The 57,671-nt window shown below is 57.2% G+C and carries 51 protein-coding genes (2 of these 51 only partly in view); 23 read left to right on the top strand and 28 right to left on the bottom strand.

From position 1 onward, the window contains the following. The 6 genes from L1065_RS05335 to urtA all read right to left on the bottom strand — a co-directional run. Positions 1-201: the 5' portion of an urease accessory protein UreD gene (locus L1065_RS05335; protein ID WP_237094395.1), read on the bottom strand. 585 nt of this gene lie to the left of the window's left edge; the window shows 201 of its 786 coding nt (coding positions 1-201); its start codon is at positions 199-201; its stop codon lies off the left edge, out of view. Between the two features lie 221 nt (positions 202-422). Next, positions 423-1,112 carry an urea ABC transporter ATP-binding subunit UrtE gene (gene urtE / locus L1065_RS05330; protein ID WP_237094394.1) on the bottom strand — a complete coding sequence of 230 codons (690 nt, stop codon included), beginning with the start codon at positions 1,110-1,112 and terminating at the stop codon, positions 423-425. Beyond that, positions 1,105-1,860, bottom strand: coding sequence for an urea ABC transporter ATP-binding protein UrtD (gene urtD, locus L1065_RS05325; RefSeq protein WP_237094393.1), 756 nt, complete (start codon positions 1,858-1,860; stop codon positions 1,105-1,107). The genes urtE and urtD overlap by 8 nt, the downstream gene beginning before the upstream one ends. After that, complete coding sequence (gene urtC, locus L1065_RS05320) at positions 1,857-3,068, bottom strand: urea ABC transporter permease subunit UrtC (RefSeq protein ID WP_237094392.1); 1,212 nt, start codon at positions 3,066-3,068, stop codon at positions 1,857-1,859. Before urtC ends, urtD begins: the two co-directional genes overlap by 4 nt. Next, positions 3,065-5,002, bottom strand: coding sequence for an urea ABC transporter permease subunit UrtB (urtB, locus tag L1065_RS05315; protein WP_237094391.1), 1,938 nt, complete (start codon positions 5,000-5,002; stop codon positions 3,065-3,067). The genes urtC and urtB overlap by 4 nt, the downstream gene beginning before the upstream one ends. 77 nt (positions 5,003-5,079) lie before the next feature. Beyond that, the gene (gene urtA / locus L1065_RS05310; protein ID WP_237094390.1) at positions 5,080-6,354 is read right to left on the bottom strand and encodes an urea ABC transporter substrate-binding protein; all 1,275 of its coding nucleotides are present in this window, start codon (positions 6,352-6,354) and stop codon (positions 5,080-5,082) included. Positions 6,355-6,688: 334 nt separating this feature from the next. Here urtA and L1065_RS05305 point away from each other — a divergent pair, with 334 nt between their 5' ends. Together L1065_RS05305 and L1065_RS05300 are read left to right on the top strand one after the other, a co-directional pair. Then, positions 6,689-7,354, top strand: a complete 666-nt coding sequence (locus L1065_RS05305) for an SDR family NAD(P)-dependent oxidoreductase (RefSeq protein WP_237094389.1) — start codon at positions 6,689-6,691, stop codon at positions 7,352-7,354. After that, positions 7,348-8,877 carry a cryptochrome/photolyase family protein gene (locus L1065_RS05300; RefSeq protein WP_370641140.1) on the top strand — a complete coding sequence of 510 codons (1,530 nt, stop codon included), beginning with the start codon at positions 7,348-7,350 and terminating at the stop codon, positions 8,875-8,877. The genes L1065_RS05305 and L1065_RS05300 overlap by 7 nt, the downstream gene beginning before the upstream one ends. Here L1065_RS05300 and L1065_RS05295 read toward each other — a convergent pair. After that, on the bottom strand, positions 8,874-9,320 hold the full coding sequence (locus tag L1065_RS05295; RefSeq protein ID WP_237094550.1) for an SH3 domain-containing protein: 447 nt from the start codon (positions 9,318-9,320) through the stop codon (positions 8,874-8,876). The genes L1065_RS05300 and L1065_RS05295 overlap by 4 nt on opposite strands. A gap of 158 nt (positions 9,321-9,478) precedes the next feature. Between L1065_RS05295 and L1065_RS05290 the strand changes: the two genes are divergently transcribed. Further along, positions 9,479-10,465: a D-glycerate dehydrogenase gene (locus L1065_RS05290; RefSeq protein ID WP_237094387.1), complete on the top strand. Its 987-nt coding sequence runs from the start codon at positions 9,479-9,481 to the stop codon at positions 10,463-10,465. On the opposite strand, the gene L1065_RS05285 is transcribed toward L1065_RS05290, so the two are convergent. From L1065_RS05285 to panC, 3 genes are all read right to left on the bottom strand, one after another. Continuing rightward, a complete protein-coding gene (locus tag L1065_RS05285; RefSeq protein ID WP_237094386.1) occupies positions 10,462-11,121 on the bottom strand; it encodes a hypothetical protein in 660 nt (219 codons plus the stop codon). The genes L1065_RS05290 and L1065_RS05285 overlap by 4 nt on opposite strands. A 77-nt stretch (positions 11,122-11,198) precedes the next feature. Further along, the gene (panB, locus tag L1065_RS05280; protein WP_237094385.1) at positions 11,199-12,011 is read right to left on the bottom strand and encodes a 3-methyl-2-oxobutanoate hydroxymethyltransferase; all 813 of its coding nucleotides are present in this window, start codon (positions 12,009-12,011) and stop codon (positions 11,199-11,201) included. 188 nt (positions 12,012-12,199) lie between these two features. Continuing rightward, positions 12,200-13,093, bottom strand: a complete 894-nt coding sequence (gene panC, locus L1065_RS05275; protein WP_370641139.1) for a pantoate--beta-alanine ligase — start codon at positions 13,091-13,093, stop codon at positions 12,200-12,202. A gap of 58 nt (positions 13,094-13,151) precedes the next feature. Here panC and L1065_RS05270 point away from each other — a divergent pair, with 58 nt between their 5' ends. From L1065_RS05270 to L1065_RS05260, 3 genes are all read left to right on the top strand, one after another. Next, on the top strand, positions 13,152-13,457 hold the full coding sequence (locus L1065_RS05270; RefSeq protein WP_237094384.1) for a hypothetical protein: 306 nt from the start codon (positions 13,152-13,154) through the stop codon (positions 13,455-13,457). Between the two features lie 116 nt (positions 13,458-13,573). Continuing rightward, entirely contained in the window at positions 13,574-16,060 is a 2,487-nt protein-coding gene (locus L1065_RS05265; RefSeq protein WP_237094383.1) for an FAD-dependent oxidoreductase, read from the top strand. 90 nt (positions 16,061-16,150) lie between these two features. Next, on the top strand, positions 16,151-17,224 hold the full coding sequence (locus L1065_RS05260; RefSeq protein ID WP_237094382.1) for a Hint domain-containing protein: 1,074 nt from the start codon (positions 16,151-16,153) through the stop codon (positions 17,222-17,224). Here the strand turns inward: L1065_RS05260 and L1065_RS05255 are convergent. The 12 genes from L1065_RS05255 to L1065_RS05200 all read right to left on the bottom strand — a co-directional run bounded on the left by L1065_RS05255 (position 17,221) and on the right by L1065_RS05200 (position 30,332). Then, complete coding sequence (locus L1065_RS05255) at positions 17,221-18,291, bottom strand: FAD-binding oxidoreductase (RefSeq protein WP_237094381.1); 1,071 nt, start codon at positions 18,289-18,291, stop codon at positions 17,221-17,223. The genes L1065_RS05260 and L1065_RS05255 overlap by 4 nt on opposite strands. A gap of 38 nt (positions 18,292-18,329) precedes the next feature. Next, positions 18,330-19,496 (bottom strand): MFS transporter, encoded by a 1,167-nt coding sequence (locus L1065_RS05250; RefSeq protein WP_237094380.1) that lies wholly within the window; start codon positions 19,494-19,496, stop codon positions 18,330-18,332. Continuing rightward, on the bottom strand, positions 19,480-20,271 hold the full coding sequence (locus tag L1065_RS05245; RefSeq protein WP_237094379.1) for a DUF6065 family protein: 792 nt from the start codon (positions 20,269-20,271) through the stop codon (positions 19,480-19,482). Before L1065_RS05245 ends, L1065_RS05250 begins: the two co-directional genes overlap by 17 nt. 9 nt (positions 20,272-20,280) lie before the next feature. Continuing rightward, complete coding sequence (locus tag L1065_RS05240; protein WP_237094378.1) at positions 20,281-20,607, bottom strand: hypothetical protein; 327 nt, start codon at positions 20,605-20,607, stop codon at positions 20,281-20,283. A gap of 327 nt (positions 20,608-20,934) precedes the next feature. Beyond that, complete coding sequence (locus tag L1065_RS05235; RefSeq protein WP_237094548.1) at positions 20,935-22,008, bottom strand: BMP family ABC transporter substrate-binding protein; 1,074 nt, start codon at positions 22,006-22,008, stop codon at positions 20,935-20,937. A gap of 36 nt (positions 22,009-22,044) precedes the next feature. Beyond that, complete coding sequence (locus tag L1065_RS05230; protein ID WP_237094377.1) at positions 22,045-22,977, bottom strand: ABC transporter permease; 933 nt, start codon at positions 22,975-22,977, stop codon at positions 22,045-22,047. After that, positions 22,977-24,062: an ABC transporter permease gene (locus tag L1065_RS05225; protein ID WP_237094376.1), complete on the bottom strand. Its 1,086-nt coding sequence runs from the start codon at positions 24,060-24,062 to the stop codon at positions 22,977-22,979. Before L1065_RS05225 ends, L1065_RS05230 begins: the two co-directional genes overlap by 1 nt. Next, positions 24,055-25,572: an ABC transporter ATP-binding protein gene (locus tag L1065_RS05220; protein WP_237094375.1), complete on the bottom strand. Its 1,518-nt coding sequence runs from the start codon at positions 25,570-25,572 to the stop codon at positions 24,055-24,057. The genes L1065_RS05225 and L1065_RS05220 overlap by 8 nt, the downstream gene beginning before the upstream one ends. Beyond that, positions 25,569-26,321: a xanthine dehydrogenase accessory protein XdhC gene (xdhC, locus tag L1065_RS05215; RefSeq protein WP_237094374.1), complete on the bottom strand. Its 753-nt coding sequence runs from the start codon at positions 26,319-26,321 to the stop codon at positions 25,569-25,571. The genes L1065_RS05220 and xdhC overlap by 4 nt, the downstream gene beginning before the upstream one ends. Beyond that, entirely contained in the window at positions 26,318-28,591 is a 2,274-nt protein-coding gene (gene xdhB / locus L1065_RS05210; RefSeq protein WP_237094373.1) for a xanthine dehydrogenase molybdopterin binding subunit, read from the bottom strand. The genes xdhC and xdhB overlap by 4 nt, the downstream gene beginning before the upstream one ends. Next, positions 28,588-29,916 (bottom strand): xanthine dehydrogenase small subunit, encoded by a 1,329-nt coding sequence (gene xdhA, locus L1065_RS05205; RefSeq protein WP_237094372.1) that lies wholly within the window; start codon positions 29,914-29,916, stop codon positions 28,588-28,590. The genes xdhB and xdhA overlap by 4 nt, the downstream gene beginning before the upstream one ends. A 128-nt stretch (positions 29,917-30,044) precedes the next feature. After that, entirely contained in the window at positions 30,045-30,332 is a 288-nt protein-coding gene (locus tag L1065_RS05200) for an ArsR/SmtB family transcription factor (protein WP_370641138.1), read from the bottom strand. A gap of 103 nt (positions 30,333-30,435) precedes the next feature. On the opposite strand from L1065_RS05200, the gene dnaE reads away from it, so the two are divergent. Both dnaE and L1065_RS05190 read left to right on the top strand, forming a co-directional pair. Then, positions 30,436-33,945: a DNA polymerase III subunit alpha gene (gene dnaE, locus L1065_RS05195; protein WP_237094370.1), complete on the top strand. Its 3,510-nt coding sequence runs from the start codon at positions 30,436-30,438 to the stop codon at positions 33,943-33,945. An 86-nt stretch (positions 33,946-34,031) separates the two neighbouring features. After that, positions 34,032-35,183, top strand: coding sequence for a hypothetical protein (locus tag L1065_RS05190; protein WP_237094369.1), 1,152 nt, complete (start codon positions 34,032-34,034; stop codon positions 35,181-35,183). 4 nt (positions 35,184-35,187) lie between these two features. Here L1065_RS05190 and L1065_RS05185 read toward each other — a convergent pair whose 3' ends face one another. Continuing rightward, positions 35,188-35,394, bottom strand: a complete 207-nt coding sequence (locus L1065_RS05185; RefSeq protein WP_237094547.1) for a SlyX family protein — start codon at positions 35,392-35,394, stop codon at positions 35,188-35,190. A 96-nt stretch (positions 35,395-35,490) separates the two neighbouring features. On the opposite strand from L1065_RS05185, the gene hisS reads away from it, so the two are divergent. From hisS to hisG, 3 genes are read left to right on the top strand one after another with little or no spacing between them, the layout of a single operon-like run. Further along, on the top strand, positions 35,491-36,981 hold the full coding sequence (hisS, locus tag L1065_RS05180; protein ID WP_237094368.1) for a histidine--tRNA ligase: 1,491 nt from the start codon (positions 35,491-35,493) through the stop codon (positions 36,979-36,981). Continuing rightward, positions 36,978-38,072, top strand: a complete 1,095-nt coding sequence (locus tag L1065_RS05175) for an ATP phosphoribosyltransferase regulatory subunit (RefSeq protein WP_237094367.1) — start codon at positions 36,978-36,980, stop codon at positions 38,070-38,072. Before hisS ends, L1065_RS05175 begins: the two co-directional genes overlap by 4 nt. Beyond that, complete coding sequence (hisG, locus tag L1065_RS05170) at positions 38,069-38,761, top strand: ATP phosphoribosyltransferase (RefSeq protein WP_237094366.1); 693 nt, start codon at positions 38,069-38,071, stop codon at positions 38,759-38,761. Before L1065_RS05175 ends, hisG begins: the two co-directional genes overlap by 4 nt. A gap of 10 nt (positions 38,762-38,771) precedes the next feature. On the opposite strand, the gene L1065_RS05165 is transcribed toward hisG, so the two are convergent. Continuing rightward, positions 38,772-41,033, bottom strand: coding sequence for an adenosylcobalamin-dependent ribonucleoside-diphosphate reductase (locus L1065_RS05165; RefSeq protein WP_237094365.1), 2,262 nt, complete (start codon positions 41,031-41,033; stop codon positions 38,772-38,774). 134 nt (positions 41,034-41,167) lie between these two features. On the opposite strand from L1065_RS05165, the gene L1065_RS05160 reads away from it, so the two are divergent. The 8 genes from L1065_RS05160 (at position 41,168) to L1065_RS05125 (ending at position 48,453) form a co-directional block, all read left to right on the top strand. Continuing rightward, a complete protein-coding gene (locus L1065_RS05160) occupies positions 41,168-41,599 on the top strand; it encodes a DUF1489 family protein (protein ID WP_237094364.1) in 432 nt (143 codons plus the stop codon). Between the two features lie 324 nt (positions 41,600-41,923). Next, positions 41,924-42,862, top strand: a complete 939-nt coding sequence (locus L1065_RS05155; protein WP_237094363.1) for a Hint domain-containing protein — start codon at positions 41,924-41,926, stop codon at positions 42,860-42,862. Beyond that, positions 42,841-43,770 carry a lipid A-modifier LpxR family protein gene (locus L1065_RS05150; protein ID WP_237094362.1) on the top strand — a complete coding sequence of 310 codons (930 nt, stop codon included), beginning with the start codon at positions 42,841-42,843 and terminating at the stop codon, positions 43,768-43,770. Before L1065_RS05155 ends, L1065_RS05150 begins: the two co-directional genes overlap by 22 nt. A gap of 173 nt (positions 43,771-43,943) precedes the next feature. Then, positions 43,944-44,966, top strand: a complete 1,023-nt coding sequence (locus L1065_RS05145) for a Hint domain-containing protein (protein WP_370641137.1) — start codon at positions 43,944-43,946, stop codon at positions 44,964-44,966. Positions 44,967-45,098: 132 nt separating this feature from the next. Beyond that, entirely contained in the window at positions 45,099-45,719 is a 621-nt protein-coding gene (gene rpsD / locus L1065_RS05140; RefSeq protein ID WP_237094360.1) for a 30S ribosomal protein S4, read from the top strand. A gap of 123 nt (positions 45,720-45,842) precedes the next feature. After that, the gene (hisC, locus tag L1065_RS05135; protein ID WP_237094359.1) at positions 45,843-46,928 is read left to right on the top strand and encodes a histidinol-phosphate transaminase; all 1,086 of its coding nucleotides are present in this window, start codon (positions 45,843-45,845) and stop codon (positions 46,926-46,928) included. Continuing rightward, positions 46,925-47,839, top strand: a complete 915-nt coding sequence (locus tag L1065_RS05130) for a prephenate/arogenate dehydrogenase family protein (RefSeq protein WP_237094358.1) — start codon at positions 46,925-46,927, stop codon at positions 47,837-47,839. The genes hisC and L1065_RS05130 overlap by 4 nt, the downstream gene beginning before the upstream one ends. Then, the gene (locus L1065_RS05125) at positions 47,836-48,453 is read left to right on the top strand and encodes an extensin family protein (RefSeq protein ID WP_237094357.1); all 618 of its coding nucleotides are present in this window, start codon (positions 47,836-47,838) and stop codon (positions 48,451-48,453) included. The genes L1065_RS05130 and L1065_RS05125 overlap by 4 nt, the downstream gene beginning before the upstream one ends. Here the strand turns inward: L1065_RS05125 and L1065_RS05120 are convergent. Beyond that, the gene (locus L1065_RS05120; RefSeq protein ID WP_237094356.1) at positions 48,450-49,451 is read right to left on the bottom strand and encodes a DUF2125 domain-containing protein; all 1,002 of its coding nucleotides are present in this window, start codon (positions 49,449-49,451) and stop codon (positions 48,450-48,452) included. The genes L1065_RS05125 and L1065_RS05120 overlap by 4 nt on opposite strands. A 69-nt stretch (positions 49,452-49,520) precedes the next feature. On the opposite strand from L1065_RS05120, the gene L1065_RS05115 reads away from it, so the two are divergent. From L1065_RS05115 to L1065_RS05105, 3 genes are all read left to right on the top strand, one after another. Beyond that, complete coding sequence (locus L1065_RS05115; protein WP_237094355.1) at positions 49,521-50,054, top strand: gamma-glutamylcyclotransferase; 534 nt, start codon at positions 49,521-49,523, stop codon at positions 50,052-50,054. A 73-nt stretch (positions 50,055-50,127) separates the two neighbouring features. Further along, positions 50,128-51,312 carry a biopolymer transporter ExbB gene (locus L1065_RS05110; protein ID WP_237094354.1) on the top strand — a complete coding sequence of 395 codons (1,185 nt, stop codon included), beginning with the start codon at positions 50,128-50,130 and terminating at the stop codon, positions 51,310-51,312. A 3-nt stretch (positions 51,313-51,315) separates the two neighbouring features. Beyond that, entirely contained in the window at positions 51,316-52,968 is a 1,653-nt protein-coding gene (locus L1065_RS05105) for a peptidoglycan -binding protein (protein WP_237094353.1), read from the top strand. On the opposite strand, the gene L1065_RS05100 is transcribed toward L1065_RS05105, so the two are convergent. From L1065_RS05100 to gloB, 3 genes are all read right to left on the bottom strand, one after another. Next, on the bottom strand, positions 52,969-53,949 hold the full coding sequence (locus L1065_RS05100; protein ID WP_237094352.1) for a M23 family metallopeptidase: 981 nt from the start codon (positions 53,947-53,949) through the stop codon (positions 52,969-52,971). Then, on the bottom strand, positions 53,949-56,270 hold the full coding sequence (gene clpA, locus L1065_RS05095) for an ATP-dependent Clp protease ATP-binding subunit ClpA (protein ID WP_237094351.1): 2,322 nt from the start codon (positions 56,268-56,270) through the stop codon (positions 53,949-53,951). The genes L1065_RS05100 and clpA overlap by 1 nt, the downstream gene beginning before the upstream one ends. 225 nt (positions 56,271-56,495) lie before the next feature. Continuing rightward, positions 56,496-57,308: a hydroxyacylglutathione hydrolase gene (gene gloB / locus L1065_RS05090; RefSeq protein WP_237094350.1), complete on the bottom strand. Its 813-nt coding sequence runs from the start codon at positions 57,306-57,308 to the stop codon at positions 56,496-56,498. Positions 57,309-57,363: 55 nt separating this feature from the next. Here gloB and L1065_RS05085 point away from each other — a divergent pair, with 55 nt between their 5' ends. After that, positions 57,364-57,671, top strand: the beginning of a protein-coding gene (locus L1065_RS05085; RefSeq protein ID WP_237094349.1) for a class I SAM-dependent methyltransferase. 460 nt of this gene lie beyond the right edge of the window; the window shows 308 of its 768 coding nt (coding positions 1-308); the start codon lies at positions 57,364-57,366; its stop codon lies beyond the right edge, outside the window.

Here is a 57,671-nt window from a genome sequence, read left to right as displayed (position 1 = left end):
TTCGGCACCTGTTTGCACAGTCGCGTCCAATTCAAACCGGTCGCCGCCTGTGACGCCACCAGCGGTATTGATCAGGATGGCTTCGATATCTTTGGCGGTTTGTCGGGGGAAGACGAGCTTTGTGGCACCCGATTGTCGCAACGTGCCTAAACGCGTGCGCCCATCATCATCAGCCGTAACACGAACGATCCCGCCCCCCAAAGCGCGTGGTTGGCGGGCATTGCCCTGTTTGGGGGTGATATGGGTCTGGATGGTGATGGCGGCTCACGAAAAATGACTGGCTGTGTCCTGCTTCAATCACGGTGCTCGGGGGTTCAACAGCCTTGGCTGGCGACGAGGGCGGCTATGGTAGACGGGCTTGCAGGGCTTGCATAATTGTAAGGCGTGATGCGTAAAAAACAGGCAACTGCGAATCCGGTGGTTTACACGGATACCAAAGATAGCACTTTTGCCCGATCCGATGCGGCGCGTGTGTCGTTGTGGATGATTTCGCCCCTTTGCATAGCCACGATGCGGTCAGCCAGTTTCCATGCAAAATCGAACCTCTGTTCAACCAGTACAATCGCCATATCACCTGCCTCGCGCAGCCCTGTAATTACCCGACCGATATCTGCGATGATCGACGGCTGGATCCCTTCGGTCGGTTCATCCAGCAGCAACACCCGCGGGCGGGTGATCAAGGCACGTGCGATAGCGAGCTGTTGTTGTTGGCCCCCTGAAAGGTCGCCGCCACGTCTTGCGCGCATCTCTCGAAGGATGGGAAACAGCTCATAAATATGATCTGGGATTTCGCGCTCTGCACGGGGAAGGCAGGCAAAACCCGTTTCAAGGTTTTCTTGCACCGTCAAAAGTGGAAAGACCTCGCGCCCTTGGGGGACATAGGCGATGCCTGCGCGTGATCTGGCGCGCGCGCCTGTGGCCAGTGGCACATCATTGAGCCGCACTTCGCCGCCTGACGGATGGCGCCCTGCAAGGGCGGACAAAAGCGAGGTTTTCCCAACACCATTCAGCCCCATCACGGCGGTAACTTCGCCCACACGCGCCTCAAAATCCAGGCCCGGTAAAATGACAGACCCACCGTAGGCCAGCGTCAGGTGTCGTGCTTCAAGCATTGCTGTCCCCTTCGTCGCGTCCCAGATAGACATCGATCACTTGCGGGTTGGCTGTTACGTGATCCAGCGAGCCTTCGGCCAACACCCGACCCTCATGCAAAACCGTCACGCGACAATTCAGGCGCCTTACGAATTCCATGTCATGTTCGACCACGACAACAGCCCGCGTTTTCGCGGCTTCAACCAACATCGCGGTGGTCTTTTCGCGTTCGGCTGTGGTCATCCCTGCTGCGGGCTCGTCGACCAGCAAAAGGCGGGGTTCCTGCGCCAGCAACATCCCGATTTCCAACCACTGTTTTTGTCCATGCGAAAGCGCACCTGACTTGATGTTCAGCGCATCAGACAGGCCCACCTGGTCGGCCAATGCCGCGATCTGATCTGCACGTGCGCGGCGTTTGAACAGCACAGGCACAGGTCCACGTGCCCCTTTAAGGGCGAGACGCAGATTTTCGCGCACCGTCTGATCTTCAAATACGGTGGGTTTTTGGAACTTCCGTCCCAGTCCAAGCCGCGCGATGCGTGCTTCGGACAATCGGGTCAGATCGGTTGATGTCTCGCCCCAACGCACAGTGCCAGTATCAGGCCGTGTCTTGCCCGTGACGATATCCATGAAGGTGGTTTTGCCCGCGCCGTTCGGCCCGATCACTGCACGCATTTCAGGCTCTGAGATCGAGAACGACAGATTGTCGATGGCGCGGAACCCGTCAAAGGTTTTTGTCACGCCTGACACTTCCAGTAGAGCACTCATACCTTTTCCCCCCGTGCTTCTTCTTGCCGCAAAGCGCCTGCGTCTGGCCCCAGATCACCGACCCGTTTTGGCCGCGCAATACGGTCAAACAAGCCGCCGATGCCTTCGGGAGCAAAAAGTGTGACGGCAACAAAACCAAACCCGAGCAGAACCAGCCACCAGTCGGTCCAAAGAACGGTATAAATGCCCAGATCAATGTCTGGCGCCCCGCCGCCTGTAAACCAAGACGACAGCAACGACACGGCAGCAGCCCCAAGGATCGCGCCATAAAGGCGACCACGCCCGCCGATCGCCACCCAAACGGCAAGGTAAATAGATGCGATTGGTGCGATTTCGGCAGGGTTAATGATGCCCGCCTGCGGATAGTATAGCGCACCTGCAATGCCCGCCAGCATTGCGGTGCCTGTGAAGACCGCTAGCTTATAGGCCTCAACATTATAGCCAAGAAAACGCACACGTGTTTCATCGTCGCGGATTGCCCGCAGAACCGATCCGAAGCGGTCAGTCACGACCCAAGCCGCAAGCACATAGGTCAGCCCCAGTGCCACGGCAGAGGCCCAAAGAAACCACAGCGAAACTGTGCTTTGGGGCACCCCTTCGGCGCCCGGGATGTTCTGAAGGCCCGACAGCCCATTGTTGCCGCGCAGGCCGCTGTCATTTTGAAAAAGCCAAAGCGATAGCGCAAGCGTGCCAGCTTGGGTCAGGATTGACAGATACACCCCCGTCACACGGCTGCGAAAGGCAAGCCAGCCGAACACAAGTGCCAGCAACCCCGGAACCGCGACGACCGCCAGAAGTTGAACGAACAGCACATCCGAAAACGCCCACATCCAAGGAAATTCATCCGATCCGACAACCCCAAAAATCTGTAGTGCAGCGGCTTGGTCAATTTCCGCAGGCGTTGGCGGCAGGGCTGCGCGTTCAAGCTGCGTTGCGACAATCCCTTCGGTGCGCGCGCGCATCAACCACATGCCAATGCTGTATCCGCCGATCCCGAAAAATGCCATATGCCCAAGGCTCAGGATGCCTGTGTAGCCCCAGACAAGGTCCATCGCGACAGCGACCAGACACAGGCAAAGCGTCTTGCCCAGTGTTTTGACAAAGGAGGTTGAGACCAGCCCCGCTTCGGCCAGCACAGTCGCGCCGATGGTGACAATCGCCAGACAAACCAAAACGGTTGCAACATGAGGAATACGAAGAAGGGTCATTTTGCGAACCGTCCTTTTTGCGGCACGATCCCGCGGGGTCTGAACTGGATGAAGGCGATCACGAAAAGGATCATATATGTTTGGGCGGCAAGGGTATTTGACGGGTTGAGAAACTCGATCCCTTTTTGCATTCCGCCGATAAGACCCGCGCCAGCCAGAGTGCCGATCACCGAGCCTACACCGCCAACAACGACGGTCATAAAGCTCTGCACGATGTAACCTGCACCCATTTCTGATGTCACCTGCGCATAAAGGCCAATGGCGACACCCGCGACACCCGCGATGCCCGAACCCAAGCCGAATGTCAGCATGCCAATTCGGCCAGGATCAATTCCCATGCTGGCAGCCATGCCGGGATTTTGCGTAACGGCGCGGACCTCAAGCCCAAGCCGCGTGCGTTTCAGAACCAGCACAATGGCCGTCAGAAAGACGAGGGCCAAAAGGAAAATCGCAACCCTGATCCACGAAATAGAGATCGCATCCGAAATCACCCATGAACCGGCAAGCCAATCAGGTGATGTCAGCGGACGCGCTTGGGTGCCAAAGATGTTCTTGGCGATTTGCTGAAGCGCGATCGAAATACCAAAGGTTGCCAAAAGTGTTTCAAGCGGACGGTGCATCAAGTGGCGGATAACAAGCCGTTCAAGTGCGACGCCCGCAGCACCTGCGACCACAAAAGCAAGCGGAAGCGCAACGATGAGGGAGACGGTGTAATCGGGGATGATCGTCTGGACGACATAACCGGTGTAGGCCCCGATCATGATGAATTCCCCATGCGCCATATTGATCACGCCCATGACGCCAAAAGTGACGGCAAGGCCAACAGCGGCAAGAAAGTAGATTGAGGCAAGCGACAACGCGTCCAGTCCCAGATCAGCGGTTTGATGGAGGGCCAGGCGCGTTTCGACAGCCGCCGAGGCGATTTCTGCGGCCTGCGTGATTTCTGCGTTGGGTTCCGCGTAGCGTTCATAAATGACGATGCCTTCAAAGTCGGACATCGGGATCGCGCCCCAACCTTCCAGGGCGGGCGCCGTATTTGTCAAAGCGCCATAGGCCGCCCAACGAGCATCTTCGTTATCAAGAGAGGTCACGGGGATGCCTGCGACGGTGTCGTTTTCAATGGCGGCAATCAGGGCCGTATCACGGTCTTCGCGCGTGATCGGCGCTTCTGTCAATCCTGCATCAACCAAAAGGGCATGGGCCTGTGCAAGCGGTAGGTCGTCGATGGGCGTCAGAACACGGGCGACATTATCGCTCTCAGGCGGTGCGCTTTGTGCCACAACAAGGCTGGACGCCAAGATGCGCGAAAGGGTGGCGCGGTCTTCAATGGTGATGCTGTCGGAGAGCGCCTGAATAGCCGTGATCCGCGCTGACGGATCGGGATCAAAGCGGGCCGTTAGCCGCCGCTCCAGTGCAGATTTCATCGCGGCAACTTCTGCGTCGGCCTCATCTGTCATGGAGGTGCGCAAAGGTTCAAGCAATGCCGCAGATCCGTTGCGCTCCAATGCCGTAAGCGCCGCAATCCGCGCTTCACGGCGCGGGTCGCTGAGCTGAAATTCAATCAACGCCGTGCCAATCACGCGGCGCACGCCTGCGTTTGGGCGCAGCTCTTTTACAGCGTCGCGCGGGGCAACGCTTGTCTGCCCCGTATCAATGTCAGTGAGTTGGTATGTGTCGCCATCCCGGGCACCAATAAAGAAGGTGCCCTCAGCCTCCAGCAGAACGACGCGGCGATCCGTCCAGGCCTCAAGAAAGGCTTGCAGGTTTGGCGCGCCTGTTTCGGCCAGTCGGTCAAGAACTTCACCAACGGATCGGCGTGATGCGCGTTCAACCAATTCGGGCTGCGCCTGAAGCGCCGTCTGAAGAGGTCCGTAGGTTTGCGCAACCAGCGGGGTTGCAAAAAACACAACAAGCAAAAGGAGGATGCGAAGCACTGGAGTACCCCTTCGGGTGCAAAGAAAGAAAGCGCCGGGCCAAGGTCGGCCCGGCGCGTTGGTATCGGCCGAATGGATCAGTAGTTGGACTGAATCTGAACGCAGCTTTGTGTTTCGGTGTTGTACATCCCACAGCCAAGCTCAGGCCAGTTGGATGTCAGCACAGCTGAATCTGGCAGGTGGTCTGTCCAGGCATCGCCGGGCACTTCGGCCGTCTGGCTGATGATGTCGAACTGACCATCTGCGGTAATCTCGCCGATCAACACGGGCTTGGCGAGGTGATGGTTTGGCAGCATCACGGCCGTGCCACCTGTCAGGTTCGGGAATTCCTGACCATACATCGCGTCGCGTACTGCGTCCACATCCGTTGTGCCTGCGTCTTTGACGGCATTCACCCACATGTTGAAGCCGATATAGTGGGCCTCCATCGGGTCGTTGGTGACACGGTCGGCGCCCATGCGCTCTTTCCATGCGGCGATAAAGGCTGCGTTGGCGTCGGTTTCAGCCGATTGGAAGTAGTTCCAGGCTGCGAGGTGCCCGACCAGATCAGAGGTGTCCAAGCCAGACAGTTCTTCTTCCCCGACCGAGAAAGCGACGACGGGGATGTCTTCTGCCGATACACCCTGTGCGGCCAGCTCTTTGTAAAAGCCCACGTTTGCATCACCGTTGATTGTGGAAATCACGCCAACGGGGCGGCCTTCTTCACCCATTGCCACCACATCAGACACAATCGTTGCCCAATCAGAATGGCCAAACGGTGTGTAGTTCACAAAAATATCGTCCTCGGCAATACCGGCATCCGCCAGATAGGCTTCGAGGATGTTGTTGGTGGTGCGGGGATAAACATAATCGGTCCCAAGAAGGGCAAAGCGTTCAATGCCCAATTCCTCAAGGAAATAGTCGACCGCGGGGATCGCTTGTTGGTTGGGGGCGGCACCTGTGTAAAACACATTTTTGGAGGATTCTTCGCCCTCATATTGTACGGGGTAGAACATCAAACCGTTCAATTCTTCCAGCACGGGCAGCGCCGATTTGCGCGATACCGATGTCCATGAGCCGAAGATCACATCGACCTCTTCGACGGTCAGCAATTCGCGGGCTTTTTCTGCAAAGAGCGGCCAGTCCGAGGCGGGGTCAACCACAACGGCTTCGATCTCGCATCCCAAAAGGCCGCCTGCTGCGTTTTGTTGATCGACCAGCATCTCGACGGTGTCTTTCAAGGTGGTCTCGGAAATCGCCATCGTGCCAGACAGTGAGTGTAGAACGCCAACCTTGATCGGATCGGCGCAATCCTGCGCTTGCGCGGCTGTCGCAGCAAAGATTGCAACTGTTCCCAAAAGTAGTTTTTTCATCTGTCTCTCTCCATAACTGACAGTCTCTGACGCTGCGCGGCGACGTTGTGCAGCGCGCGTCGTCGGCCATAGAAGCGCGTTAAGAGAGCCGTTGGCGCAAGGTCATGCTGCACCGCAGAGATGCGCGATGCGGGTGGATGCCTATAAATTAATCGTTCTGGGTTGGGGCTGAATGAAATTTAGGCGCCGCGCCTAGGCTCTGTTCTTGGTAAGAACGGATTAAGCCGCGTTTTGGGCGATGATTTGAGAATCTCTGTGACGAGGCGAAATCAGTATCGCGTCTTTTTCTGTCGCCCGAACTTGAACGCCTGTTTCTTGGGCTAGCTCATGGGGCATGACAAAAGCACTTATTATCGGCGCGTCCGGGGGCATTGGATCGGCCATTCAAACCGCGCTTTCGCAGCAAGGCGTAACGACCACGGGCATATCGCGATCCGGCGATGGCTTGGATATAACAAACGAAACGTCCGTAAAGGCCGCATTGCAGCCGCTTGAGGGTGATTTTGATTTAATCATGGTCGCAACAGGCGCGTTGACGGCGGGGGGCTTTGAGCCCGAAAAGAGTATTAAGGCTTTGACCGCTGATGCAATGCGCACCCAATTCGATGTAAACACCATTGGTCCCGCCATGTGCCTGAAACACGGTTTGGGATTGCTGGCCAAGGACAGACCTGCGGTTTTCGCAGTCTTGTCTGCCCGTGTGGGTAGCATTGGCGATAACGGTATCGGTGGCTGGTATTCCTACCGCGCGGCGAAGGCGGCGGTAAACCAAATTGTTCATACCGCGGCGATAGAGGCGAATCGCACCCATAAGCAAGCCGCTATCGTTGCCTTGCATCCCGGCACCGTTCAAACGCCGTTCACGGAAAAATATGTGGGTCGCCATAAATCGGTCCCCGCTAATGAAGCGGCGCAAAACCTGATCCGCGTGATGGCAGGGCTTGGGCCCTCGCAAACAGGTAAGTTCTTTGATTGGTCAGGGGCGGAGGTGCCGTGGTGACGCGTTTGGTTTTGGTGTTGGGGGATCAGCTGTCCAAGGGCCTTTCGGCCTTGGCAGAGGCAGATCAGGAAAAAGACATCGTTGTCATGGCCGAGGTGTCCGAAGAGGCTACCTACGTGCGCCATCACCCCAAAAAGATTGCGTTCCTGTTCAGCGCCATGCGTCATTTCGCAGATGAATTGCGCCAAGGGGGTTGGACCGTTGACTACACCACATTGGATGACCCGGAGAACAGTGGCTCGATCACAGGCGAGCTGCTGCGCCGCGCGGACCAGCATGGTGCGACACAGGTTTTGACAACCGAATGCGGCGAATGGCGATTGATCGCCGCGCTTGAGGATTGCCCGCTGGAGATGACGGTGCTGCCCGATACGCGCTTTATTGCAAGCCACAAGATGTTCGAAGACTGGGCAGAGGGCCGCAAACAGTTGCGGATGGAGTATTTCTATCGCGAGATGCGCCGCAAAACGGGCCTTTTGATGGACGGGGACAAACCTGTTGGTGACAAATGGAATTTCGACCATGACAACCGCAAGCCTGCCCCCGACGAGGTGACCTTTGAGGGACCACTTCGGTTTGAACCCGATGAAGTGACGCGCGAGGTCCTTGATCTGGTTGAGGCGCGGTTTGACAATTCTTTTGGGGATTTACGCCCCTTTTGGTTTGGTGTGACCCGCGCACAAGCACTTGAGCAGCTTGATCACTTTATCGCGCAGGGGCTTTCCAAGTTCGGTGACTTTCAAGATGCGATGCTGAACGACAACCGCTTTTTATACCACGGTTTGATCAGTTTTTATATCAACGCAGGCCTGCTGGATCCTTTGGAAGTCTGTCAGGCGGCCGAGGTGGCCTATCAGCAAGGCAAAGCCCCGATCAACGCGGTGGAAGGCTTTATCCGCCAGATCATTGGCTGGCGTGAATATGTGCGCGGCATCTACTTTCTGGAAGGGCCAGACTATCCCAAGCGCAATTTTCTGAAAGCCGATCGCGCGCTGCCTGCGCTCTACTGGGGCGGGCAGACGCAAATGAATTGCCTGTCCAAAGCCGTCGAACAAACCAAGGAAGAGGCCTACGCCCATCACATCCAACGCCTGATGGTGACGGGCAATTTCGCGCTTTTGGCAGGTGTGGATCCGCATGAGGTTCATGAATGGTATCTGGCAGTCTATGCCGATGCCTTTGAATGGGTCGAGGCGCCGAACACCGTCGGAATGAGTCAATTCGCCGACGGCGGAATTATTGCAAGCAAACCCTATGTCTCAAGCGGAAGTTACATCAACAAGATGTCGGATCATTGCAAAACCTGCGCCTATAAAGTGAGTAAAAAAACAGGGGAGGGCGCTTGCCCCTTCAACCTGCTTTACTGGGATTTTTTGGTGCGCCACCGCGAGACGTTTTCCAACAACCCGCGTATGGGGCAGATGTATCGCGTTTGGGATAAGATGGACGATCAGCGACGCGAAACGGTTATCCGTGAGGCAGGTGTATTTCTGGATAAGCTGGACGCAGGCGAGGTGGTTTAGTCCCGCAACTCGCCCGGTTTTACGCCCCAAAGCACGTCCTTTTTAGCCCACCCACGATAGCCTTGCGCACTCAGGCGGCACCATTCGGGATCACATTCACCCAGACGTGCAACAACACCCAGTTCCAGCTGCGCGTTAACAGGGCTTGCCAAGGTCGGTTTTGCACGCAGCTCCAGCATGTCTTGTTCGACAATCACGGTCCGCTTGCCGGACAGCAACGAGTAATGCAGCCAGCCTCCGACACCCTCGCGGTCTTCAACGCGCCGCCAGTGACCATGTTCTGCGGTGATCCGCAGGGGCATATCGCGATGCTTGAAGACCCAGTCAACACGGTGGGTCAGCGATGGACCACGCCGCACGTTTCCTTCACTGGCCTTGAGCGAAACATAGCGCGGCATCGGCAGCCCTGTGACAGGCCCCTTGACAGTCTCAGCCAAGGTCATTTGCGCACAAAACAAAAGAAAAAGAACGCCCAAGACGGTGCGAGCTGCTGACATAACCCTCAATCCTCATTTACCTGCGCCAAGGTCTTGTGCCTTGTGCGCTCGTGCGTCACTTTGCTGGAAAGCCAATGTGTTTGGCAAGGGATGGGAGCGCCGATATGCCACGAGAACGTTTGAGTGTTGTTGTTACGCGACGGTTGCCCGAGGCGGTTGAAACCCGAATGACCGAATTGTTCGACGTGCAACTGCGCGAAACTGACGTCCCTATGACCAAGACGCAAATGATCGAAGCAATGAAAGCGGCCGATGTTTTGGTGCCGACCATCACCGATACGCTGGATGCCTCTGTCTTGGCGCAGGCGGGGAACCGGTTGAAGCTGATTGCCAATTACGGGGCCGGGGTTGATCATATTGATGTCGCAACCGCAAGACAGCGGGGCATTTTGGTCAGTAACACGCCCGGCGTGCTGACTGATGATACCGCGGATATGACCATGGCGTTGATCCTTGCGGTGACGCGGCGCATGCCCGAAGGTCTGGCGATGATGCAGTCGGGGGATTGGTCAGGTTGGTCGCCGACAGCCTTGCTTGGCGGTCGGGTCGGCGGGCGGCGTCTGGGCATTTTGGGCATGGGGCGGATCGGACAAGCCGTGGCGCGGCGGGCCAAAGCCTTTGGCATGCAAATCCATTATCACAATCGCCAACGCCTGCGCCCTGAAATCGAGACCGAGCTGGAGGCAACCTATTGGGAAAGCCTTGATCAGATGGTGGCACGCATGGACATTTTGTCGATCAACTGTCCGCATACGCCATCGACCTTTCATTTGATGAATGCGCGTCGTCTCAAACTCATGAAGCCATCATCGGTTATCGTGAACACCAGCCGCGGCGAAGTGATTGATGAAAATGCCCTGACCCGCATGCTGCGCGAAGGCATGATTGCGGGCGCGGGCCTGGATGTGTTTGAACGCGGTGTCGACATCAACCCGCGTTTGCGCGAATTGAACAACGTGGTGCTGTTGCCCCATATGGGGTCCGCTACGCAAGAGGGTCGCGCCGAGATGGGTGAAAAGGTTTTGTTGAATATCAAGACCTTCGATGATGGGCACCGTCCGCCCGATCTTGTCGTGCCTGCAATGCTTTAACCGCCCCAGGATTCCGGCAAGGTACCATTTGCCTGAAATTCATCCACCAACTTTTGGTAGTGCTTCATGTGGTGGCGCATGCCCCAACCTGACCGGCTTGAAAGCAACTGAACCTGCCCAAGATGGTTGAAACGCGGCACAAGTCCGCAAACGGCGTCTTCTTTGCGATTGATGCACAGGCAGTATTTATCCGCTGCGATTTGCCCGCGATGTTTGCGCGGACGCGGCGCGGCAAAGGCGATGCCATGGACCTTATAGCTTTTGCATAGGATTTGTGTCGCGGCGGCCCCAAGGGAATGTCCGATGATAAATTTGGGCTTCAGGTTTTCGGCGCGCACCCAATCGAAGATGTGTTTGGCATGCGCAAGAAAGCCCTGATGCCATACCGTGCCGCTATGGCCTTTGTCGGTGGCATCGTGCGCCAGTTTGTATTTTGTCCCGCCAATATTCAGGACGCGCAGATTGAACTTTAGATAATCAATCGGCGAATTTGACCCCGGGATCAACAGGATTCCGTTGTCCAGAAAATGTGCCTGCACATCATTTTCATCAAGGCTATGGGTCACAAGATTGCGAACGCTCGGATGTCGTTTTGCTCGGTAGCTTGCACGCGCCAAAAGGGCGGCTGTTTTTATTGGGTAGCGAAAACCGCTCATGGCATAGATTTCCTAGGGTGTCGTTACGTCACCCTACGCCCGCCGCCTGTTAGAAAGCCAGTCAGGAATTCCGGACCTTAGCGGTAAACCTGATCCTCACTTGGAAAGCTGCGGTCTTTGACCTCTTCGGCGTAGGCCTTAACCGAGGCCTCGATCTGTGGGCCTAAATCGCCGTAAACCTTGACAAATTTCGGGGTCCATTCGTTCAGGCCAAGCATATCCTCAAGGACAAGGATTTGGCCATCGCACTCAGCTGACGCTCCGATGCCAATTGTCGGTATGGCAATCTGTTTGGTGATTTTGGCTGCCAATGGTTCGACCATGCCTTCCAGCACAATGGCAAATGCGCCTGCTTGGGTCACGGCTTTGGCGTCAGCCTCATGGGTGGCCCATGTCTCTTCGTCCCGACCTTGGGTTTTGAACCCGCCCATTACGTGGCTGGATTGCGGCGTAAGCCCGATATGGGCCATCACAGGAATGCCGCGTTCGGTTAGAAACCTGATTGTTTCAGCCATGCGCGCGCCGCCTTCGAGCTTGACCGCGCCACACCCAGTTTCCTTCATGATCTTGGCGGCGTTGCGGAAGGCCATGTTGGGGGATTCTTCATAGGTGCCGAAAGGCATGTCTACCACGATCAAAGCCTGACGGGTGCCACGCACGACGGCTTTGCCGTGCATGATCATCAGATCAAGGGGCACACCCACGGTGGTTTCCATGCCGTGCATCACCATGCCCAGACTGTCACCGACCAAGATGAAATCCGCGTATTTGTCTACAATTGCGGCTGTATGCGCATGATAAGACGTTAGCGACACGATCGGCTCGCCGCCCTTGCGCGCCGCAATTTGGGGGACAGTCGTACGGCGGATGGTTTTGGTCTGGGTCGACATAGTGGCTCCTCGTTTTGGGGTAAAATGGGCGATGGCAGGAAGTATGGCAATAGGTATGGCTGTGAGTATGGCAATGCGTCCGACAATCGGGCCAAAACAGGCGCGAAAATGATAGACAGTCCCGCCTTTTTGATCTGTGGGGTTTAGGTATTTTTACAACAATGAAGACTGGCGGAGGTGCAATGCTTTCACGGCTCGAAAACGCGCTGGTCGATCAATAACACGTCACCCAGTTGGGCGCTGAGCATCACGGCGGTGGGGGCTGAAAGGACACCCGTGACGGGGGCCAGGGTCGCGGCATCTGCAATGTCGAGACCTATGAGGTCGGCACGGGGCTCTGATGCAAAGGTCTCGCGGATAATGTGTTGAATACGTTCCACAGTGTTTGCGGTTTCGGCGGCCTTTAGGCTGCGCGACAAAACGGTTGCAGCCGCGCGATCCTCTTTCGACAAGCGGACGTTGCGCGATGACATGGCCAGACCGTCAGCTTCGCGCACGGTTGGAACGCCGTGGATGGTGATGGGGACGTGAAGATCGGCAACCATGCGTTTGATGATAGCCAATTGTTGATAGTCTTTCTCGCCAAAGCAGGCGACATCGGCACCGACGATGTTGAACAATCGCGCAACCACGGTCGTCACCCCGCGAAAATGCCCGGGGCGCACAACACCGTGGAGCATATTTGCCATACGCGTTGTCTCTACGATCGTTTCATCGCCTTGGGGATAGATCGTTTCGACCTCGGGGATAAACACAGCGTGGACACCTGCCTTTTCAAGCATTGCCAGATCGCGTGCTTCGTCGCGCGGATAGGCCTCCAGATCGGCGGCTTCACCGAACTGCGATGGGTTTACAAAGATGGTTGTGACGACGCGGTCGGCCTGTTTCAGTGCTGCCGCGACCAATGCCATGTGACCGTCGTGTAAGAAGCCCATAGTTGGAACCAATCCAACGCGCAGACCTTGGGCTTTCCACTGGGCGACAGTTGCGCGGATGTCTTTCACGGTGCGGATCGTTTGCATGGGCGTCACTTGCGTTTGTTGGATCGCATGCTCTGTATCAGCGCGCCTCAAAAAGGTCACGTGGCAGTCGTTTTGCGAGCAAGGTTTTCGTATTTTCTGAGCAAAAAGGGGATGACCGATGCAAAAGCTCTATCCATTGATGTTCGCGCTTACGGCGGCGGCCATCACCGCAGGCGTGGTGCTTTTTGGTGCGCCCGAGCGTACACAGACCCAAACCGTTCAAGTGATAGCCACACCTGAACCTGTGGTTGTGGCACCTGACCTTACAGAGCAGACCGCGCCTGTGGTCGCGCCAGACGTTCCTGCTGCGTCCGAGCCCGAACCGATCAAAATGGTGACCATAAAAGAGCCCGTCTGCGCAATCGAGAATGGCCGGAAACGGTGCCGCTTTGTGAGCAAAGAGGTGCCTGCCGATACGCAATAGTGCTGCGGCGCAACTGCAGGTCGGTTTTGATAGGTGTTAGGTCGGCACTACCGCGCGCTCATTCGCTGTTTTGAGGCACCCTAAGCTCAATACCTAAAGAGCGGGGAGTCGCACCCATGAAAACACATGTCAAAGCATTGGTTGTCGGAGGGGGCGCTGTTGGCACCTCGATTGCCTATCACTTGGGTAAGGCGGGGTGGGACACCATGCTGCTTGAACGTGACGAGCTGACATCAGGGTCAACCTGGCATGCGGCGGGGTTGCTGCCCTATTTCAACATGTCCTATGCGACCACGCATATCCATGACTATTCGATCAAGTTCTACAAAACGCTTGAGGCCGAGACGGGGTTGAACGCGGGCTTTTCGGTGTGTGGTAACTTGCGCATGGCGCAGACCGATGAACGTATGGACGAATATATGGTCTATGCGACCACGGCTGAAACCTGCGGTGTGCCCTATGAATGGCTCAGCCCTGCGCAGATCAAAGAACGCTATCCGCTGGTCCGCACCGAGGATTTGAAGGGCGCGATTTATCACCCGACCGATGGCTACATTAACCCCGCCGATGTGACTATGGCGATGGCCAAGGGCGCCCGTCAGCATGGCGTCACGATTGAGCGTAAATGGCAGGTCGACAGCTACCATTGGAATGGGGACGCGTGGGACGTGACTTGCACGCGCACCGCCGATAAGGGGGGCAATCTGATTTCCACGGATGAGCAGATTGTGATTGTGGCCGAACATGTTGTGACGGCCACGGGCAACCACGCGCAGCGCACGGCGAACCTGCTCGGGATCAAGATCCCTGCGATCCCAGTGGAGCACCAGTTTATCGTCACAGAGCCTGACCCGATGCTGGTGGAATGGCGCAAAAACAACCCCGAACACCCTGTGCTGCGTGACGCAGATGCCAAGTGGTATGTGCGCGAAGAACGCGGCGGCTGGATCCTTGGGCCCTATGAGCGCAACGCCCCTGCGCGGTTTGAATTCGGCGTGCCTGACAGCTTTCGCGCCGATCTGTTCCCGCTGGATCTGGAGCGGATCGAAGAAGAATACATGAGCATGATCCACCGTATTCCAAGCTCGGAAACGGTGGGTTTGAAGGACGATTTTAATGGGCCGATCTGCTATACGCCCGATGGCAATCCGTTGGTGGGGCCTGCGCCGGGCTTGCGCAATATGTGGCTGGCCGAAGGGTTCAGTTTCGGGATCACCGCAGCTGGCGGGACGGGCCATTACCTTGCGCAAATGATGGTTGAGGGGGAGGCCGAGATCGACATGGCGTCATTGGATCCCAAGCGCTACGGCAGTTGGATGACGACGGAATATGCGGCGCGCAAGAACGAAGAAGCCTATGAGCACGTCTATATTCTGCACCACCCTGATGAAGAGCGCGAAGCCTGCCGTCCGCTGCGCACTGCACCAAGTTATGACCGTATGGCGGATCGTGGTGCTGTGTTTGGCGCGGTCAACGGATTTGAGCGTCCCAATTATTTTGCCCCCAAGGGATTTGACGATCACGCAAGCCGCAGTTTCCGCCGTGGCGGATGGTGGCAATACGCCGTCGATGAGGCCAAAGCGATTCGCGAAGGCGTGGGTATGATCGATGCGTCGGCCTTTACCAAGCATGAGGTCAAAGGCCCCGGCGCCACCGCGTTTCTGGATTGGTTTACCTGCAACAAGCTGCCCCGCGTGGGGCGCATCAACCTGACCTATGCGCTGACCGATCACGGCACGACCCGCACGGAATACACAATCGTACGGATAGGCGAGGATCATTATTATCTGGTCTCTGCAGGTGCTTGGACGGATTACGACAGTGATTATCTGCGCAAGGCCGCCGAGGACAAGATGGACGACTTTGGCTATGTCGCGATCACGGATGTAACTACGAAATACGGTGTGTTTGCTGTTGCAGGGCCGAAATCGCGCGATCTGCTGCGCGATGTGATCATTGATGCGGATCCTGAAACCGCGCTCTCGAACAAGCGGTTCCCGTGGCTGACCATGCGCCATATCGAACTTGGGATGGTGCCTGTGATGGCGATCCGTGTGGCTTATACGGGCGAGTTGGGATGGGAATTGCACCACCCCATCGAAATGCAGAACCACCTGTTTGATCTGATCGAAAAGGCAGGAGAGAGCCACGGTTTGAAGCTGGTCGGCGCACGTGCGCAGAACTGGCTGCGGCAGGAGAAATCCTATCGTGCGTTCGGCAACGAATTGGGCCGCGATGCGACCCCGCTCGAGGCTGATCTGCCAAGGTTCATTGATCTGGACAAGGACTTTCACGGTAAAGGCGCATTGGTCGAAACGGGTGTGCGCAGCAAATGCGTGACCTTTTTGATTGATGGTCCTGATGATGCCGACCCATGGGGTCGTGAGGCGCTTTATGCGGGTGACACGCGCGTCGGGCGTCTGACGTCGGGCGGCTATTCGGTGCATTTTGGCAAGTCGATCGGAATGGGATACGTGACCCCGAAGCATGCTGAGGTCGGCACAGTCCTCAAGGTCAAGATGTTTGATCAATTGTGGGATGCGACGATTGTTGAGGACAGTCCCTATGATCCCCAAAATACAGTGATCCGCCAAGACGGTTAATGTTCTCTAAATCGCCACAATGGTGTCAAACAACAGCCTTCGCACAGGGGTAGTCATGATGGTGACGAACTCGGTTGCGAAGGTGCCAGAATGGCTTTTATCAGCGAAATTCACTACAAAAACGTCGTGGCCAATGGCACGGGCGTGGCCGAATACGTAGAGGTCACAGTCCCGCCTGCACAGATGGGACGGTTGTCGGATTTCACAATCGCGACCTATCAGGGTGATGGACAATTGGCGGCCGCTGTGACGCTGAATACGCTGACCCCTGTGCTTGATCCATCAACGGGCTGGTACGTGTTTACCTTTCAAACCGCTGTGACAGATCCAAATTCGGGCAGTGGCCCAAATGGCTCGGGATCAGAGGCCGAAGCGGTTGCGTTCATCGATGCTGCAGGCAATCCGACTGTGCAAAATTTTGTCGATATCGGCGGTGGGACAACCGCGATCACAGCCGCAAACGGCCCTGCCGCGGGTGCTGTCAGCAGTAATATCACGCCCTCGGCTGGTAACACGAGCATTCAATTCGATTTCAATGGCACGCGTATTGACGGTCCAATTACCCAAAACACTTCGGTGGTCTGCCTGACTGACGGCACAATGATTGACACGATGGATGGCATTCGGCCAATCGAAGATCTGAAGGTTGGTGACAGGATCATTACCCGTGATCGTGGCTCACAAAAGCTGCGCATGATTGTGTCGCGGAAGTTGGGCGCGGATGATCTGCGGCGCAATCGGGCGCTGCGGCCTGTGAAGATCAGCCAAGGGGCTTTGGGTTTTGGCCTGCCGCGTCGTGATCTGTGGGTAAGCCCGCAACACCGCATGCTTTATAGCAATATGCGGGTGCCGCTGACCTTTGGTGAAGAGGCGATATTTGTCAGGGCCAAATCGCTCTGTGCCACATTTGACGGCTGCTACGTGGATGCCAATCGAACGGCTGTGACCTACTACCATCTTATCTTTGACAACCATGAGGTCATCTATGCCGAAGGCGCGGCGACCGAAAGTTTCGATGCAGGCACGCAGGCTGTTGCGGCCTTAGACCCCGAAACGCGGGTTGAGCTTTATAGCCTGTTCCCTGAATTGCGGGTTGGACAGCCCATGCACCAAAACGATTTTATCACCGTTCGCTCATGGGAATTGATGGCGCTGGCCGCCTAAAACCGGTTGGGGTGTAATGCGGCGACCGTGCGGTTCGCCAGATCCGTAGGTGATCCCAGTATATGCGATGCCAGAAGGTTGGCCGCCGCGGGAGAAGTTTGAAATCCGTAGCCACCCTGACCGGCAAGCCAGAAAAAGGAAGGCTCGTTTGCATCTGGGCCAATCACAAGGGCGCGGTCGGGGGCGAAGGTTCTTAGGCCAGCCCAACTTCCCTCAAGGCGGGTGACGGGCGCGGTGACCATATCCTCGTAACGCGCAAGCCCTTCGGCAAGGGTCATGTCATCGGAATATGCATCATGCGGGTGTGTCGGGTCTTCTTCGCTTGGACTGACGCACCAGCGCCCGCCGATTGGTTTGGCATACCAGCGATCACCCGCTGCAAGGGTGAAGGGCCAGTCCTTTATGTCATAGCCGCGCGGCGCTGGCAGTTGCGCCATTGAGCGGCGATACGGGGTCAGACCGATAGGAGAGATGCTGCAGAATTGTGCCAAAGTATCGGCCCAAGCCCCCGCTGCATTTACCAAGATTTTTGACGTGAATTGCCCCTTGGCCGTTGCGAGCGTCCACCGCCCGCCTGTGTGCGATGCCGATATGACGGGCGCTTGCGTGCGTAGGGTCGCGCCGTTGCCTCGTGCGCTGCGCAAAGCCGCCTGAAGTGCCAGATCTGTATCAAGAGCTGTCGATGCGTGGGTTAGGGCTGCGCGGGTGACGACGTGCGTGTCGATGATGGGAAGCAGGTGGGATGCCTGCGAAACAGACACCTCTGTCATTTTGAGAGCGGCACAATCGGCGTCAAACGGGTCGTCTGCTCGACCAAGCAAAACCATACTGCGGGGTGACAGAACGCCTTGTTCGATATGCGCGGCTTCGCTGGCGTAGTTCAAATCACAGACGGTTGCATTGCCATAGTCCCGCAAAAACATCGCAGCCGATCGACCCGATGCATGATAGCCAATGTTGGCTTCGGCTTCCAACAGCGTGACGTCCATATGCGGTGCAAGGGCTGCGGCAGCTGTGACCCCCGCGATCCCGCCTCCGACAATCAAACAATCCGTTACGTGTTCCATACTTGCACAGTGCCATGGCCTTGCACGAGGAGCGAGATCTATTCGGCGGGCACGGCCAGCTTTGGCGTGCCGCGCATAGAAAACAGCACCAGCGCAAAGGAAAATGCCACAACGCAAACCGCAAAGACAGGCGCAAACCAAAGAGACGCAGAGGCATGGAACGGGATCAACACCACGCAAGCCGCACCGCCAAGGCGCGCGGCGATAATATCAAGGCTGGCAACCCGTCCGTGTGCAGATTGCGGTGACATACGAAACGCCAGATCGGTTGTGGGCACATTGTTCAACGCCATCCCAATGCCGATCAAGCCTGAGGTGAAAAACGCCAGATATAAGTTGGTTGGATCGTAACACAGCAAAAGAATGCCAATCGCGTTAAAAATCGCACCAATCTGAAGCAGCGTTGGCATGCTAAGCAGCCGGTTCAGCTGGCTGACGGCAAGGTTTCCAAGTGCAAAAACGCTCCAAAGCACAAAAAGAAGCACGCCAGTCTGGGTGAGGCTGATGGCGTCGGATTGCATCGTTGCAATTGCATAAATGAACCATGTGGTCGCGCCGTAATTCAGAAAGACATAAGCGATGATTGCCCAAACCGAGGCCGATAGCGCAACCTTGGCGCTGGCCTCATTGACGGGGTTGGGCGTTTGATCTTGTCGGTCGCTGATCATCGGTAATCCTAACAACGCAACAGTTGCAAACAGTGGCACGACCAGCCAGCCCCCTTGCCACGAGGTGCTTTGCGTCAACACCGCTGCAATGAATGGATAGACAGCCGCAGCCAGCCCCGTGATCATCCCCCACCGACTGAGCGCGGAGACCGCGTTTTCACGTCGGCGGGCCGCTATCAAAGCCGGAATCATCGGCGAAAAGAGACCCGCGCCGATGCCTTGCAAAACGCGCAACACAAGCGCGGTCTCGCCATTCTGGACAAACAAAAGGGCGAGCGAACTGAGGCTGAAAAATGCTGTTCCAACAGCAAAGATCCGTTCCTTGCCAAAGCGGTCGCCCATTGGTCCGCCGATCAAAAGCGAGCAAACAAGAGCGATCTTATAGGCGCTGGCCAGCCAAAGCCCTTGGCTGCGTGTCAAATGAAGGGTGTCGGTTAGCGCACCAAGGATGAGCGGGAAGGTCGTGATTTCAATAACGTAAGCGATGCTGACGACGATAATACCGAAGGCTGGCAATGTGCTAAGGCGCACTGTCATCACGTTTCCTTCGTTTGCGGGACGTCTTGGCGTAGTCACCAGCGACCCGTTTGTCACCAACGCGGTTTACGATTGTGTCACGGTAATCCTGCCAATCACTATCTGTCATTTCAGACATGCCCGCAACTTTTTCCACGCGGCCTGATAGTTTCGGATCAAGCATGTTGCGGTGGATCGGCTGGATCGTGAAGAACGGGTGATCCTTCTTGATGTCGACGCGTGTGTCGGTCTTGGTCAGGCGGATATTGGTGAACAAAGGGCCGAACCATCTGTCGGTTTCAATGACGCCTTCGAACCCTTGAAAGTGCTGGTTGCGCGGCAGGTTTGCGGGCTCGCGCACCAAAAGGCACCAGTCAGGTGCCGTGCGCGCAATCAACCCGGACCACACTTGTAACACTCCTGGTTGGAGCACCGAGGCCATAAAGGGCGGGGAATAGCCCTTGATATCATCCGGTGCAGACGCATCGAATTGGCCAGCAAATTTCGGAAATTGAACCGCGTCGAGTGGCATCCAATCCGGTGCGTCGGCGTAGGTCCAGAAAATCTGTGTGCCGTCCCAGATGAGCGAAAAATCCATGGGAGGGAAAACATACCACCCCAGTTGCGACGCCACACGGATCGGTTCGCAATAGCGGTAGGCGCGCAATGGCAGAGTCCCGCCCGCGGCCGCGTCTGCCGGGACGGGTTGGCTGGCGCTCGGCACCATCCGATAGAATTTGGCCAGCGCTTCGCTGTCGGAAACGCTGGCCGATGAAGGTGTTGGGGTATCCTTCATCTGGGGTGCTTAAGCGGCTTTTACGTCAAAAGCTGGCGATTTGTTGGCGATTGCAACCTTGCCACTGTCTTCGCAGTCCGTGCTGAACGCAGGGGATTTGTTTGCGATGTGCACACGGCCTGCGTCTTCGCAATCGGTTGTGAAGGCGGGTGATTTGTTGGCGATTGGCACGTTACCCGCATCGCGTGTGTCCGCAAAATCAGTGCTGAACGCAGGCGATTTGTTTGCGATGTGTACGCGGCCAGCGTCGGTGACGTGCTGGTGATCTGTGTCAAAGGCAGGCGATTTATTTGCGATATGAACAAGGCCTGAATCAAATGTGTCGTTGCGTGTCATGGGGCAGCTCCATTTTTGCTGGTTAATGTTTGTTTACGGTTCTCGAACAATGTGGGGGCTGTCAAAGCAAAAATATGAAAAAATAAAAAACAACCATAAGTTGTATCATGCCGTTACAGATATACCACATATTGTGCCGCTAAATCACCCTTCACCAACTGGTGCTATCCACAAGGCGTTAACGATTGGAGGCGTCTGTGCAAAAAGCTTGGGTGATTCTATCTTGGAATTCATAAAAAGCGGGTGTTGCGTGATCTTATTTTCTACGTTCGGGAAACAAAAAAGCCCCGCCAAATGACGGGGCTTTTTCAGTTAGAGAGAATTGTCTTACTGAGGAATTTCGCCAGTCAGACCTTCAACATAAAAGTTCATACCAGCCAACGTGCCGTCGTCTGCTGTTTCACCTTCTGCCAACCAAACGCTGCCGTCTTGGCGGTTGATGGGCCCGGTGAAGGGCATGTATTCACCTGCACCGATCGCTTCTTTCATCGCCAGTGCTTCGGCTTTGACGTCCGCGGGAACAGCATCCGAAATCTCGCCAATCGCAACCATACCCGGGCCGATACCGTCCCAAGTGTCTGTGCTTGTCCATGTGCCGTCCATCACCGCTTGGACACGATCGATGTAGTAGGGCGCCCAATCATCGATGATTGAGGATACACGTGGCAACGGACCGTATTCCGCCATGTCAGAGGCTTGACCAAAGGTGATGACCCCGCCTGCATCACGTGCCGCGGCCTGAGGTGCGGTGGAATCTGTGTGCTGCAAGATGACATCCGCGCCTTGCTCGATCAGCGCTTTAGCCGCGTCTGCTTCTTTCGCAGGGTCAAACCATGTGTAGGCCCAAACGATGTTGAACTCGACATCAGGGTTCACTTTCTTGGCGTGCAGATAGGCCGAGTTGATGCCGCGGATCACTTCTGGGATCGGGAAGGAGGCGATGTAACCGATTTTGTTGGTTTCGGTCATTTTACCTGCGATATGGCCTTGAATTGCGCGACCTTCATAGAAGCGGGCGGAATATGTCGACACGTTGTCAGCGCGTTTGTAGCCGGTGGCATGCTCGAATTTTACATCGGGGAATTTGGCAGCAACGTTGATCGTGGGATCCATATAGCCAAAAGAGGTTGTAAAGATCAGATCCGCGCCCGACAAAGCCATTTGCGTCATGACCCGTTCAGCATCGGCACCCTCTGGCACGCTTTCCTGGAATACCGTTTCAACGCTATCGCCAAAGTGGTCTTCAACGGCAAGGCGTCCTTTGTTGTGCTCATATGTCCAGCCGCCATCACCGATGGGGCCAACGAATACGAAACCAACCTTGGTTTTGTCTTGCGCAAATGCGCCTGTGGTCAGCGCAAGTGCCATTGCGGCCCCTGCAAGAAGTGTTCGACGTAGCATCATGGATTTTCCCCCAAGTTGTATTGCTATGTGCCTCTAGTTCGAGGCGTGGAATAATCGGCCCAACATGGCAGGGGCTGCTGCACGCAACAGCCCGTATTTTTGCAGGACAGACAAAAGAACGAGCACAAGGATGGTTATCACATACGGGCTCATGGACAAGTATTCGACAGGTATGGTTGAGCCCGCAGCCTGCAGATTCAACTGCAAGACGGTCACACCGCCAAAAAGATAGGCACCAATGATAATGAACAATGGCCGCCAGCTTGCAAAGACAACCAGCGCAAGGGCAATCCAACCGATCCCTGCGGTCATTCCGTCGGTCCATTGCGGCACGCGCACAAGACTGAGGTAGGCCCCACCCAGACCAGCGCAGGCACCCCCGAAAAAGATGGCGCCAACCCTGATCCAGATCACCTTATAGCCCAAGGCATGGGCCGCCTCGTGATCTTCGCCCACAGCACGCAAGACCAACCCGAGCCGCGTATATTTCAGAACGTACCAAACGATGACGGGGATAAGCAGGCCGATGTATAAAACAGCGTCATGTCCCAAAGCGATCCGCTGGAACGCCGATAGATCCGCGCCTTCCATCAGTTTAGGCACATCAGGCGGCACGATCCCCACATAGCCCTGACCGATCATGGATGAAAAGCCGAGACCAAAGAGCGTCAACGCCAATCCGCTGGCCACTTGGTTGGCCATAAAGAGCTGCGTAAGCAGGGCAAAAATCAACGACAGAACCGCGCCCCCCAATGCCCCACATATGAACCCCAAGGTGGGCGAGCCTGTTTCAACGGAAATGATAAAGCCGCAGATGGCCCCTGTGATCATCATGCCTTCGACGCCAAGGTTTAGAACGCCTGTCTTTTCAGCGACCAATTCGCCAATCGCAGCCAGCAAAAGGGGCGTGGCCGATACCATAATGGATGCGATGAAAAATGCTGGATTGATTGCGCTCCAATCCATCACGCCACTACCTTTCTGATCCGCACGAAACGGTAGTTCACAAACATCTCACCTGCCAGCAAGAAGAACAATAGCATGCCTTGGAAGGCGGAAATGGCGGCGGCGGGCAGGCCAATGATGAACTGCGCCAATTCACCGCCGATGTAGGTCAATGCCATCAGCAGCCCTGCAGCCAGAATTCCCAAGGGGTTAAGCCGGCCCAAAAACGCCACGATGATTGCGGTGAAACCATAGCCTGTTGCAAAATCGATGGTGACTTGCCCTGCGGGGCCTGACACCTCGAACATGCCGGCCATGCCCGCCAGCGCCCCCGACGTGCCCAAGCAAAAGGCCACGATCACATTGGGGTTCACGCCTGCAAATCTTGCCGCGCGCGGGCTGCTGCCTGTGAGTTTGATTTGAAACCCCAAAAGGTAGCGCGCAAACAGAAAGATCGCGGCAATCACGGCCAGCATGGCCGCGATGACACCCCAATGGATCGAACTACCTACCCAAATCTCGGCGTTATGTGCGCTTGGATATTGCTGCAGATTTCGACTGCCCGGAAAGCCAGCGCCGTCGGGGTTGCGCAACAGTCCAAGTGCCATAGAGCTTTGGATTTCAAGCGCGATATAAACCAGCATCAAAGACACCAGAATTTCATTGGTGTTCAGCTTGATGCGCAAAATGGCAGGGATCATGGCCCAGAGGAAACCACCCAAAGCCCCCGCGACAACCATAAGCGGGAAGATCCACCATGCTTCAAGCGGATAGAGCGCCAGCGCCACGCCAGCCCCCGTAAGTGAGCCGATCACATATTGCCCCTCTGCGCCGATGTTCCACACGCCTGCCCGAAATCCAATCGACAAACCTATGGCAATCAGGATGAGGGGGGCGGCCTTGATCAACAACTGCGGCCGCGAATAGCTGGCGAATTGGGCGTTAAAAAGCGGGTCCCAGAAAATTGTTCGGATGGCTTCCAGGGGTGGTTTTCCAAGCATCCAAAACATGATGCCACCCGCCACCATCGTCGCCACCACTGCCAGAATGGGTGCCATCCATGACCAAAAGCGTGACGGCGAGGGGCGCTTTTCAACCTTAAACATGGGCCTGCTCCATGCCGTGCGCACCACCAAGCATCAGACCGATCTGGTCAACGGTTAGTCCTGCTGTGGGGACAGGCACGCTTAGCCTGCCTTCGTTCAGGGCGGCGAAATCGTCTGTGATTTCCAAAAGCTCATCAAGGTCTTGGCTGATCACAATCACTGCGGCGCCTTGAGCGGCCAAATCAAGAAGCGCCTGACGGATAGCCGCCGCGGCAGAGGCATCGACGCCCCAAGTGGGTTGATTGACGACCAATACCCGCGGGTCTTGCATGATTTCCCGACCGATGACGAATTTTTGCAAGTTGCCGCCCGAAAGCGCGCGCGCGGCGACTTGGGCATGTGGCGTGCGCACATCGAACCGTGCGATCACATCTTCCGCAAATTGCCGGGTTTTGCCCCAGTTGATCCAGCCGTTTTTAGCAAGGCCTTGGCGTGTTGCGGCGGTCAGGCAGGCATTTTCGACCAACGACATATCGGGTGCTGCCGCGTGGCCAAGCCGTTCTTCAGGGGCCGCAAGCACGCCCAACGCGCGGCGGCTTGTGGGGTCAAGGCGGCTGATATCGTTACCCTGAAAGCGGATTGATCCTTTGGGGCTGAGTGTTTCGCCAGAAAGAACGGCCAGCAGTTCATCTTGTCCGTTGCCCGCAACGCCACCTATGCCGAGTATTTGCCCCTCGCGCACGCGCAGCGAAACGCCCCTGAGCGCTGTGCCGAATTGAGAGGTCGCGGCGACCGATAGATCAACCACCTCCAGCGCATCGGCCCCCATATCACGGGTATGGCGTTCGGGTTGGTGCAGGCGCGTGCCGACCATCAATTCCGCCATTTCGCGCGCCGAAGTCTCGCGCGGAACGCACGTGCCGACATTTTTGCCCAATCGCAGAATTGTCGCCTCGTCACACAGCGTGCGAATTTCTTCTAACTTATGCGAGATATACAGGATCGATGTGCCGTTCGTACGCAACTTTCGCAGCGTGCCAAACAGCACCTCAACCTCTTGCGGGGTCAGGACCGAGGTCGGTTCATCCATGATCAACAGCTTGGGGTCTTGCAACAGGCAGCGAACAATTTCGACCCTCTGGCGTTCACCTGCTGACAGATCACTGACCTGCGCCAAAGGGTCCAGCGGCAAACCGTATTGCTGGCTGACCTCTTTGATACGGGCAGCAAGGGCGCGCATCTTGGGCGGGTTTTCCATGCCAAGTGCGATGTTTTCGGCAACGGTCAGCGCGGCAAACAGGCTGAAATGCTGAAACACCATCGCGATGCCAGCAGCACGCGCCGTGCTTGGCTTGTCGGGGGCAAACCGCGTGTCGTTCAACATCATGTGGCCCGCGTCCGGCTTGACCAATCCATAGATCATTTTGACCAGCGTGGATTTTCCTGCACCGTTTTCACCCAACAGCGCATGGACCTCGCCGTGCCCGATATCAAAACTCACGTCATCATTTGCCACCACACCCGGGTAGGCTTTGGTCAGTCCTGAAAGGCGAAGAAGTGGCGTTGTCATGCGGTTTTTACTTTGGGAATCGGTGCCGATGTCGTGCGTAGCATCGCAGCGGCGACGCCAAGTGCAATGGCCTGCGGATGTTTTCCCAAGGATGGATCCCCAATCGGGCAGGTGATGGCGTCAATTTCATCATGTGCATGGCCCATTTGCGCCAGTCTTTTGCGAAATCGTGCCCATTTCGTCGCTGAGCCGATCAGCCCGCAACTGGTAAACCCGTGGCGCAAAAGCCCGTCACACAGGGCAAGATCCAGATCATGGGAATAGGTTAATATGATATGGTCGGCCAACGGATTGGCATGTTTGACTAAATCCAGCGGGTTTGTCGCGACGACTTGGGATACGGTCATGGGCAGGTCAGTGGGAAACCGGTCTGCTGCAACGTCAATCAATGCAATCTCGCGATCCTCGAAAGGGGCCATGACCTGTGCAATGGCGCGCCCCGTGTGACCTGCTCCCCAAATCCATAAGGGGCGTTTTTGTGTGGTTTGCGGTTGCGTGTTGGCCGAGAATTCAAGCGTGACCTGCCCGCCGCAGCACTGTCCTATATCAGGGCCGAGGCTGATGCGCCGCGACTGCTGTGTTTGCCCGTCTTTCAACATCGCGCGGGCAAGATGTGTGGCTTCCCATTCCAATGCGCCACCACCGATCGTGCCCAGTTGGCAATCTGCGAAGACCCGCATACTGGTGCCTGCATCGCGCGGAGAGGAGCCGCGCACTTGGGTGATGGTGACGGTGATCCAATCGCTCATGCCTGAAGCCGCTTTGCCGCCATCAAGAGACGTTCGGGGGTGGCGGGTGCGTCCAGTGATGGATACCCAACTCCGCAAGCGGCCACAGCATCGCTGAGCGCCATAAGCGCGGAAATTCCAAGCATGAATGGCGGTTCGCCCACGGCTTTGGATCGATAGATTGTATCTTCGGTGTTCTGGCCGTCCCAAAGGGCCACGTTAAAGACATCCGGCCTGTCTGAACATGCAGGGATTTTATACGTGGCTGGCGCATGGGTGCGTAGACGGCCCGCATCGTCCCAAACCAGTTCTTCGGTGGTTAACCACCCTGCACCTTGCACAAATCCGCCTTCGATCTGGCCGATGTCCAAGGCTGGATTCAGGGAGGCGCCGGCATCGTGCAAAATATCGGTGCGCAGGATACGGTTTTCCCCGGTCAGCATATCGACCACAACTTCTGTCACCGCAGCACCATAGGCGAAATACAAAAACGGCCTGCCGTGCCCCTTGATGCGGTCCCATTGCAGCTTTGGCGTTTTGTAGAACCCCGTCGATGACAGGCTGATGCGGTTTTCATAGGCCGACTTAGCTGCCTCTGCGAAGGTGATCCGATGGTGTGGAAGAGACACGTGGCCATCCGCAAAATGCACATCTTGGGGGCTGCATTGATGAACCGTTGCCAGATGATCTGTGATGCGCCCGCGAATGATATCGCACGCGGCTTTGACAGCCATCCCGTTCAGGTCCGATCCGCTGGACGCGGCAGTTGCACTTGTGTTGGGGACTTTTGCGGTATCGGTCGCGGTTATTTTAACCGCACCGACATCAACACCAAATCGGCTCGCGGCCACTTGGGCGACTTTTTGAAACAGACCTTGGCCCATTTCTGTGCCGCCGTGGTTAAGGTGGATGCTTCCATCTTGGTAAACATGGACCAATGCACCAGCCTGATTAAGATGGGTCAAGGTGAAGCTGATCCCGAATTTGACCGGTGTGAAAGCGATCCCTTTCTTCAAATGGGTATGCTGCGCGTTCCACTCTTTGATCTCTGAGCGCCGCTGGCGATAGCCCGAGGTCTTGATCAAAGCATCTGTCAGATCATCCAAAATGAAGTCGCTTACCTTTTGGCCATAAGGCGTGGTTTGTGACGCATCGCTGTAATAATTGGCGCGGCGCACTTCGAGAGGATCTTTGCCTAAATGATGCGCAATTTCATCCATCACCCGCTCAATGCCCACCATGCCTTGCGGTCCGCCAAATCCGCGGAACGCCGTCGCACTTTGGGTGTTGGTCTTTAACCGATGCGAGGTGATCCGAATGTTGGGCAAATAATAGGCGTTGTCTGCATGCAGCATCGCACGGTCGGCCACAGGCAGCGAAAGATCCATCGCCCAACCGCACCGCGCATAATGCGTGAAATCAATCGCTTGGACGATGCCGTGGCTATCAAAAGCCACATCATACGCCAGACGGAAGTCATGGCGTTTTCCCGTGATCATCATGTCGTCGTCGCGGTCATAACGCATGGCACAGGGGCGTTGGGTCAGACGCGCGGCCACGGCACAGGCAATGGCCAACGCGTTGCCTTGGCTTTCCTTACCGCCGAACCCACCGCCCATGCGGCGGACTTCCACGCGCACAGCATGCATCGGCGTGCCGATGGCGTCGGCGACCTTGTGCTGGATTTCGGTGGGGTGCTGCGTTGAGGAATGCACCAGCATATCGCCGCCTTCTTGCGGCACCGCGCAGGCGGCTTGTCCTTCGAGATAGAAATGTTCCTGACCGCCCAATTCCATCTGACCCGTAATGCGGTGCGTGGCGGTTTTGATTGCGTGGTCCAGATCGCCACGTTCCCAGATGCGGGGGCCTTCTTCAAATATGGTGTTGGCTGCAATCGCGTCGTCTATCGTTAAGATAGGCGTTTCTTTTTGGTAAACGATTTGGCCTAAACGAGCCGCTTTGCGTGCCAAAAGATGCGACCGCGCAACGACCAGAAAAACAGGTTGTCCAAGGTAATGCACAGCGCCATCGCTAAGCAACGGCTCGTCATGTGCCGAAGGCGAGCAATCGTTGGCAAATGGCAGGTCATCCGCGGTAAGAACCGCGACGACGCCTTCGGCCGATCTCACCGCATCCAAGTCCATTTCGGTGATGCGCCCGCGCGCAATTTCAGACAGGCCAAAAGCGAGATGCAGGGCACCGACCGGCAGGGGGATATCGTCGACATAGCGCGCAGCGCCCGTGACGTGCAAAAGGGCGGCATCATGGGGCAGGGGTTTTGCAACACTCATGCGCGCACCTCCAAAACGGTCGAATGATCACCGGACAGCGCACGTCGCAATAGCCCCTGTGCAGCTTGCAGCCGATAAGCCGCAGACGCCCGCATATCTGACAAAGGTGCAAAATCCTGTGCAAGCGCTGCAACCGCACGGTCTGTCTCGCCGCGGGCAAGGGCTTCTTCGGTTTTGGGCGCGCGCTTTGGCGTGCCCGCCATGCCGCCAAATGCAATGCGGTTCGCTTCAAGGTCAAATGCGCCGCAAACTGCCGAAATATCCTGATCGAACCTTTTGCTGATTTTGTAGACCTGTGTCCGTGCAAGGGCGTCTTTGGGAACTTCAATGGCCTCTACAAATTCACCTGCTGCGCGGTCTTGTTTGCCGTATTCGATATAGAAATCTTCCAGCAAAAGTTCGCGCTGTATGGTCCCTTTGCGCAAAACAAGCTGCGCGCCTGCCGCGATCAACGCAGGGGGGCTGTCCCCGATTGGCGAGCCGTTGGCGATGTTTCCACCGATGGTAGCGGCGTTGCGGACCTGAACAGACCCGTAGCGGCGCAGCATCTCGGCAAAAGACGGCGCAAAAGGCGTCACCGTTTCGAGGACGTCTGTAATTGTGGCCATCGCCCCGAACCGCAGCATTCCGCCATCGTCGTGGATTGCTTTCAGCTCGTGACATTGCCCCAAAAAAGCGACCCCATCCAGATCGCGCAGGTGCTTGGTAACCCAAAGCCCCACGTCGGTTGCCCCGGCGATCAAGGTGGCGGAAGGATGATCAAGATACCAAGTGGCCAATTCATCACAACTTGCCGGAAAGGCCACATGATCACTCGATGCAACCGCTTCGACCGCCGGTGGTGTTTCGGTCAGATGCGTAGGCACAGGTGCCTCCTGTGCGGCTTGGGCGGCCCGAATGATCGGGGCATATCCTGTACACCGGCACAGGTTGCCTGCGATCTGGTCATCGTGGTCGCGGCGTCCGTTTACATGCGCAGTTGCCATGCTGACGACAAATCCGGGCGTGCAGAACCCGCATTGCGACCCATGGTGCATGATCATTGCGTCTTGAACGGGGTGCAATGTGCCGTCGGGGGCCGCGATGCCTTCGATGGTGCGAACCGCTTTTCCGTGCACCTGAGGCATAAACAGGATGCAGGCATTCAGGGCCCGTGCGCCGTCCTGGCTTGTCACCATCACAGAGCACGCCCCGCAATCGCCTTCGTTGCAGCCTTCCTTGGTGCCTGTCAGACCGCGCTCTTCACGCAGCCAATCAAGAAGGGTCACCGTCGGAGCGGTGTCCACCGTGATGCGTTCTCCGTTTAGAAGAAACGTGGTTTTCATGGATCATACCTGCCGCGGTACCACTGGGCCGTTTTCGCGCATGGGCCCCCTTCGATGCGGCGTAGAAGGGTCGTCGGTCAGCAAAACCCACCGCGTTGAGAAAATCAAGCCTGTTCCAACGGGCAGGCCTAGCTGTCGCGGTTTTCCCAAATTTCGCGCTGCCAGGCCAACCAGCCTTGCATGTCCATTATGCCAGCAACTTCCAGCGTGCAAATGCGCACGCGCCCCTTTTTGACTGTGCGCACAAGCCCTGCCTTTTCCAGCACTTGAAGATGGCGCAGAAAGGTCGGCAGCGCCATGTCATGCGGTTCGGCCAATGCGCTGACCGAACGCCCACCACGTGCCAAAGTTTCAACAATCGCGCGGCGGGTCGGATCGGAAAGGGCGCCGAAATATTTGGAATATGCATCACTCATATCGGGTGCCATGACGGGTCAGAACAGACGCGTCAACTCAGTTAGTCAAGCGGCTTAGCAATAGGCGCTTTTCTGTCCTGCAAGAGCCGCCTAATGTGTCACCATGAGCAGCCAACCCCGATTCATTCACCTTCGCACCCACACCGAATATTCTTTGTTGGAAGGCGCGATCCCTGTCAAAAAACTGCCCGCACTTGCCGCCGATGCGGGCATGCCTGCAGTCGCTGTCACCGATACAAACAATATGTTCTGTGCGTTGGAGTTTTCGGAAGGTGCGGCCAAAGCGGGTGTTCAACCCATTATCGGTTGCCAAGTGGATCTGGAATACGATCCCGCCCCCATCGGTGAAAAGCCACGCGCCCCTGCACCAATCGTCCTGCTGGCCCAGAACGAGGCTGGCTACGAAAATCTGATGAAGCTCAACAGCTTTCTTTATCTTGCCCACCCAGAGGAGGTGCCGCAGGTCAAACTGGACGAATTGGATGGACATTGCGAGGGGCTCATCTGTCTCACGGGCGGACCAGATGGTCCTATCGGGCGTTTGCTGCGCGGCGGGCAACGCCCCAAGGCCGAGGCCCTGATGCAGCGACTGGCCACCGCTTTTCCGGGCCGCCTTTATGTTGAGTTGCAACGCCACCCCACCGATGGTGGACTGCCCGAGCCTGAACAACAGTCAGAACGCGGCCATGTTGAGATGGCTTACGCGATGGATTTACCGCTTGTGGCGACCAATGATTGCTACTTTCCTAAAACCAAAATGTATGAAGCCCACGACGCTTTGCTGTGCATTGCGGATGGCGCCTATGTGGATCAACAAGCCCCGCGCCGCCGCTTGACGCCCGAACACTACTTCAAAACGCCCGCAGAAATGGCGACCCTGTTTGCCGACCTGCCCGAGGCTTTGGAAAACACCATCGAGATTGCGAAACGCTGCGCCTTCAAGGCTTACAAGCGCGATCCGATCCTACCAAGGTTTGCGGATGATGAGGTGCAGGAATTGCGCCGACAGGCAAATGAAGGGCTGCAGGAGCGCCTGAAGGTCATCCCCCATGCCGCCTCGGTTGAAGAGTATCAAAAGCGGCTCGATTTTGAGTTGGATATCATCGAGGGCATGGGCTTTCCGGGCTATTTTCTGATCGTTGCCGATTTTATCAAATGGGCCAAGGACCACGATATTCCCGTTGGTCCGGGGCGGGGGTCCGGGGCGGGTAGCCTTGTGGCCTATGCGCTGACAATCACCGACCTTGATCCGCTGCGCTACAGCTTGCTGTTTGAACGGTTTTTGAACCCCGAACGTGTGTCGATGCCCGACTTCGATATCGACTTTTGCATGGACCGCCGCGAGGAGGTCATTCGCTATGTGCAGGAAAAATATGGCCGCGATAAAGTAGGCCAGATCATTACATTCGGCGCGCTTTTGTCCAAAGCGGCGGTGCGTGATATCGGGCGCGTCTTACAGATGCCCTACGGCCAAGTGGATCGCCTGTCCAAGATGATCCCTGTTGAGGGGGTAAAACCCGTCAGCATCGAAAAAGCCTTGGCCACCGAAGAGCGTTTGCGCGAAGAAGCCAAGAATGAAGAGGTCGTGGACCGTCTTCTGACTTACGGCCAGCAGGTCGAAGGGTTGTTACGCAATGCATCGACGCACGCCGCGGGTGTGGTCATCGGGGATCGTCCTCTGGATGCGCTTGTCCCGCTCTATCAAGATCCGCGCTCTGACATGCCAGCGACCCAGTTTAACATGAAATGGGTTGAACAAGCCGGGCTGGTCAAATTCGACTTTCTGGGTCTCAAAACGCTGACGGTCATTCAAAATGCGGTCGATTTGATTGTTCGCAACCGCCCCCTTCATATCGCGGCCGACGGCACGCAGCTTTATGATCCTGCACAGGGCACCGAAAACGATATCAACGCGATCCCACTGGATGATGAGGCGAGTTACAACCTTTATGCCGCGGCCAAAACGGTTGCGGTGTTTCAGGTGGAATCCAGCGGCATGATGGACGCCCTGAAACGGATGCGACCGACCTGCATCGAAGATATCGTGGCGCTTGTGGCGCTATATCGTCCAGGCCCGATGGAAAACATCCCGCAATATTGTGACGTAAAAAACGGCCGCGCTGATCGTGAGAAACTGCACCCCACGATTGACCATATTCTGGACGAAACGCAGGGCATCATTGTTTACCAAGAGCAGGTTATGCAGATTGCGCAGGAAATGGCGGGCTATTCGCTTGGCGGCGCTGATCTGTTGCGTCGCGCGATGGGTAAAAAGATTCAGGAGGCGATGGATGCAGAACGCCCCAAATTCCTCAAAGGTGCTGCTGAAAACGGTGTGAACGAGAAAAAGGCGATCGAGGTTTGGAACCTTTTGGACAAGTTCGCCAACTATGGGTTCAACAAATCGCACGCCGCGGCCTATGCCGTGGTCAGCTATCAAACCGCATGGCTCAAGGCCAATCACCCGGTCGAATTTATGGCTGGTGTGATGAACTGCGATATCCATCTGACGGATAAGCTGGCCGTGTATTTTGAAGAGGTGAAAAAGGGGCTCAAACTGCCCTATGTGCCGCCATGCGTGAACCGCTCACAAGCGACGTTCGATGTTGCGCAGGGCGCTTTGGTCTATGGCCTTGGTGGTCTGAAAAACGTGGGCGTCGAAGCGATGCGCCTTTTGGTCGAAGGGCGGCAAGTTGACGGAAACGACAAACCTTTTGCCACCTTGTTTGACTTTGCGCGCCGCGTGGATCTGAAGCGCGTGGGCAAGCGACCGCTTGAGATGCTTGCACGGGCAGGGGCCTTTGATGTGCTGGACCCCAACCGCCGCAAGGTCTTTGACAGTTTGGATGCATTGGTCAACTATTCTGCCGCCATCCATGACCAGCGTAATTCCAATCAGGTCAGCCTGTTTGGCGAGGCCGGTGATGATTTGCCCGAGCCGCGCCTGAGCCCTGTGTCAGATTGGCTTCCCGCAGAAAAGCTGGATGAGGAAGCCAAAGCCATCGGCTTTTATTTGTCGGGCCATCCATTGGAAGACTATATGGTGCCGCTGAAACGCAAAGGCATCCTGACGCTTGATCAGGTAACGGAAAAAGCCCAAGGCGGCGCGTTCATCGCCAAACTTGCCGGCCGTATTTCTGGGCGGCAGGAACGGAAATCGGCGCGTGGCAACAGGTTCGCCTTTGTCCAGCTCAGCGATACCACAGGCGCCTATGAGGTCACGATGTTCAGCGACACGCTGGACAAATGCCGTGATCATCTTGAGACGGGCAGCAAGGTTGTTGTCACGGCCGAAGCGACGATGGAGAGCGATCAGCTTAAACTGCTGGCGCGGTCCGTGGCACCCATTGATGGCATTGTGGCCGATGCAGGGGGCGTCGGGCTCAAGGTCTTTATCGAAGAACAGCAGGCCGTCAGCACGGTTGCAACCGTCCTCAACAACGCCCGTGAAACGGTCACGCAAGGCGGCAAAGGACCGATCATTTTCTGTCTTATGTCCGAAGGGTTGCCTGGCGAGGTGGAAGTTGAACTCAAGGATTACTTCCCCGTAACACCACAAATAAAAGGCGCGATCAAAAGCCTGCCCGGGGTGGTTCTGGTGGAAGAAACCTAGGCAGTTTTTCGCAAGATACCGCGCGCAGAGTTGAAATACTGCGCGTGGAATGGCAAGGACGTCTCAACGTAATGCAGGACGTCCTTATGACCCGTTTACCCCTATTGATTTGCTTGGCGTCACTTGCCGCGTGTGGACCGACGTTTGAAGACGCGCCCAAGCTATCGGACGTTGAGGTCCAGACGTCCAGTGAGAGCGGCACTCCTGCAGCCGTTGTTGCCCCGCCATCAGATGCGGATATCGAAGCCGCCCTGCCGTCCCTCGTGGATGATATTGCGCAGCAAATTCAAACAAACAAAGGGGATGCAGAGCCCAAGCCGCGGCGGTCCCTTGTTGGATGGTTGCGCGACCGCAGCCTGCCAGATCCCGCCACCGCGCCCCAAGCACCCGTGGCCGAGCAAGATACACTAGCCGTCGTAGCGGACACAGGTGACACGGAAGAACAAACTCCGCAGGCTGAACTGGCCCAGACAGAGCCGCCACTTGCGCCAGAAGATACGCCCGAGCAAGCTGTAACAGATGCGCAATCAGACCCCGCCGGAGTGACGCAAGCCGCACCTGTGGCGCAGGCATCGTTATTTGGCATCTTCCGACGTCCGCAGGCCGCGTCGCCCGCAGATGTGACGCCCGCCGCCGATGCGCAGGTCACTCAAACCGCCGCCGCGGCCCCTACGCAAACGACACGTCCTGCCAACCCGTCTCGCCGTGGTGGTCTATTGCGCCGCAATGAACCAACAGGCCCTGACGCAAACGAAATCGCATTCGGAGAGACCGTGCCATACGGCGCAATTGCGCGTGTGTGTGATGCGCCCAAGCGCCGCCTTGGCACAGAAGTCGACAAATTCCCCGCACGCGGCACCGGCTACAGGCTGTTTGACAGCAACCCGTCGGGCACATCCTTGCGCGCGCATTATATCACCGGCTTCAAAGATGGCTGTGTGCGCCAGTTCACCGCGGCGACGGCGACATTCGGAACTACCGAAGGCCATGAGCGCATCCGCTATATGCCCGTCAACAAGTCCATCCCTTTTTCACAGACAGATCAAGCCTATGAAGCCCTCAAAACCCAAGAATGCCGTGTGGGCCGCAACCAACCCTGTGAAGGACGGCGCGAAGATAAATTCCGCCAGGCCACGGTTTTCATCACAGCCTACGGTAGTTTTGGTGGAAACCAGCGTTGGAATGACATTCTGATCCACGACGGCCAAGTGATCGAAAAATCCTATAAGGGTCGCTAATGCCCTACCAATGCGGCGGTTTTTGATCCGCAAGGGGGATCGTTCCGCCCTGATCATACTCGCGGCCCGCTTCACGCTCCATCAACATCTGAACACGGCGTGTCAGCAGATCAATTTCATTGGATTGGCGCGCCACGATATCCGAAAGCTCTTCGACGGTGCGGGTCAAATGGGCGATCTTTTCTTCTAAAGATGTGATGTCTTGTTCCATGAGCCGCATATAAGCCGCTTTGCAGGCGATTGCCACTGTTGCCCCCTTGCCCGTGCCACGTTAAACGGCGCGCAGATGATGACAGGAGGTGGCCCCATGGCCAAAGTCAAAAAAGCCCCCAAGCCCAAGGCGCTGCCGCCCAAAGGGTTTCGCGATTATTTCGGCGCAGAGGTGACAGAACGTGCCACCATGCTCGAACAGATTGCGGCTGTATATCATCGCTATGGATTTGACGCGCTGGAAAGCTCGGCGGTCGAAACCGTTGAGGCCTTGGGGAAATTCCTGCCCGATGTGGACCGCCCGAACGAAGGCGTATTTGCATGGCAGGAAGACGATGATGCGGCGTGGCTGGCGCTGCGCTATGATCTGACGGCGCCGCTGGCCCGCGTTTATGCGCAACACCGCAACGATCTGCCCACGCCGTACCGCCGCTATGCGATGGGTCCTGTGTGGCGCAACGAAAAGCCCGGGCCCGGGCGCTTCCGCCAGTTTTACCAGTGCGACGCGGACACGGTTGGCACCGCTTCCATGGCCGCTGATGCCGAGATTTGCGCACTGCTTGCCGATACGCTTGAGACGGTGGGCATCCCGCGCGGCGACTACATCGTGCGCGTCAACAACCGCAAAGTGCTGAACGGCGTTATGGAAGTCGCGGGTCTTGCAGGTGACGACAAGGCAGACGAACGCGGCATTGTCCTGCGCGCGATTGATAAACTTGACCGTCTGGGCATTGAAGGCGTGCGCGCGCTTTTGGGTGAAGGCCGCGAGGATGCCTCAGGCGACTTTACAAAAGGGGCGGGGCTTGGCGCGGATCAGGCGGAAGTCGTGATTGGTTTCATGCAGGCCAAACGTGACACAGGGGCTGATACAATTGCACGATTGCGCGAATTGGTGGGCGATAGCGCCACTGGTGGCGAAGGTGTGAACGAACTCGAAGAGATCGCAGGCCTTTTGACCGCAGGCGGATATGGCCCTGACCGTATCGAGATTGATCCTGCTGTCGTCCGTGGCCTCGGCTATTACACCGGCCCCGTTTTCGAGGCGGAACTCACATTCGAGATCCAAGATGAAAAGGGCCGTCCGCGTCAGTTTGGGTCCGTCGCAGGCGGCGGACGCTACGATGATCTGGTCAAACGCTTTACGGGCCAACAGGTGCCTGCGGTAGGCGTCTCAATCGGTGTGGACCGTTTGCTTGCGGCTCTGACCGCCAAGGGCCGCATCGGGGGCGCGCAGGCGCAAGGCCCTGTGGTTGTGACAGTGATGGACCGTGCGCGTCTGGCCGATTATCAGGCGATGGTCACCGAGCTACGACAGGCGGGCATCCGCGCGGAACTCTATCTGGGCAACCCCAAGAATTTCGGCAATCAGTTGAAATACGCCGATAAGCGCAAAAGCCCGGTCGCCGTGATCCAAGGGTCAGACGAGGCGGACAAAGGCATTGTGCAGATCAAAGACCTGATCCTCGGTGCGAAAATTGCTGAAGATGCCACACTGGATGAATGGCGCGATCGTCCGCAGCAATTCGAAATTCCCCGCGATCAACTGGTCAGCAAAGTGGCCGAAATCATCGCACAATACCAATCATGACGGCAGCTGCGGCATCCAAGGCGCTGGCCGCGTCGCTTTTTCAGGCGTTTGAGGCGCGGGGTGCATCGCGTGTGGAAACCGCGATCTTGCAACCCGCCGGCACGCTGCTGGATCTTTACGGCGAAGACATCCGCGCGCGCGCCTACACCACCTCTGATCCTTTGCGCGGCGAGCAGATGTTACGGCCCGATTTCACCGTTCCGGTGGTCCAGATGCATATGGATGGGGGGGCAGAGCCTGCCCGCTATTGTTACATGGGCGAAGTTTTTCGCCGCCAAGAAGACGATGATGCCCGCGCAAACGAGTATATGCAGGTGGGCTATGAGGCATTTGACCGGGATGCCGCAGCAGCGGATGCAGAAGTCTATGCGCTGTTCTCTGGTCTTTTGGAGCCTTACGACCTTACCCCCGTCACAGGCGATATCGGCCTGCTTACGGCGGCGGTCAAAGGGTTGCAGACCAGTGATGCACGCAAATCAGCATTGCTGCGCCATATCTGGCGGCCGCGCAAATTTCGCGCTTTGCTGGACCGTTTCGCCAAAAACACGGTTGTCACAGACGCCCGCGCATCTTTGTTGGCACAAGAAAACCCTTTTGATGGCGCCGCCCCCATCATCGGCAAACGAACAGCTGCGGAAATAACGGAACGGCTTGATCGGCTGCGCCGCGAGTTGGATACCCCGCCAATCAGCGCGGGTGAAGTGACCCTTCTCAATACGCTTTTGTCGCTTCGGGAAACGACCAGCAACGCACTCAGCCAGCTTCAGGACCTTGCTGTTGATATGCCAGCCCTGTCTGATGCTGTTGCACGGTTCGAAGCGCGCCTGGATGCACTGGCGCAAGCAGGGATTGATCCTGCACATCTGCCGTTTGAGGCCAGCTTCGGTCGCACCTCGATGGAGTATTATGATGGGTTCGTTTTTGGCTTTTCGGCAGCGTCCCATCCTGACTGGCCAGCGGTGGCATCGGGCGGTCGGTATGACGCACTGACCGAAGAGTTGGGCCGCATTGGTGAAACAGGACGCGCTATCCCTGCTGTCGGCGGGGTTATTCGCCCAGGCCTTTTGGCCGATCTGGAGGCCGAAGCATGATCAAACTTGGTATTCCCTCCAAAGGGCGCTTGATGGACAAGACCTTTGACTGGTTCGGCGCGCGTGGCGTAACGCTGTCGCGTTCTGGGGCAGAGCGTGAATATGCGGGCCGTGTCGAGGGGATCGAGGGGGTTGAGCTTGTTTTGCTGTCAGCGGGCGAAATTCCCCGCGAACTTGCGGCAGGCCGCATCAATCTGGGCGTTACAGGCAGCGATCTCGTGCGCGAAAAGCTGGCAAATTGGGACATGCGTGTGGCCGAACTGGCGCAGATGGGGTTTGGTTTTGCCGATCTGATTATCGCCGTGCCGCAGGCATGGATTGATGTTGAGACACTGGATGACCTTGATGCAGCGGCTGCACAATTTCGCTTAACCCACGGTCATCGGTTGCGCATTGCAACCAAATACCACCGGCTCGTTCGAGACCATCTTCGCGAGGCAGGCGTGGCGGATTATCAACTTGTTGATAGTCAGGGGGCCACAGAAGGCACGGTGAAAAATGAAACGGCTGAGGCGGTGGCAGACATCACTTCGACAGGGGAAACCCTGCGCGCCAATCACCTCAAAATCCTGTCAGGCGCGCCTGTTCACCGATCGCAAGCAACGCTTTTCAAATCGCTGACCGCGCCCTGTTCAGCCGAAGGCCGCGCGACCCTTCAAAAGCTCAAAGAACAACTGAAAATCGACTAACCCCAAAGGGTTAGCCGCATTTCGAGTGACCGCATGATGCGCAGGTCATACATCCTTCACGCATCTGCATGTCATACTGCCCACAACTTGGGCAGGCTTTTCCGCGTCCTTCGATCAGGTTGACCACTTGGGCTTGCGGATCACTTTTCAGCCCCATGCCTTCGGCTTCGATCATGCCAATGGCGATCAAGTGCTTTTCGATCACGCCACCAATCGCGGCCAGAATGGAGGGCACATATTTGCCCTGCATCCACGCGCCACCGCGCGGGTCAAACACGGCCTTCAGCTCTTCGACCACAAAGGTGATGTCCCCGCCACGGCGGAACACAGCACTGATCATACGCGTCAGGGCGACGGTCCACGCAAAGTGTTCCATATTCTTGGAGTTGATGAACACTTCAAACGGGCGGCGCTGCGGGCCGACCATGATGTCGTTGATCGTGATGTAGATGGCGTGCTCGCTGTCTGGCCACTTGAGCTTGTAGGTCGCGCCCTCCAATTCCTGCGGGCGGTCCAATGGCTCGGACAAGTAAACGACATCCGCGCCTGTCTCGGCTTCTGGCACGCTCTCGGTGGTCTCCGACACACTCAGCACCGATCCTGTCACATCATTGGGGCGGTATGTTGTGCAGCCTTTGCAGCCCGTGTCCCACGCCTCCATATAGACGTCCTTGAAGTCGCTAAAGCTGATGTCTTCGGGGCAGTTGATCGTTTTGGAAATGCTGCTGTCGATCCACTTTTGCGCCGCCGCCTGCATGCGGACGTGATCCAGCGGGGCAAGGGTTTGCGCGTTGACAAAATGGTCAGGCAAGTCTTTGTCGCCGAACTTTTCACGCCACATCTGCACGGCATAGTCGACCACTTCTTCTTCGGTGCGGCTGCCGTCTTTTTGCAAGACCTTGCGGGTGTAGGCATAGGCAAACACAGGTTCGATCCCCGAACTGACATTGCCCGCATAAAGGCTGATCGTGCCTGTTGGCGCGATTGAGGTCAGCAATGCGTTGCGGATGCCATGCGTGCGGATCGCGTCTTTGACGTCTTTGTCCATCGGCTCCATTGCGCCGCTGGCCAGGTATTTGTCCGCGTCAAACAGAGGGAACGCGCCCTTTTCCTTGGCCAGATCAACCGAGGCCAGATATGAGGCGCGCGCAATCGCATGCATCCATTCGTCGGTTTTGGCTGCCGCCTCCTCTGAGCCATAGCGCAGCCCAACCATCAAAAGCGCATCGGCCAGTCCCGTCACACCCAGACCAATGCGACGTTTGGCTTGGGCCTCTTGCGCTTGCGCCTCCAACGGGAAGCGGCTGGCATCTACCACATTGTCCATCATCCGCACCGCGACAGCGACCAGATCGGTCAGCTTGTCGTTGTCCAGTTTTGCACCATCCTCAAAGGCATTCTCTACCAGCTTGGCCATGTTGATCGAGCCAAGCAAACAGGCGCCATAGGGGGGCAGGGGTTGTTCGCCACACGGGTTGGTCGCCGCAATCGTTTCGCAATATTGCAGGTTGTTCGCTGCATTGATGCGGTCGATGAAAATCACACCGGGTTCGGCATAGTCATAGGTCGACTGCATGATCTGGTCCCACAGATCGCGGGCCTTAACGGTTTTGTAAGTTGTTCCGTCGAATATGAGGTCCCATGTGGTGTCGGCTTTTACGGCTTCCATGAAAGGATCGGTGATCAACACGGATACATTGAACATGCGCAACCGCGCGGCGTCGGACTTGGCTGTGATGAAGTCCTCGATGTCGGGATGATCACATCGCATCGTGGCCATCATGGCGCCGCGGCGGGAGCCGGCAGACATGATGGTGCGGCACATCGCGTCCCAAACATCCATAAACGACAACGGGCCAGAGGCATCTGCGGCCACGCCTTTGACGCCCGCGCCCTTTGGCCGGATGGTCGAAAAATCGTATCCGATCCCGCCACCTTGCTGCATGGTCAGCGCCGCTTCCTTGAGCATATCAAAGATACCGCCCATACTGTCGGGGATCGTTCCCATCACAAAGCAGTTGAACAGTGTGACCGACCGTTCGGTGCCCGCGCCGGCTGTGATGCGGCCTGCGGGAAGATATTTGAAATCCGACAGCGCGTCGTAAAACACGCCTTCCCACTTTGCAGGATCCTTTTCGACCGACGCCAAAGAGCGCGCGATGCGGCGCCACGTGTCTTCGACTGTCTGGTCGATCGGTGTGCCATCGGCTTCTTTAAAGCGGTACTTCATGTCCCAGATTTGTTCAGCAATCGGTGCAGTGAAATGGCTCATGACACGTGTTCCTTTGTTTGGCAGATACACACAATAGCTTGATGGCCCATTCGTTTCCAGTGAATTTCACACTATATCTTGGGGTGTGATGGATTCGCAGGGGAGAAAGCCGTGGGCAAGCAGGGGGATAAGCTGTGGATAAAACCGTAAACCTGATCAAGCTGTCCGTTGGCACCGAAAATGTCGAAGGGCTGGCGGCGTGGCAGGCGACGAAACGTGCGCAAGACCCCGCAGGAAACCCGCGTCATGTAACGCGGATGTGGCCCAAACGCGAAGCGGAAATCCTGAACGGCGGGTCGATCTATTGGGTCATCAAAGGGGTCATCCAGTGCCGTCAAACCATTCTAAGGCTTGACGAATATATCAGTGCGGACGGTATCAGGCGATGCGCGATTGTGCTGGACCCCAAGCTGATCCGCACCGAAACAGCGCTCAAACGCCCCTTTCAGGGATGGCGCTATCTGCCTGTGGAGGACAGCCCCGCAGACCTGTCCGAAGCCCGCGCAAATGAAGCCAGCCTGCCGCCCGAACTGAGCGCCGCGCTGGCCGATATCGGGGTCCGCTAAACCGCGTTAACCTTTGCAAAATGGTCCAAAAACGACATGTATGGCTTGGCGTCTGCTGGGGGTATGGCAATGCGTCAGACGTTCGGCCATTTGCGATTTACGCAACACCTGTGGTTAACGGGCAGAACGGTGGGTGTTGCACGGTTTTGATCAAAAGCTTGCGCAATAGGGGCGGGGTCACGGGCGCTGTGTTGTGCGCCGATGCAGAAAATGGCGGGTTTGGGCCCAAAGCGACTGATGCGGCGGCGCGTTTTACGCAATCTTAAGACGATGCAGATAGTCCCCTTTGGCGCGCAATGAACGCTTCAAAGATGGACCTACCGCATGGCAGTACTCACCGTTGGTGCAGGCGAAACCTATGAGACTCTCTCGGCCGCGCTTGCCGCTGCGGGTGATGGGGACACCATTGTCTTGCAGGCGGGAACATACGATGAAAATGTTGCGATCACCCAAGATAACCTGACGATCACGGGTGATCCCGCAGCACCCGGCGGGGCGGCTGATGTTGTTTTGCGCGGGCTTGTCGATGTGAACGGCTCGGACCTCAGCCTTGAGGGGTTTTCGATCGAAACCAGATCGGCAGGGTCGGGTGGCAACGACAATCTGATCGACGCCAGGGATGGATCGGGGCTTTCACTCGATGGAATGATTGTTGCGGTGTCCAAAAATCAGGCTGGCGAATTGATGCGCGGCGTATGGTCGAAAGGTGATCTGACCATCACAGATACCGTCATGACCCGAGCGGGCAACGCCGCAGATACGGGGGCGGGGCGCGAACTTGTCCGCGTCGAAGGCACAGACAGTGTCACCTTCACCAACAGTGATATCAGCGGCCAGCCTGTCAACGTCAATGATGTCACCGTGACGGACGATGGGGCTGGAAACGCCAAGCTGACATTTCCAAATGGCGAATCCATTGTGCTGCAAGGCACTTCTGTGGCGCAGTTCAGCAGTGCTGCGTCCTTGAACGCCGTCGGTATTCCGTGTTTCACAAGCGGAACCTTCATCCAGACCCCAAGGGGGCAAAGGCTGATCGATCATTTGCGCGTCGGTGATCTGGTCAGCACGTGTGACAACGGCCCCCAACCGATCCGCTGGATCGGCAAAGGCCTCGGGCAGCATTGTCCCGCAAAGCGTGCTACAGCGGCAGCGAACCATTCTTCATTTACCCAAGTTGTAGAAAACGCTGGTCAGGGAGTCTGCGCTTTGGCAAGTAGGGGCAACTTTGATTTGAGGTTGCTATGCGCTTTTTTGCCTGTCTGACGATTTGTTCGGTGGTTTTGCTTTTGGCGGGACTTGGGGCGCCATCGGTGGCGCAGGATCGGGGCAAGATCGGTTCGGCGCGATTGTTCAACAATGACGCCTTTGGCGATGGGGACGACCGTTGGCGCACCAGCAGCTATCAGTGGGGGCAGGTGCGTGCGCGATCGGATTGGACGGGTGCGCGGCCTTTGGCCTTTGGCGATATTGTCGAATACCGCTACCGTTCGGAGATTATTGCGCCGCGTGATATCGGGGCGCTGGACCCCGCCGACCGACGGTATTCAGGGGTGCGCGGTCTGGGCGCGCATACGCATTTTGCGCGCAGGGGATATGAGATCAGCACCGGCGTTGATCTGCTGTTTACGGGCGAGCAGACAGGTGCGGGCGATTTGCAAAAGTGGTTTCACAAGCTGATTGGTCAGCCGCAGCCGATTGATGCGGTTTTGGACAATCAAATTCCAAATGCGATCCATCCGACACTGACCTTTGATATTGCGCGGTCGGTGCCTGTTGGCCAAACCGCGCTGGTGCGTCCGTTTGGCGAAGTGATGTACGGGATCGAGGATCTGGCCCGTGTGGGTGTGGATTTTGTCATGGGTGCGGATGTGCGCCAGCAGCTTTTGGTGCGTGACGCGGTGACGGGCACGCTTATTTTAGGCACGCCAACGCAGACAGCAGGCTTTTCGCTGATCATGGGGGCGGATACGGCCTTTGTGAATGACAGCGCGTTTTTCACCGATGGCACGGGCCCCGAGGTGAAAGACCAGCGCAGCCGCGCGCGTGTGGGCGTGGATTGGCAGGGCAAACGGATGGGGGCGTATTTCGGACTGACCTATCTGAGCGAGGAATTTGAAGGTCAGAGCGAGGGGCAGGTTTTGGGCTCTGTCAACCTCAGCGTGAGTTTTTGATCACAGCTGGATTTTTGGCGACATTAAACTCTTCCCACAAGCCGTTGTTTCGGTTAACAAATAGTTAATAAAAAAAGACTGAGGCAGAGTTTAGAGCAATGATAACGGGCTTTCGAGGCGCGTTTGTCATCTCATGGACGCAAACAGAAGTAGATGGACTGCCGGACGCACCGGTGGCCAATTTAAATGCAGGCGCATCTTGGGCATGGCACGGAGAAGCTGTGCGCGTGGACGGGCCGAACGACATTTTGCTTTTGGAGCAGTCCGAGGGGCAAGCGGATTTACACCGCCGTGCTGCACGCATGGTGCAACGGCTGGTTGGCGCGGCACTGGCGCCGATTGCGGCAGATCATGATCGCGGCGATGTCGACGATCTGGGGGCGTTGACCAGCACATTCACCCTGACCGACGGGTCGCAACGGTTTTTGGCCAGCATGATCCATGTGGGTGCGGGCAAGCCGCCGCTTTTGATGTTTGTGAATGAATTGCCGCCGCGCGATCTGGACCTGTGGGTTGTCACAAGCAATCTGTCGCCAAATCCTGTGCACCGCACGGGCGATGATACGGGCGGTGTGATCTGTTTTACCCCCGGCACGTTGATCGAGACCGAAGTGGGCGAAGTGCCTGTCGAATTGCTGACCGAGGGCGACCGCATCCTGACCAAGGACAACGGACCACAGCCGATCGTCTGGCGCGGCCATCGGCGCATGACGGGCGCGCGTCTGTTTGCCATGCCGCATCTGCGCCCTGTTCGGATCAAGGCCAATGCGCTGGCCGAGGATGTCCCTGACGCGGATTTGCTGGTCTCGCCCGAACATCAGATTGTGCTGCGCGGCCAAACTGCCAAGCGATTGTTCAATGAAACCGAAGTTCTGGTGGCGGCCAAAGAGCTGACCAACGGGCGCACGATCATCACCGATCATGCGGTGCGCGAGGTCACATACATCCATCTGATGCTGGAACAGCACCAGGTGCTGTGGGCCAATGGGATCGAGACCGAGAGCTTTCATCCCTCTAACACATCGCTTGATATGGTGGCCGAGGACCAGCGCGACGCTTTGTTCGAACGCTTTCCGCATTTACGCGACACGCCTGATAGCTACGGGGCCTTTGCACGGCGCAGCCTGTCGCGATCAGACGTGGCTATTCTGGCACATGACAGCCGCGAGCAGGTGGCACGCCGCAGCTTTGGCTAAGGTCTGTTGACAGCACGGGAATCCCACGTATAAGCGCGGCTTCATTGGTGTTGGTGGCCCCCGCAAGGGGATGCCTGTCGGGGTTCGCCCAAAGGACAACGCCCTTTTGACACTTACAAAAGGAGATCAGCCGTGACCAAACGCACGTCTGCCAAATACAAAATCGACCGCCGCATGGGTGAAAACATCTGGGGTCGTCCAAAATCACCCGTCAATCGCCGCGAATATGGCCCCGGCCAGCACGGTCAGCGCCGCAAGGGCAAATTGTCGGACTTCGGTCTGCAGTTGCGTGCCAAGCAGAAGCTGAAAGGCTACTACGGCGATCTGACTGAAAAGCAGTTCAAACGCATCTACGTGGAAGCGGCCCGTGTTAAAGGTGACACAGGCGAAAACCTGATTGGTCTGCTGGAACGTCGTCTGGACGCCGTTGTTTACCGCGCCAAGTTTGTTGCGACTGTTTTTGCAGCACGCCAGTTCGTGAACCACGGCCACGTGCGTGTGAATGGCCAGAAGGTCAACATCCCGTCCTACCGTGTTAAAGAAGGTGACGTGATCGAAGTGCGCGACCGTTCCAAGCAAATGGCGGCTTTGATCGAAGCGACACAACTGCCTGAGCGTGATGTGCCTGACTACATCGATGCCGACCACTCGAAAATGAAAGCGACGTTTGTGCGCACCCCGGGTCTGGGCGATGTGCCTTACCCTGTGCAAATGGAACCAAACCTCGTTATCGAATACTACGCACAGAACTAAGCGTCGTATCTGTCACGATTTTCAAAGGCCGCTCCATCGGGGGCGGCCTTTTTGGTTTGTCCCTCTGGTCAGCGGCGGGACGCTTGGCTAGACAGGGATGAACCGCTTTTAGAGGCCTCTGTTATGACAAAGCTGACACCACAACCGGGCATTATGGACATCGCGCTATATCAGGGCGGGGCCAGCCATGTGGAGGGCGTGTCAAATATCGTCAAACTGTCGTCGAACGAGAACCCCTTTGGCCCGCCCGTATCGGCGCAAGAAGCGTTCAAGCGCGAGGCAGGTCAGCTTCACCGTTATCCCCCCACCGATCACCGCGCATTGCGTGAGGCGATAGGCGAGGTCCACGGTCTGAACCCTGCGCAGATCATCTGCGGTGTGGGCAGTGACGAGATTATCACCTTCCTGTGTCAGGCCTATGCAGGCCCCGGCACCGAGGTTTTGCATACCGAACACGGGTTTGCGATGTACCGCATCAGCGCGTTGGCTGCGGGTGCCACCCCTGTTGAGGTCAAAGAGCACGAACGCACCACAGATGTAGATGCGATCCTTGCGGGGGTCACGGATAAGACGCGGCTGGTGTTTATTGCCAACCCCAACAATCCCACGGGCACAATGATCTCGAACGCGCAGATCAAACGGTTGGCCGATGGCATCCCGCCTTCATGTCTTTTGGTGCTGGACGGGGCCTATGCGGAATATGTCGAAGGCTATGATGGCGGTGCTGCGCTGGTGCACAAACGGCAGAATGTCGTGATGACACGCACGTTTTCAAAGATGTATGGCCTTGGCGGGCTGCGTGTCGGGTGGGGGTATGCGCCGCAGGCGGTGATTGATGTGCTGAACCGTGTGCGCGGGCCGTTCAACCTGTCGACGCCTGCGCTGGCCGCGGCTGAGGCCGCGGTGCGCGATCTGGACTACGCAGAACGCTGCCGCGCGGAGAACACCAAATGGCGGGCGTGGTTGGCCGAAGGGCTGGCGGAATTGGGCGTGCCGTCAGACACGTCGACCGCGAATTTCATCCTTGCGCGGTTCGGGTCAGAGGCCGAGGCACATGCCTGCGATGATCACCTGAAAAGCGAAGGTATTCTTGTGCGCCGCGTGGGCGGCTATAATTTGCCAAACTGTTTGCGGATCACCGTGGGCGACGAGGCCAGCTGCCGGCGCGTAGTGCATGCGGTGCGCCAATTCAAAGAGAGCCAGTCATGATTTATGAACGCGTCGCCCTGATCGGTCTGGGCCATATTGCATCTTCCATGTTTTGGGGCATGAAGCGTGCAGATTTGGTGGGCGAGGTCTATGGCTTTGCGCGCTCAGCTGAGACGCGCCAGACGGCACGCGACATTGGCCTGTGCGATAGGGTCTGTAACACGATTGAAGAGGCGGTTACAGACGCTGATCTGGTCGTGCTTTGCGTGCCAGTTGGGGTGATGGGCGATGTCGCAGAACAGATTGCGCCGCACTTGAAAGCGGGGGCAACGGTGACGGATGTCGGCTCGGTCAAGCGGGCTGTGATTGATGCGGTCGGTCCGCATATCCCCAAGGGCGTGCATTTTGTGCCAGCGCACCCTCTGGCTGGCACGGAACATTCGGGGCCGACATCGGGGTTTGCGGAACTGTTTGATGGTCGTTGGTGCCTTATCGTGCCGTCTGATGGCGCTGATGAGGCGGCGGTTGCCAAGCTGCGCGCGCTTTGGGAGGGCATGGGCAGCAAGGTCAACACAATGGACGCGGAGCACCATGATTTGGTGCTGGCCGTGACCAGTCACGCGCCGCACCTGATTGCCTATACGATGGTCGGTGTTGCCGATGATTTGCAACGCGTCAGCGACAGCGAAGTGATCAACTATTCGGCCACAGGGTTTCGCGATTTTACGCGTATTGCGGCCAGTGATCCGACGATGTGGCGCGATGTCTTTTTGACCAACAAGGAAGCAACCCTGGAAATTCTGGGGCGTTTCACCGAAGAGCTGTTTGCCCTGCAACGGGCCATTCGGACAGGCGACGGCGATCATCTGCACGACTATTTCACCCGCACGCGGGCCATTCGGCGTGGCATCATCGAAGCGGGCCAAGACACGGATGCGCCGAACTTTGGGCGTACGGCAGGGCGCAAATGATCCGCGCGCTTGCTGCCCTTTCGGTTGTTCTGTTTGTCGGGCAGGCCTGCGCCAACATCGAGCGATCACCACGCCCCGAAGCGCGCAATGCGGCAGGGCCAACGGTTTGCAATGACCCTGCGATTGAAGGGGTTGTCGTGCCCAAGATCGAAGGACGGATTGCCCAATGTGGTATCGAAAACCCTGTGCGCATCACAGCCGTTGCGGGCGTGCAACTGAGCCAAGCAGCCACCGTGGATTGCAACACTGCACGGGCGTTGCGCGGTTGGGTGTCGGACGCAGCGGTCCCGGAATTTTCCGATCGCGGTGGTTTGGCGCAGCTTGAGGTGGCGGCCCATTACGTGTGTCGCACCCGCAATCACAGGCCCGGGGCAAAGATCAGTGAGCACGGCAAAGGCCGCGCGATTGATATTTCGGGATTTACCCTGCGCACGGGCGAGACGGTCACGCTTTTGAACGGCTGGAACAGCAAGGATGGCAAACGTCTGCGTGCGCTTTGGCGTGCGGCCTGCGGTCCGTTTGGCACAGTGCTTGGACCTGAATCAGACCGCTTTCACAAAGATCATTTTCATTTTGATACAGCGCAGTATCGCTCTGGCAGTTACTGCCGCTAGCGCAACATGATGCGCGGTGCGGGGCCGATGGGCAGCGGACCTATGGCCATGCGCCCGTTGCGAAAGCTCAGTGGCACATCAAGGGTTTGGCTGTTGCCCGAAAGACCTGACAAAACCTCGAGCCCGCGTTCGACCATTGGCAGGATTTCAGACGGCAGAAGGCCCGCGTTTTCGGCCACGTCAAGCATCTGACGCCAGTTGCGAGCCTTGATGCCAATCTCGCCCGTGGGGACGCCGTTTTCGTCGACTTGCAAGGTGCCAGCGGCCCGTAGATCAAGGGGACCCCAACTGGCCGATAGCAGTTTGAGGTCAATGGATGTGGGTTGTGGGCGGGCGCGTTCGATTGCGAAGCGGTCCCAAGGAGCATCGAAGCCGATGGTGCTGTCGATGGTCATCCCTTCAATGGCGGTGGGCAGCAAACCTGCAGGATCCAGCAGGCCGCGCAGGGCAGGGGGCAGCGCAACGGTTTTGAGTTGTGCATAAAGGTCATTGGACAGGACCATGTCAGGTGTCTGGCGCAGGGCAATGCTGCCTTCCCCGATGGTCGTTTCCCCCAGTTGCGAATGGGCAAGTGTAAGGGCCGCGACCTCAAAATTTGCGGTTTGCAGCGTCAGGTCGGGGCCAGCCTCAAAGACCATTGAGGCCCGTGTATCATTGCTGGACAGCGCGATCCGCGCGTTGGGTGATGCAAGGCTATGGTCTGGCGGCCAGACGGCAATGATGTGATTGGGCCGATAGGACAGGGCAAAAACCTGAAAGAACGGCGCGGTCCAGACCCATCCTGTTTCGGGGTCGGCCAGTTCGATGTCTGTCAGCGTGGTGTCAAAGCGTGACGGGAAGCCGCGTGTTTCAATAGCGCTTGTTTCGGCGATCCACCCGTCTTGCGCGCGGTCATTGAACCACTGGGTTGCGGCGCGTTCTGTTGCGGCCGCGCCGATGAACCAGTAGCCTGCATAAAGCACGGCCAGCGTTGTCACTATTCCCAAAATCCACCGCATCGTCACCGCCCTGATTGCATATTGTGCTGGCCCCGTATTTATAGGGCGCAGAATGGAAGGGCCAGCGAGATGACAAAAGAGCTTTGGGTTTTTGGATACGGATCGCTTGTGTGGAACCCGGGCTTTGACGTGGCCGAGCAGGTGATCGGCACGTTGCATGGGTTTGCGCGCTCGTTCTGCATGCGGTCCATCCATCATCGCGGCACCCAAGATGACCCTGGTTTGGTGCTGGCGTTGGACGCCCAAGACGGCGCGGCCTGTCAAGGGGTTGGTCTGCGCGCGGGCGGCGATGCCGACGCGGTGTTGACCTATTTGCGAGAGCGCGAGTTGATTTCGTCGGCCTATCTGGAAACCTGGCAACCTGTGACGCTGGCCGATGGCCGCGACGTTGAGGCTGTGACCTATATCATCGATCCCCATCACGAGCAGTATTGCGCGGGGCTAAGCCTTGAAGATCAGGCGCAGATCATTGCCAAGGCTGTGGGCGGGCGCGGCCCGAATACCGAGTATTTGTGGAATACGGCCACACATTTGCACAGCCTTGGGATCAATGATCCCGACCTTGATTGGCTATCGGGGCGTGTCCGCGCATTGGCGGGTTAACGCTTTCTTTGCACGGTTTTGGCAGGTAAGGTCATGCCAGCAGTGACAACAAAAAGCGTCAGGATGGGTCCGAATGGATTTGAGTGAGCGCGAGGCCGAGCCGTATTTTTCACAACCTGTGCGCCAGATCACCTTGATGCTGGTGGCTTTGGCCCTTGTGGGGGCGGGTGTCTATCTGGCGCTTCCGCGCGTGTTGCCCGTGTTTTTGGCCAACCCTTACCTGAACGGGTTTATCTTTGTGGTGTTCGTGATCGGTGTGATTGCGTGCTTTTATCAGGTGGTCCAGCTCATCGGATCGGTTCGTTGGATCGAAGGGTTTGCAAAGGGGCGCTTGGGCGCGGAAGGCATAAAGCCCCCTTTGTTGATGGCACCTTTGGCGGCCCTGTTGGGATCACGCCGTGCGCAAAGCAGTATTTCAACGGCCTCGGCACGGTCGATCCTGGATTCGGTGGAAAGCCGCATCGAAGAGGGGCGCGAAATCACGCGCTATATCGTCAACACACTGATTTTCCTTGGGTTGCTTGGCACATTTTACGGGCTTGCCACCACGGTGCCTGCGTTGGTCGATACGATCCGTGCATTGCAACCGTCGGATGGGGAAGGCGGCGTGGATATGTTTTCGCGTTTGATGACGGGGCTCGATGCACAACTTTCGGGCATGGGCGTGGCCTTTGCCTCGTCTCTTTTGGGATTGGCGGGGTCGCTGGTGGTTGGCCTGCTTGAGCTGTTTGCAGGGCATGGGCAGAACCGCTTTTACCGCGAATTGGAAGAATGGCTGTCGTCGATCACACGTCTGAGCTTTGCTGCGGCCGATGGCGATAGCGGGGCCGAACAGAACTTTATGGCAGGCGTGCTGGAACATATGTCCGACCAGATGGAAAGCCTGCGCATGTTGGTGGCGCAATCGGATGCCAAGCGCAGCGCGATGGACGAACAGATTGGCGCGCTTGCAGGGTCGATGGATGGTTTGGTGCGCAAGATGGAAAGCAACAGTCTTGGCGCCAATGAAGGGCTGGAACAAAGCCTGCTGCGGGTGGCCGAGGGGCAGGAGGCGATTGCCGCACGCCTGTCATCGGGGCAGGGCGGTGAGGTGGACAGCGAGATGCGGATGCGCCTGCGGTCTATTGATGTGCAGCTTTTGCAACTCATGGAGGAGATCAGCGCAGGACGCCAAGAGACGACTGCAGATTTGCGCAGTGATCTTGACCGCCTGATCCAGACCCTGCAGGCGGCATTATCCTCTGGCAAAAAGGGGTAGGGCATGGCGCTGGCGCGGCGACGGGGCGGGTTTCAAACCGCAATCTGGCCGGGGTTCGTGGATGCCATGACCGCGCTTTTGCTGGTGCTGATGTTTGTGCTGACCATCTTCATGGTGATTCAGGGGGTGCTGCGCGAAACGATCACGGGACAAGCCGACGAGCTGAATGAATTGGGCGCCGAGGTCAGCGCGCTCAGCCAAGCCTTGGGGCTTGCGACCTCGCAGCGCGACGCGATGGAGGTTGAGCTTGGCACGCTGCGCGCCACGCTGCAGACCCAAAGCGCCACAATCGAAGATTTTGAAACACAGGTCGCCAGCCTGTTGGCGGAACGGGCGAGCGCGCAAGCCCGCATCGCAACGCTTGAGGCCGAAGGCGCCGAGGTGCTTTCGCAAAAAGAGGCGTTGGATCTGGCGCTGGCTGCGGCGCGCAGCGAGATTGATGCGCAAACCGAGGCAGCCCGTTTGGCCGCCGCACGGCGTGAGGCGCTTGAGGCATTGATCGCCGATTTGGAAGCCGAGAAAGCCGATACGGCTGAAGCGCTCACCGCGGCAGAGGCGCAGCGTTTGAGCGAAGCGCAAGCCGCCGCTGCTTTGCGTGCGCGGCTGGCAGAGGCGCAAGATGAACTGACGGCTGCGACGCTGTCGCTGGAAGCCAAGCGGCAAGAGGCCGAGGACACATTGACCCTACTGGCCGCCACGCGCCAAGAGCGCGAGGATTTGAATGCGCGGCTGGCGCAGGCCTTGCTGGATTTGGATGCAAGCAACGCAGCATTGGCCGAACAAACCGCGCAAGCCGCCTTGACCCAAGACGAGATAAGGTCGCAACTGACAGCCGCCCTTGCGGCGCGACTGGCCGCCGAGCAGACCGCGCAAGACCAGTTAAGCGCGGCGCAAGAACGGGCCGCTTTGTTGGCGCAGGCCAATACAGAATTGGCAGCGTTGGAGGCGCAATCGGCCGACGACCAGCGCAAGCTGACAGTGCTGAATGAACAAATTGCGGCCTTGCGCGCGCAACTGGCCTCTTTGCAAGGCGTGTTGGATGCCGCGGCCGAAGCAGACCGCGCGGCTGATATCCAAATCCAGACTTTGGGGGCTGATCTGAATGCAGCACTTGCCCGCGCGGCGGCTGAAGAACGGCGCCGCCGCCAGCTGGAGGAGGCCGAACGCAAGCGGCTTGAGGCGCAGGCGCAGGATCTTGAGCGCTATAGGTCGGAATTCTTTGGCCAGTTGCGCAGCCTTTTGGACGGGCAAGACGGCATACGGATTGAAGGGGACCGTTTTGTCTTTTCGTCAGAGGTCTTGTTTGCCGCAGGTCAGGCCGATTTGTCAGAGGCTGGTCGCGGTGAAATCGCCAAGGTTGCTGCAATCCTGCGCGCGATTGCCGATGACATTCCGCAAGGCATTGATTGGGTCATCCGCGTGGACGGGCATACCGATAATGTCCCGCTGTCAGGGCAGGGCGCGTTTGCCGATAATTGGGAGCTTAGTCAGGCGCGTGCCTTGTCGGTTGTGCGGTATATGGTGAATTTCCTAGGGATCCCGCCTGATCGTCTGGCGGCCAATGGTTTTGGGCAATATCAACCGGTTAACACCGCGAACACCCCGCAGGCCCGTGCGCAAAACAGGCGCATCGAGCTGAAGCTGACGGAAAAATAGCTACTCGACCTCGATTGTTGTTTCCATCGTATCAAGGATATCGCCCTGTCGTGTCAGGCTGGCCGTGCCCTTATAGCGCCCTTTTGGCCATCCGACACCGCGCAGCGGTTTGCCAGCTGCACGCATCAATTGGGCCTGATCGCGTTTGATCAGTGCCTTGTGCTCAATCAACACGCCTGCAGGGCCAGTGATTGTCAGGCTCAGAACGTCGCCTTGGCGCGCCCCGAAAGCATAGCCCCAAAGCACAATCGCCGGATCGGACGATCGCAGCGTGGCGGCAGCAGCGTCACCTGCTTTAACGCGGTCGTAGTCGGGTACAGCGGTGCTGAACCCTGCAGCAATCAGGCCCGCTGGCACGTATTCAATGGGGGTTTGCCACATCGTATCCTGAGGCGTGAGCGAGCAGGTTGCGCTTGGGTCCGGGTGGAACGGGTCAACCACGCGGTCGCCTTGGCGCACGACAATATGCAGATGTGGAAATTGCGTGCGTCCGCTCAGGCCGACCTCACCCAACACCGCGCCTTTGGCGACGCGTTGGCCGTTTTCAACGATCACGGACCCTTCTTTAAGGTGGCAATACTGCGTGCGCCAGCCTGCGCCGTGATCAACCACAACGCCGTTTCCGCATTCGATCCCGTCCACCTGCGCGGCAGTCTCGCTCGTGTATATCTGGTCGGGGACGCCATCGCGGAATGCGACGACAGTGCCGGGCGCTGCGGCCAGAACATCCACGCCGTTGTCCATCGCCTGCAAGGACGGGAGGGCGAAATCTGTGCCTTTGTGGGTGTCATAGCTAAGGGTGCCACATGCGAAATCACTGACCCCCGCGCTTGGGTCGCGATCAACGTATTGCTGGATGTAGCAAGTGTCGCCCAAGGTGCAATCAAGGGGCAGGTTCAGCAAAGGCTCGCGTGCATGGGCCGTGCCAGCAAAAAGGGCCGCAAGCGCGGCCCCTTTTAAATATCGTATCAGGTGCCGCATTAGTCCGCGGTCAGAAGTGGCGGCTTTTTGGAGCCGATCCGCGGCTTGCCTGGTTCTTCCATGCGCAGATCCAATTCGCCTTTTTTGACGCCGACTTTGACGACCCCACCCTTGGCAAGTTTTCCGAACAACAGCTCTTCGGCCAATGGTTTTTTGAGGTGTTCCTGAATGATGCGGCCAAGGGGACGGGCGCCCATCTTTTCGTCGTAGCCGCGATCACCAAGCCATTCTGCCGCGGCTGGCGTCAGTTCAATCGTCACGTTGCGATCCATGAGTTGCGCTTCAAGTTGCAGCACAAATTTTTCGACCACTTGCATGATGACGTCTTTGCTGAGCGGCGCAAAGCTGATCACAGCGTCCAGACGGTTGCGGAATTCAGGGGTGAACGTGCGCTCGATTGCGGCGGTGTCTTCGCCTTCGCGACGATCACGGTTGAAGCCCATTGGCGCACGCGCCTGATCGGAGGCCCCTGCGTTCGAGGTCATGATCAAGATCACATTGCGGAAGTCCGTGGTGCGACCATTGTGATCGGTCAGCTTGCCGTGGTCCATAACCTGCAACAGGATATTGTAGACATCGGGGTGCGCTTTTTCGATCTCGTCCAGCAGCAGCACGCAATGGGGGTTTTGATCCACGCCGTCTGTCAGCATGCCGCCTTGGTCAAACCCGACATAGCCGGGGGGTGCACCAATCAAACGGCTGACGGCGTGTTTCTCCATGTACTCTGACATATCAAAGCGCAGCATTTCCACGCCAAGTGTATCTGCAAGTTGTTTGGCCACTTCGGTTTTGCCGACGCCAGTTGGGCCTGCAAACAGGTAGTTGCCGATGGGTTTTTCGGGTTCGCGCAGGCCAGCGCGGGCCAGTTTGATCGCCGACGACAAAGCTGTGATTGCGTTGTCTTGCCCGAACACAACACGTTTGAGAGATGTTTCCAGATCGCGAAGCACCTCTGCGTCGTCTTTGCTGACGTTCTTGGGCGGAATACGCGCAATCTTGGCAACAACGGCTTCAATCTCCTTGGCGCCGATGGTTTTGCGCTTTTTGCTTTCGGCCAACAGATGTTGGGCCGCACCGGCTTCATCAATCACGTCAATCGCCTTGTCGGGCAATTTGCGGTCATTGATATAGCGCGACGACAGCTCCACCGCGGTTTTGATGGCATCAGCGGTATATTTGATGTCGTGGTGATCTTCAAAATAAGGCTTGAGACCTTTGAGGATTTTGATCGCGTCTTCGACAGACGGCTCGTTCACATCGATTTTCTGGAACCTGCGCGACAGGGCACGGTCCTTTTCAAAGTGCTGGCGGAATTCCTTGTAGGTGGTTGATCCCATGCAGCGCAATTTACCACCCTGCAAAGCAGGTTTCAGCAGGTTCGATGCATCCATCGCACCGCCTGATGTGGCACCTGCGCCGATCACTGTATGAATTTCGTCGATGAAAAGAACCGCGTCGTCGTGTTCTTCCATCTCGGTCATCACCGCTTTGAGACGTTCCTCAAAATCACCGCGGTAGCGTGTGCCCGCAAGCAGTGCGCCCATATCCAGTGAATAGATGACGGTGTTTGCCAAAACATCGGGCGTTTCACCCGCGACGATTTTATAGGCCAGCCCTTCCGCAATCGCGGTTTTGCCAACGCCAGGATCACCCACCAAAAGGGGGTTGTTCTTGCGGCGGCGGCAGAGCACCTGAATACAGCGTTCAACCTCATGGGCGCGGCCGATCAGTGGATCGACGTCGCCTTTGCGCGACTTGGCGTTGAGGTCCACGCAGTATTTCTCTAACGCGCTTTCTTTTTTGTCGCCGTCTGTGACGCCTTGGGCTTCTTCTTCAAGCTCGGATGCGCCCGATACTGAGCGTTCTTCGCCAAACGAAGGGTCCTTGGCCACGCCATGGGCGATGAAGTTCACCGCGTCATAACGGGTCATGTCCTGGGCCTGAAGGAAGTAGGCGGCGTTGCTTTCGCGTTCTGCAAAGATCGCGACCAGCACATTGGCGCCTGTCACTTCCGTGCGCCCCGAGGACTGCACGTGGATGGCGGCACGTTGGATGACGCGCTGGAAAGCCGCCGTTGGCACGGCTTCGGACCCTTCAACGTCGGTCACAAGCGTGGACAGGTCATCGTCAATAAACTCGACAAGTGTTTTGCGCAGTTCTTCAAGATCGACCGAACAGGCCTTCATGACCTTTGACGCGTCGGGTTCATCAATCAGTGCCAACAAAAGATGTTCTAATGTTGCCAGTTCGTGGTTGCGTGCATTGGCCATTGCCAAGGCGGAGTGAATGGCTTGTTCAAGCGTGGTGGAAAATGATGGCACGGGCGCGTGTCCTTCCTATCGTCGTCTGGCGGCTGCGGGCGGGGATACGCGCGCCGCGCACTCAGACTGTTGCCTGCTATATGTTAAGGTTCGCTTGATTTGCCGAACCTTCAAGTGATTTTTCGCTTCCGACGATCACTTTTTCTACAAAACAAGTGATTTGTGCGGTTTTTGAGCGAATTGGTTTGGATAACCTAAGGGGCAGTGTGGTCGCCGCATCCTTGGTTAAAAGGTGTCTTTCAGTTGACGGACATGCCCAAAGACATCTTCCGCCGTTGCGTCTTTCATATCTAAGGCGGCTTTGAGCGGCTGCAAGTCTGCGCGAAGATAGGGATTTGTTTGTTTTTCCACACCAAGGCGAGACGGCACGGTTGGCAGGCTTTTCGCGCGCTGCGCGGCGATGTCTGCGGCGCGTGTCTGAAGCTGTGGATTATCGGGTTCGATCGTCATGGCAAAACGCAAGTTCGCTTCTGTGTATTCGTGACCGGAACACACCAGCGTGTTATCTGGCAGCGCGCGCAGTTTTTGCATGCTTTGCCACATCTGTCTTGCGGTCCCTTCGAACAGACGCCCGCAGCCCAACGCCATCAGACTATCTGCGGTAAATACCGCATGCGCAGCGGGAACATAGATGGCGATATGGCCCAGTGTATGCCCTGACACATCGATGATCTGCGCTTGCGTGCCTGACAGGTCGAGGGTGTCGCCTTCGGTCACTGCGATATCAAGCGGTGGAAGGCGGTGGGCATCGGCTTTGGCGCCGATCACCTTGGCGCCATAGCGGTCGACCAATTCAGCAAGCCCTTCGATGTGATCATTGTGGTGGTGGGTGATGACGATGTGATGCAACCCCCACCCCCGCGCATCCAAAGCGGCAATCAGGGGGGCTGCCTCTGGCGCGTCGATAAGCGTGGTTTGCTCAGTCCGTTTGTTGTGCAGAAGAAAAGCGTAGTTGTCGTTCACACGAAATTCGGCTGGATCGATGCGGCAATGCACTGTTACCAGCTCAAGATCTGCGTGTGTTGCGACATCTGTCATGGCCAAGCCCTTTTTCTTTGCTACAGTCAGGGTAGCGAAAGTTGGGGCGCTTGCAATGCATCTGGACGTGCTTGACCTAAAGACATTTTACTACCGCAGTCGATTGGGACGCGCGGCGCAGGCCGCGATCCGTGGTCAGGTGCAGACGCTTTGGCCAGAGGCCAAAGGCCAGACAGTGGTTGGCTTTGGATTTGCGGTGCCGCTGCTGCGCCCCTTTATGGCCGAGGCGCGGCGCACCATCGGTTTGATGCCCGGCCCCCAAGGGGTCATGCCGTGGCCTGCGGGGATGCAAAATGTCAGCGTTTTATGTGACGAGACGTGGTGGCCGCTTCAGACGGGGCAGGTCGATAAACTGATCGTGCT

Origin of the sequence: Nereida sp. MMG025 (genome assembly GCF_021654165.1) — a bacterium.
Classification (GTDB): Bacteria; Pseudomonadota; Alphaproteobacteria; order Rhodobacterales; family Rhodobacteraceae; genus Nereida.
This window is presented reverse-complemented; position numbering and strand designations above follow the sequence as displayed.

Coding starts and splice junctions, on each gene's coding strand:
- L1065_RS05230 (WP_237094377.1), bottom strand. CDS start 22,977: ATGGATTGGAGCGCAATCAATCCAGCATTTTTCATCGCATCCATTATG.
- L1065_RS05125 (WP_237094357.1), top strand. CDS start 47,836: ATGATCCGCGCGCTTGCTGCCCTTTCGGTTGTTCTGTTTGTCGGGCAG.
- L1065_RS05175 (WP_237094367.1), top strand. CDS start 36,978: ATGACGGCAGCTGCGGCATCCAAGGCGCTGGCCGCGTCGCTTTTTCAG.
- L1065_RS05305 (WP_237094389.1), top strand. CDS start 6,689: ATGACAAAAGCACTTATTATCGGCGCGTCCGGGGGCATTGGATCGGCC.
- L1065_RS05255 (WP_237094381.1), bottom strand. CDS start 18,291: ATGGAACACGTAACGGATTGTTTGATTGTCGGAGGCGGGATCGCGGGG.
- L1065_RS05250 (WP_237094380.1), bottom strand. CDS start 19,496: ATGACAGTGCGCCTTAGCACATTGCCAGCCTTCGGTATTATCGTCGTC.
- hisG (WP_237094366.1), top strand. CDS start 38,069: ATGATCAAACTTGGTATTCCCTCCAAAGGGCGCTTGATGGACAAGACC.
- L1065_RS05240 (WP_237094378.1), bottom strand. CDS start 20,607: ATGACACGCAACGACACATTTGATTCAGGCCTTGTTCATATCGCAAAT.
- L1065_RS05130 (WP_237094358.1), top strand. CDS start 46,925: ATGATTTATGAACGCGTCGCCCTGATCGGTCTGGGCCATATTGCATCT.
- L1065_RS05220 (WP_237094375.1), bottom strand. CDS start 25,572: ATGACAACGCCACTTCTTCGCCTTTCAGGACTGACCAAAGCCTACCCG.
- L1065_RS05265 (WP_237094383.1), top strand. CDS start 13,574: ATGAAAACACATGTCAAAGCATTGGTTGTCGGAGGGGGCGCTGTTGGC.
- xdhC (WP_237094374.1), bottom strand. CDS start 26,321: ATGAGCGATTGGATCACCGTCACCATCACCCAAGTGCGCGGCTCCTCT.
- L1065_RS05185 (WP_237094547.1), bottom strand. CDS start 35,394: ATGGAACAAGACATCACATCTTTAGAAGAAAAGATCGCCCATTTGACC.
- L1065_RS05120 (WP_237094356.1), bottom strand. CDS start 49,451: ATGCGGTGGATTTTGGGAATAGTGACAACGCTGGCCGTGCTTTATGCA.
- urtD (WP_237094393.1), bottom strand. CDS start 1,860: ATGAGTGCTCTACTGGAAGTGTCAGGCGTGACAAAAACCTTTGACGGG.
- xdhB (WP_237094373.1), bottom strand. CDS start 28,591: ATGAGTGTTGCAAAACCCCTGCCCCATGATGCCGCCCTTTTGCACGTC.
- L1065_RS05225 (WP_237094376.1), bottom strand. CDS start 24,062: ATGTTTAAGGTTGAAAAGCGCCCCTCGCCGTCACGCTTTTGGTCATGG.
- L1065_RS05285 (WP_237094386.1), bottom strand. CDS start 11,121: ATGAGCGGTTTTCGCTACCCAATAAAAACAGCCGCCCTTTTGGCGCGT.
- L1065_RS05200 (WP_370641138.1), bottom strand. CDS start 30,332: ATGAGTGATGCATATTCCAAATATTTCGGCGCCCTTTCCGATCCGACC.
- L1065_RS05245 (WP_237094379.1), bottom strand. CDS start 20,271: ATGAAGGATACCCCAACACCTTCATCGGCCAGCGTTTCCGACAGCGAA.
- gloB (WP_237094350.1), bottom strand. CDS start 57,308: ATGACAGATGTCGCAACACACGCAGATCTTGAGCTGGTAACAGTGCAT.
- L1065_RS05115 (WP_237094355.1), top strand. CDS start 49,521: ATGACAAAAGAGCTTTGGGTTTTTGGATACGGATCGCTTGTGTGGAAC.
- urtA (WP_237094390.1), bottom strand. CDS start 6,354: ATGAAAAAACTACTTTTGGGAACAGTTGCAATCTTTGCTGCGACAGCC.
- hisS (WP_237094368.1), top strand. CDS start 35,491: ATGGCCAAAGTCAAAAAAGCCCCCAAGCCCAAGGCGCTGCCGCCCAAA.
- L1065_RS05150 (WP_237094362.1), top strand. CDS start 42,841: ATGCGCTTTTTTGCCTGTCTGACGATTTGTTCGGTGGTTTTGCTTTTG.
- urtC (WP_237094392.1), bottom strand. CDS start 3,068: ATGACCCTTCTTCGTATTCCTCATGTTGCAACCGTTTTGGTTTGTCTG.
- L1065_RS05165 (WP_237094365.1), bottom strand. CDS start 41,033: ATGAGCCATTTCACTGCACCGATTGCTGAACAAATCTGGGACATGAAG.
- xdhA (WP_237094372.1), bottom strand. CDS start 29,916: ATGAAAACCACGTTTCTTCTAAACGGAGAACGCATCACGGTGGACACC.
- L1065_RS05295 (WP_237094550.1), bottom strand. CDS start 9,320: ATGACCTTGGCTGAGACTGTCAAGGGGCCTGTCACAGGGCTGCCGATG.
- urtE (WP_237094394.1), bottom strand. CDS start 1,112: ATGCTTGAAGCACGACACCTGACGCTGGCCTACGGTGGGTCTGTCATT.
- L1065_RS05110 (WP_237094354.1), top strand. CDS start 50,128: ATGGATTTGAGTGAGCGCGAGGCCGAGCCGTATTTTTCACAACCTGTG.
- panB (WP_237094385.1), bottom strand. CDS start 12,011: ATGTCGACCCAGACCAAAACCATCCGCCGTACGACTGTCCCCCAAATT.
- L1065_RS05105 (WP_237094353.1), top strand. CDS start 51,316: ATGGCGCTGGCGCGGCGACGGGGCGGGTTTCAAACCGCAATCTGGCCG.
- L1065_RS05155 (WP_237094363.1), top strand. CDS start 41,924: ATGGCAGTACTCACCGTTGGTGCAGGCGAAACCTATGAGACTCTCTCG.
- L1065_RS05100 (WP_237094352.1), bottom strand. CDS start 53,949: ATGCGGCACCTGATACGATATTTAAAAGGGGCCGCGCTTGCGGCCCTT.
- L1065_RS05235 (WP_237094548.1), bottom strand. CDS start 22,008: ATGCTACGTCGAACACTTCTTGCAGGGGCCGCAATGGCACTTGCGCTG.
- L1065_RS05190 (WP_237094369.1), top strand. CDS start 34,032: ATGACCCGTTTACCCCTATTGATTTGCTTGGCGTCACTTGCCGCGTGT.
- L1065_RS05260 (WP_237094382.1), top strand. CDS start 16,151: ATGGCTTTTATCAGCGAAATTCACTACAAAAACGTCGTGGCCAATGGC.
- L1065_RS05270 (WP_237094384.1), top strand. CDS start 13,152: ATGCAAAAGCTCTATCCATTGATGTTCGCGCTTACGGCGGCGGCCATC.
- dnaE (WP_237094370.1), top strand. CDS start 30,436: ATGAGCAGCCAACCCCGATTCATTCACCTTCGCACCCACACCGAATAT.
- hisC (WP_237094359.1), top strand. CDS start 45,843: ATGACAAAGCTGACACCACAACCGGGCATTATGGACATCGCGCTATAT.
- L1065_RS05290 (WP_237094387.1), top strand. CDS start 9,479: ATGCCACGAGAACGTTTGAGTGTTGTTGTTACGCGACGGTTGCCCGAG.